The sequence below is a fragment of the Vibrio anguillarum genome (assembly GCF_001989995.2).
GTDB classification, from domain to species: Bacteria; Pseudomonadota; Gammaproteobacteria; order Enterobacterales; family Vibrionaceae; genus Vibrio; species Vibrio anguillarum.
The window spans coordinates 1-57,671 of the sequence record NZ_JAHGUP010000026.1 but is presented as its reverse complement, the minus strand read 5'-3'; the positions used below and the strand labels follow the sequence as shown (position 1 = coordinate 57,671).

Genomic DNA, 57,671 nt, shown 5'->3' with positions numbered 1-57,671 from the left:
GTTATCACGCATTTCTACCGCAGCGTAGAAACAATCCATATCAATATGGATAATTTTTTTGATTTTATTTTCCAATTCAAAACCATTAAAAGACTGTATACATAAACAGTATATTCTTGGTTTCTATGGATTGAAATGAATTGCTTTTAAAAATTAAAGAGCCTGCACAAAACAGGCTCTTTAATCGTAGCTCAGGCGATACGATCTTTTTCCCAATGCGCTAACTTTTCAGCTCTTGCTGCGGCCTTAGCTTCGCGTTTTTTACGTGCATCACAAGGCTCTGGGCAATTGCACACTTTTTCAATGCCAACAGCACCTAATCCACCACAACTGCCTTTGACTACTTTCTTTTGAAAGACATAGCCAACCGCCATCGCGCCAATGACACACAGAAATACACTGAATGTAATGAAAAAAGTATTCATAACTTAACTCACTTTTTATTTAGAAATGGCTTAAATGCGCTGGAGGCAATCTCTTCAAAACCTTGTTCTGTTTTCACAATCATGAACACAGGAATATTGTATTGCTCTGCAACCTCAATACCTTTCGTCTCTCCTAGTACCATTAATCCAGTCGCTAAGCCATCTGCCGTCATTGAAGATGCATCCAAAACGGTAACTGATACCACTTTATTATGGATGGGTTTTCCAGTGATTGGATTGATAATGTGAGAATAACGCACACCATCTTGCTCAAAATAATTGCGGTAATCACCTGAAGTGGCAATTGCCAGATCACCAGGTTCAATGATCTCTTGAGCGGTACGTTCATCAACTGTCGGTTTTTCTATAGCGATTCGCCAAGGTACGCCTTCTCGATTTACGCCTTTTAAGCGCATCTCACCACCGACTTCAACCATGTAATTGGCAATGCCTTGTGATTGAATGTAGTCAGCAACCACATCGACTCCCCATCCTTTCGCAATAGTTGAAAGGTCCACATAGAGATTAGGAAGATCTTTACTTAACGTAGTATCGGTTGCGCTAAGATGCTCAATGCCTATGTTGGTTTTACGCTCAGCCAATTCTGCATCGCTTGGCACCACATCAGGACGAGCTTCAGGGCCAAAACCCCATAGGTTAACCAAAGGACCAACAGTGACATCCAATGCACCTAAAGTAAGACCGTTAAGACGCAGCGCTTCTTTCACCACGGTTGCGGTTTGAGAAGAAACCGTAAAAGGTTCCGTTCCTTGATATTGATTAAAACGGCTGAGCTCGGAATCTTTACGATAGGTCGACATTTGATCGTTCACTTCTTCCAATAACCGATCAACTTCCTTTTGGAGAGCCTCCGAGCTAGGGATACCTTCAGCTTTCAGGTACTTAATATTGTAAGTCGTGCCCATAGTAGGGCCACTGAGATGAACTTGCTCAACCGATTTTTCACAACCCGCCAAGATGAATAGAGAAGCTAACGCAGCAAGCCATTTTTTCACTTGTTTACTCCTAAAAATGAAAGTGAATATAGAAAAGAAGTGGTTATAGAAAAGAAATTCCTACACCTATTTTCTATGTTAACTGAGTTGGAATTCAAAGCCACAAGGCAAAACTAAAACTAAAAAAACAATGGCTGACTCATCAGAGCCAGCCATAGGTTTTACTTACTTCAGTGAATTAACCACCGAAGTCATCAAGAAGGATGTTCTCATCTTCTACACCAAGGTTCTTCAGCATGCCAATCACAGCCGCATTCATCATCGGTGGACCACACATGTAGTATTCACAATCTTCAGGCGCTTCATGGTCTTTCAGATAGTTTTCATACAATACATTGTGGATGAAACCTGTGTATCCATCCCAGTTATCTTCAGGCATTGGATCAGAAAGCGCACAGTGCCATACGAAATTCGAGTTTTCAGCTGCAAGGCCGTCAAAATCTTCAACGTAGAACATCTCACGCTTAGAGCGCGCACCATACCAATAAGACATCTTACGGGTAGATTTTAAACGCTTAAGCTGATCGAAGATGTGTGAGCGCATTGGAGCCATGCCCGCACCACCACCGATAAAGACCATTTCTGCATCAGTATCTTTGGCAAAGAACTCACCAAATGGACCAGAAATAGTACATTTATCACCTTCTTTCAGTGACCAAATGTAAGAAGACATCTGACCCGGTGGCACATTGGGATTATTAGGCGGCGGCGTAGCAATACGCACGTTTAGCATAATAATACCGAACTCTTCAGGGTAATTCGCCATTGAGTAAGCACGAATAATATCTTCATCAACTTTTGACTCGTAGCGGAACAGGTTAAATTTGTCCCAATCGCCACGATACTCTTCTGGCACGTCAAAATCTGAATATTTGATGTGGTGTGCTGGCGCTTCGATCTGAATGTAACCACCAGCACGGAAAGGTACTGACTCGCCATCAGGGATCTGAAGTTTAAGCTCTTTAATGAAGGTGGCTTTGTTGTCGTTAGAGATAACGGTACATTCCCACTTTTTAACACCAAAAATTTCTTCAGGAAGTTCAATATCCATGTCTGTTTTCACAGCCACTTGACACGCTAAACGTTCACCCTCACGAGCTTCACCTTTAGTAATGTGATCAAGTTCAGTAGGAAGAATATCACCACCACCAGATTTCACTTTTACACGGCATTGACCACAAGAGCCGCCACCACCACACGCCGATGATACAAAGACACCAGAACCTGCAAGTACGCTCAGTAGCTTACCACCTGGATTAGTCACAATAGACTTATCTGCATCACCGTTAATTGAAATTGTAATGTCGCCTGTTGGAACTAGCTTAGATTTAGCAAATAAAATTACCAAAACGAGTGCTAGAACAATCAGGGTAAACATCACTACACCAAGAATAATGTCCATTGACTATTCCTTAATTGTTGCGGTTTACCCGACTTACAGTTGAACACCAGAGAAAGACATAAAGCCTAACGCCATTAGACCCGCCGTGATGAAGGTAATCCCTAAACCACGTAAACCCGGAGGTACATCTGAATATTTCATTTTCTCACGGATACCGGCAAGAGCGACAATCGCTAACATCCAACCCACACCCGAACCGAAACCGTAAACGACGGATTCAGCAAAGTTATAATCACGCTGAACCATGAAAGATACACCACCAAAAATGGCGCAGTTCACTGTGATTAAAGGTAAGAAAATGCCCAGCGCGTTATACAAAGGTGGGAAAAAACGATCCAATATCATCTCTAAGATCTGTACCAATGCGGCAATAACACCGATAAAGGTAATGAAATTTAGAAATGTAAGATCAATATTTTCACCCAATGCACCCGGTTTAAGTAACAAGTTATAAACCAAGTTATTCACTGGTACTGAAATGGTCAGAACAACAGTAACCGCAATCCCTAAACCAAACGATGTCTTTACTTTCTTAGATACAGCAAGAAATGTACACATACCCAAGAAGAAAGAGAGTGCCATGTTTTCGATAAAAATCGATCGAACAAGCAAACTGATATAATGTTCCATAACGCCCTTACTCCTTCGCTTCTAGTTGTTCAGGTTTGAACGTGCGAATCGCCCAAATCATGAAGCCAATTAGGAAGAATGCCGAAGGTGCTAGCAGCATCAAACCGTTAGGTTGATACCAGCCACCATCTTTCACAAGAGGTAGAACTTCCATTCCAAATAGCTTGCCTGAACCAAGAAGTTCGCGGAAGAAACCAACAGTGATCAATACAAAACCATAGCCCAAACCATTACCGATACCATCGATAAAGGAAGGAATCGGTGCTGACTTCATTGCAAATGCTTCAGCACGGCCCATTACGATACAGTTAGTAATGATCAACCCTACGAACACCGATAGCTGTTTCGAGATATCGTATAAGTAAGCACGTAGGATCTGGTCAACAACAATAACCAATGAAGCAATGATCGCCATCTGAACGATGATACGCACACTGTTAGGTATGTGGTGACGAATTAACGAAACGAATAAGTTAGAGAAAGCCGTTACAAACATAACGGCTAGCGTCATAACAAACGCCGTTTCCAACTTAGTGGTTACCGCAAGGGCAGAACAGACACCAAGCACTTGAAGTGCGATTGGGTTGTTATCCAACACTGGCGCTAGAATGCTCTTTTTAATCTCTTTTGCGCTAGACATTAGTTCAAACCTCCGTCACGAACTTTTGCTAGGAATGGACCAAAGCCCATATCACCTAACCAGAAGTCGAAAGTGTGTTGAACACCGTTACTGGTCAGTGTGGCGCCAGAAAGTCCATCAACGCCATGCTCAGATCCGGCAAGAGCGCCACCTTTCACAACTTTAATTGCAGGTTGGTGGTTGTCATCAAACAATTTCTTGCCAACAAATTGAGCACGCCATGATGGGTTTTCAACTTCACCACCCAATCCCGGTGTTTCACCTTGTTCGTAATAAGTAATGCCGGAAACGGTATTACCATCGGTTTCTACAGCCACAAATGCGTACATCATTGACCACAAACCATTACCGTGAACGGGAACAATCACTTTAGAAATCTCGTCGCCACTTTTCACTAGGTAAACAACCCCAGTATTGGCACGACGAATAATCTTCGCTTTATCTTGTTCCGCTGTTAGCTTGATAGATTGAGCTGGGTCTTTAGAAGCTTTGCGTTGATCATAGGCCGTTGCATCGCCATCAACAAAGTTCCCGGTTTTAAAATCAATCAAACGAGGTTCAATGTATTTAGCAAAAAGCTCTGGCACGCTGCCAGACTCGTTAATGCCTGCAACTTCAACAATCTTGCTTTGCTTATCAAGTACTGCGTTAACTTTTTGCTTGTCACGCAGGCCAACCGCTGCTGTCGATACGATGATTGAACAAACTAGGCTCAATCCGATAACAACACCCAGCGTCTTTTTAATGCTGTCGTTATTACTTGCCATAGCGTGCTAGTCTCCGCTTGATGTTCTTCTCAATCACAATATGGTCAAACAAAGGTGCAAATAGGTTCGCAAATAAGATCGCCAGCATCATACCTTCTGGGTAGGCTGGGTTAACCACACGAATCATCACACACATTGCGCCAATCAAAATACCGTATGCCCATTTACCTTTGTTAGTAAATGAAGCCGATACTGGATCGGTTGCCATGAAGAACATACCAAACGCAAAGCCACCAAGAACGAGGTGCCAATGCCAAGGCATATTAAACATTGCATTTGTGTCTGAACCAATGACATTGAACAGCGTTGAAATGGCAATCATACCCACCATAACACCAGCAATAATGCGCCATGAAGCGATGCCCATGTAGACAATAAATGCCGCACCAATCGCCAGTGCCAACGTCGATACTTCACCGATAGAACCAGGAATGTTACCAACGAACGCGTCCATCCAAGTAATGGCTTCGCCAGTGACCTTATTGAGCAGAGCACCGTTACCACCTTGAGCCCATTGGCTTAAGGCCGTTGCGCCAGAAAAACCATCTGCAGCTGTCCAAACAACGTCACCAGAGATCTGTGCTGGGTAGGCGAAGAATAGAAAAGCACGGCCGGCTAATGCTGGGTTTAGGAAATTACGCCCGGTACCACCAAAGATTTCTTTGGCAACAACCACACCAAAGGTAATCCCTAAAGCGGCTTGCCATAACGGCAGTGTGGGTGGAACAATCAGAGCAAACAAAATTGAAGTAACAAAGAAACCTTCGTTAACTTCATGCTTACGCACCATACAAAACAGCACTTCCCAAAAGCCACCGACCAAGAAAACCGTGGCGTAGATAGGTAGGAAGTAAGTCGCACCGAGCAGCATCATACTTGCCCAACCGGCTTGCGTACTTAATGTACCGCCAAGCATTTCAGTTAGCCAATAGTGCCAGTTACCACTGATGACTGTCGCCAATTCAGCGCCAGAATACAGATGGTTAAGTGCAGTAATCGATTGATGACCAACATTATACATACCCCAGAACATCGCTGGAAATACCGCTAGCCAAACCATGATCATGATGCGTTTGAGATCAACGCTATCACGAACGTGTGAGCTTCGTTTTGTAACTAAACCAGGCGTATAAAAAAGCGTTGCGGCAGCTTCATACAAGGCAAACCATTTTTCGTGTTTACCGCCAGGTTCAAAATGATGCTCGATGTCTTCAAGAAACTTTTTAAGGCCCATGAAAATTACCCTTCCTTCTCAATCTTATCTAGGCACTCACGAAGTAGCTGACCATATTCGTATTTACCAGGACATACAAAGGTACACAATGCGAGATCTTCTTCGTCCAGCTCAAGGGCACCGAGACGTTGAGCGCTATCGATGTCACCTGCACATAGGTCACGAAGTAGGAGCGTTGGTTCCATATCTAGTGGCAACACTTTTTCATAGTTACCAATAGGTACCATCGCACGATCACTACCATTGGTTGTGGTTGTCATGTTGAACAACTGACCTGTGAATAGATGACCAAGGAAAGAGCGAGTGACTGAAAATTTGTTCTTACCAGGCATTGCCCAACCAAGAAAATCTTTGTCACGACCTTCACGCAGAACCGATACTTGGAGGTGGTAACGACCAAGATAAGCTACAGGCCCCGCCGCTTTCACACCAGAAAGTACAGAACCAGAGATGACACGAACTTCGCCCGGCATCAATTCGTTATCCGTTAACTCTTCGAGGCTAGCACCAATCTGAGTACGGACAAGACGAGGTTTGTTGACTACGGGTCCTGCAAGCGACACCACTCGTTGTGTGTATAGCTCACCGGTTAAGAACAATTGACCAAACGCAATCACGTCTTGGTAATTGATGCTCCACGCCACATTGACTGCATTTACTGGATAGAGGAAATGCATGTGAGTCCCTACAAGACCTGCAGGGTGTGGGCCATCAAACACATGTTCTTCAACGTTTGGCTGTGAAGAGCGTGGTAAGCTAGTACCAGATTTACAGACGTAAACCTTGCCCTCAGTCAGAGTTGAAAGGATATCGAGACCAGCGACGAATGCTTCAGATTGCTCATTAATGATCATCTCAGGTTTTGCCGCTAATGGATTGGTATCCATTGCTGTCACAAAAATAGCCTGAGTTGAAGACTCAATTGCTGGAACCTTGCTAAACGGACGAGTACGCAACGCAGTCCAAAGACCAGACTCAACTAACTGAGTTTTAACCGTTTGACGGTCAATACTTGCTAGTTGGCTAGCTTCAAAGCTATCGAACGTGATTTGCTCATCACCTGCCACTTCAATCACAACGGATTGTAGGACACGTTTGGCGCCACGATTGACTTCGATAACCTTACCGCTTGCTGGTGAAGTAAATTTAACACCCGGATTCTTTTTATCTTCAAAAAGAATTTGAGCTTTCTTTACTTCATCGCCTACGCGAACATGCATGGTAGGACGCATGCCAACGTACTCTTCGCCAAGCAAGGCGACTTTAGTGATGGTCTTACCATCATTAATCACCTGGGAAGGAGTTCCTGCAATAGGAAGGTCCAAACCCCTTTTTATTGTAATCATACGCACTTGCACTATTTTATCGGGAAAAAGATTCTTTTAATTGCGTAAGTTCAAGGCTTGTTTATCTTTCATGGTCGTTCTTGATAAGAGGCCAAATGAAAGTTAAACCAGCCTTAGACACGACATTTCTGTGTCCGATTTTGGCTTGTTTTAAACGCCAGAACCGCAACATCCTTTTAATAACCTCATCACAAGTATGGTATGAGATCCATTAGGTGCAATAGTCTAGCATTTTTTCGGAACCTGATGCCATGACCAATCCTCTGATAAGTCGTTTTATTTGGAAGGATTTGAATCATAAAGGCTAGCGAATAGTCATAACTTTGAAGCATCGCACAAATAACCTATTCCTTACCCCTTATGAGTATTTATTTTTATTCACTACCTAAAACAATTTCTCTCAACTTGTTCATCTCGTCAATTTGTTTAAATACTGTTAACATTCCGCTCAAAAACAGAACAAGAGAACGGCATGTTCAGACGGTTCTGAACGAGTTATTTTCCACCGCCCATACACATAGGACTATCAGGTACGCCACTAATTTGCGCCTGCCACTCTTGTGGTGTGTAGGTATGAATCGAGAGTGCATGAATGTGGTTCGCTAACTCTTCTGCCAACACTTGGTTAACCTGTCGGTGACGGCCAATCAAACGCATTCCTTCAAAACTGTCACTCACCACAATGACTTTAAAATGGCTTTCCGATCCTGAAGGCACATTGTGCATGTAGCTTTCATTTTCGACTTTCAAATAATCAGGGTGAAATGCTTGATGCAATTTTTGTTCGATTATGGGTTGGATCATACCGTTGCCTTTCTTCCTCAAATAAGAGCATGAGAACATATACGAGTGTAAAGAGATTTAAGTTTAACTAGCCTTATAGAATAGCGAAAGGTTTTGGTTCCTTGTTTCTACGCCATTTGAGACAATGCATCCGTAATTCTCACTACGACCTATAAAAAATTATGAAAACAGAGTTGGCACTGCATGATCGAACGTTGAGCTTGCACCGTTTCCCACATCGTTCAAACGAAACATTACAAGCTTGGGATGCGGGCGATGAATATATGATTAATCATATTGAAGCGTTGAATTTAGCAATAGGCAAACGCATCCTTATTTTAAACGATCACTTTGGCGCTCTATCGTGTTGGTTTGCAGATAAGCATCACGTCACCATGATGAGCGACTCTTTTATTTCGCAACAAGGTACGTTAAACAATCTTCAGCGCAATCAGTGCCGCAACGTGCAATTGCTCTCAACAATGGATGCCATCCCTGAATCGGTCGATCTGGTGCTTTTTCAATTGCCCAAGAGCAATCGCCACTTGGTTTGGCAATTAAGCCAACTCCGTCAGTCCCTTGCCCAAGATTGCCCTGTGATAGCGGTCAACAAAGCGAAAGAGATCCACACATCAACCTTAAACTTATTTGAAAAGTATTTAGGTTCAACAAGCACTTCTCTTGCATGGAAAAAACACCGCCTCATTTTTTCAGCACCGAACGTATCACCGATTGAAACGGTGGAACCCATAACTGAATGGGCCGTAGAAAGCGAATCCATCCGTCTAAAAAATCTGCCGAATGTCTACTCAGGTGAGGGATTGGATCTCGGCGCACGCTTTTTTCTACAGTATCTTCCACAAGATCCTAAGTTACAGCACATCATCGACCTTGGATGCGGCAACGGGGTGTTATCAATCAAGATGGGCCAACTCAATCCTCAAGTACGAATGACCTGCGTTGATGAAAGCTTGATGGCCGTCGAGTCTGCAAAGCTAAATTTGCTGGAGAATTTAGGAGAAGATCGCAATATTCAATGCATTGCGAATAACTGCTTAGATGGTTTTCAACAAGAGAGTAGCTGTTTAGTATTGTGCAACCCACCATTCCATCAACAACAAGCTATCACGGATCACATTGCTTGGCAGATGTTCTGTGATGCAAAGCATGTTCTTAAAAAAGGGGGACGATTATTAGTGATCGGCAATCGCCACCTCGGCTACGATGTAAAACTAGCAAGATTATTTGGCCAAGGGCAGGTAAAAACTGTCGCGACCAACCATAAATTTGTTATCTTACAAGCAACTAAATAGGCAAGGATAAGAAAGGAAATGACCATGAAAAAACTGGTTCTCGCAGCCTCAATCGCATTACTCACCGCTTGTGCCGCACCTCAGCAACAGCAAATCAACTTTATGCCTACTGCAACGACCAGCAAAAATACGGTCGTCAACAATAAAGCCTTTACTCTGGTTAGCAAAGATGTTCGATCGGCGCAATATGTGGCTTTAGTGGATAGTGGCCGCTCTAATATTGAGCCAATTCATGCCAAACAAAATGTTCGCATTGCGGTTGAGAATGCGTTGGCAGAACAATTTAGCTCTCAAGGCTATCGCTTAACAGTGAACAGCGAAAACAATGTCACCGTTGAAATTGCAGAAGCACTAGTGACGGTAAAACACAGCGTCATGTCGAATGAAATGGATGGCAGTGTCACGCTTGAAATCACCGCGGAAACACCAAAAGGCAAATTGGTGAAAACGTTCAACGGGACGGCAAAACGTTCCGGTACACTCAGCGCTTCAAATGATGAGATTGAAATGGTACTCAACGATGTCATGAACTTGGTACTTAAAGAAATTGCCAATGACAGCGAACTTAATGGTTATTTACAGGAGCGCTTTTAATGTTACGTTCTCTCGTTACGACATTAGCGCTCGTCAGTTGCACTGCGTTTTCGGCGCCCAACGTCCTAATTGAGACGAACTTAGGGTCATTTACTGTTGAACTTAATACAGAGAAAGCGCCAACGACTGTCGCAAACTTCGTAAAATATGTTGAAGATGGCAGTTATGTTGGCAGCCAGTTCCACCGCGTTATCCCAGGGTTTATGGCACAAGGCGGCGGATTTGATGCGGATTTAAAACAACTCACCACTTACGCTCCCATCAAAAATGAAGCGAGCAATGGGTTGACCAATGACACCGCGACGATCGCAATGGCCCGTACCAATGATCCTAACTCGGCTACTCGCCAATTCTTTATTAACTTGGTCGATAATGATTTTCTCAACTACAACGCTCGCCCACCGGGTTATGCAGTCTTTGGTAAAGTCACGCAAGGGTTTTATGTTGTGCAAAAAATGGCTCAACAGCCGACCAGCACGAAAGGGCGAATGCAAGACGTCCCCATCGAACCAATCGTTATTACGAATGTCACACTAGAACAATAACCATACCAACGCCGATTTATCGGCGTTTGATTTTATTGGGTCGCCTTTCGACCTAAGTTGCTTTACTGACAAGGATTCGCTGTATGCCATCAACCTCCTCCTCTCTCACTTGGATGGAAACTATCCGTAGCTATCTTGATAAACGCCTATTGTGGGTATTTATGATGGGGTGTTCGAGCGGTTTTCCGTGGGTTTTGATTGGTTCAAATATGTCAGGATGGCTAAAAGATGCAGGCTTAACCACCGCTGCTATTGGTTATTTTGGCAGTGTCTTCGCAGTTTACGCGATTAATTTTCTATGGGCCCCATTGGTGGATCGCGTCAAATTACCCATTCTGACGCCATTATTAGGTCAACGCCGCAGTTGGGTATTTTTGTGCCAATCGATCATTTTGATCTGTACGTTGCTGATTGCGGGTGTCAATCCAGCCCAAAATTTGATGTTTACCTCAATGCTTGCCTTGGGCATTGCGATCGCTTCTGCCACTCAAGATATCGCGATTGATGCTTTTCGTATCGATACTTTCCCCAAATCACAAGCCAATAAGCTGCCACAAGCCTCCGCCATGGCCATCATGGGGTGGTGGACTGGATATTCTCTGCCGGGCTATCTCGCTTTTGTAAACGCCGATAGTATCGGTTGGAATGCCGTTTATTATGGCATGGCACTCTGTGTCGGGCTGTTAATGCTTTTCACGCTCTTGGTGGGAGAACCAAAAACACATCGCGAAGCACTACAGCATCAAGCGGAGCTGCGACACAATCAGGTAGTTGGTTCGAAAGTCGTCGCGTGGTTCACCGTTACCGTAATCGAACCATTTCTCGATTTCTTCAAACGCAATGGCGCGCAAGTAGCACTAACCCTGCTGTTGTTTGTTTTTTTATTCAAGATTGGCGAAGCTTTTCTTGGCCGAATGTCGATTCCATTTTACAAAGAAATTGGCTTTAGCAACGAACAAATTGGTCACTACTCGAAGTTAATTGGTTGGGGAGCAACCCTGTTCTTCACTTTGATTGGCAGTATGTTTAACGTGCGATTTGGTATTGTTCGCGGCTTGATGATTGGTGGCATCGCGATGTCTGCCAGTAATTTGATGTTTTCGTGGATCGCTCAAGTTGGCCCTAATGAGCATCTGTTCTTGGCGACCATTATTGTCGATAACTTTACCACTGCGTTTTCCACCGTGGCCTTTGTTTCGTTTCTTACTGTGTTAACAGGGCAGGCATTTTCAGCAACGCAATATGCGCTATTGGCCTCTCTAGGAAACTTTGGCCGCACCACGTTGGCCTCTTTTAGCGGAGAGCTGGTCGACTATCTCAATAATTGGTCACTGTTCTTTATTATTACTGCACTGATGGTAGTACCAAGCCTTATCATGCTCTACTCACTGCGCCATTATTTTGCTGATTTACTGCAAAAAGCTCGGCAGAGAGACATCGATGATATTGCCAAGCAAGGCATTGATAAGCGTTAGATGAAAAAAAGGTCGTACAATACGACCTTTTTTAATTTGATGTGCCTGCTATGGACTACGGATAGAGACCTTTACCAAATAAGTTAAACACTCTCGCAACACCTTGCGTAAACAGCATCGGCTCAGTTAGCACCGTTAAGCATAAACAATCTTCATCCACTTTGGTAAAAGGGCTGTGTTTAATACTCGCATCTCTTTGAATGAAATCACCCACTTTATAATGCCCATCTTCATCACTGAAGCCACCATGGAGCACCAAGGTCGACTCAACCCCTTTGTGTGTATGCTGAGGGATCTGCACGTTGTGATTGATGTACATCAGGTTCATGCGAGAGTCTTCAGCAATATCTAGGTGGGCACTAAAAACTTTACCACCATAGCTGCGCCACTCGCCTTTGAAGCGAATCAGTTGGCTCAGCGTACTAGGCAGCATCATAACGCGATCATTGACTTTAATTTCTATCGACTCAGGCTTACGCAAGGTCGATGGGTGTAGGGTATCCAGCGCCGTGATCGTTTCAAACATCTGGTTTAAATGATCATCATTAGAAACGGCCATTCTTTGTTGCGGCAACGATTGGCTCAACAATGCTTCGGCGGCCCGAGTTTCTAAGTATTGAACCTGTTGACGACACTGAGTACAGAGTTCAAGGTGAGTGGCAATCATAATGCCATGCGCCGCATCAATTGAACCATTGGCATACTGCTGCAGTACTTCGTTGCTTGGATGGTGGCTCATAATTGCTCCGCTTGAATAGAATGTCTAAGTTTTTCAACGGCTAGTCGTAAACGCGATTTGACCGTACCGAGAGGAATATTGAACATCTCCGCAACCTGCTGCTGGGGCAGTTCCTCAAGATACACCGCCTTCACGATGGCTTGCTGAGCTTCAGGCAACAGCGCCACAAACTTTAATATTTGCTCTTTTAACATGTCATGTTCAGGACAGTAATGTTCTACCAAATCAGGTGGGCAGTAGTCAGTTGGCCAAATATCATCGGCATAAACATGTAACTCTCGCCCGCGCTGCTTACGCAGAAGATCAAAACACAAATTGCGTGCAATCGTGTAAACCCACGTCGAAAGCGAACTTTTTCGGTTATCGAATAGATGCGATTTCTGCCACACCGTGGTCATGGTTTCTTGCACCATTTCTAACGCCACTTGCTCACTGCCTACATGCTTAAACGCAAACTGTTGTAAGCGAGGAGAGAAATAACGAAACACTAAGGCAAACGCCTGCTTATCACGTTGCTTGACACGTTCCATGCATTCAGCCCAGTCTTGCTTGGTGTAGCTTGGGCTTAGCGACACACTATGCTGAGAATCACTGCTCATGCTGCGCTCTTCCTTTAGGAGTAACCGTTGTTATTGGCATACAGTAGCCATAAACGTTATACGTGAGCAATGCATACATCGATCACTCGTCGTATTCTTTTTTATGCAGAGCCACTACTACAGAGCGACTTCTCGTTTAAGCTTACTACACGCTTTCAAAGTTAGTGTGAGACTTCGATTACCTGCAATAAAAAGTCAACCGCACTGTGCGCGTCATCCTGCCTCATTAAATCATCAAATTGTTGAATCGAGATAGGGAGCAACTCTAGCCATCGCTGCGCCACCCAACTGGCATCATCAAAAAAACAGTGCGAATAGAGCTCGCCAAGCTGAGGAAATTGTTGATAAACCGCTTGTAACTGGTGGCTTAAATACCATTCGTGAGGTTCTAAATCTCTTACTGGCCAACTGGGCAATGACGTGACCTGAGCAACTCGCAGCCCATCAAATTCGCTCACTACTGACTCTATTTTAAAGCGCTCCATCCCCATCACGGTTAATCCTAACATCCCATTGTCGAGCGCTTCAAAATCAACAATCTTAACCAACATCCCAAATTTAGATAACTGATTTGCTTTATTGCCTTTTTTGTTATCAATCAAACAAATGCCAAATGTAGAGTCAGACTGGCTGGATTGAGTGACCATCCTCTTATACCTTGATTCAAAGATCCGTAGCTTCATTTTCCCTTCTGGTAAAACGATTGAAGCTAAAGGAAACAGCATCAATTTTTTCATCATTCATCACTCTTCATCATGCCCGTCAATAAATACGTTGAAGATTACAAAACGATCACTAACTAAAAATGTTGGTTTATCGATTTGCATAAAACAACACTAAAGCAAACGTTTAAGTGATTAAAATCACATTAAAGATGCAAGCGAACGAAATATTAATTTAGTTCCGAGCAAATGTTCATTATCGTGACCTCGGTCACCAAGTTTGTTCACTTTTGCATTCGCAATCACTTTTAATTGAGATTTTTATCGTTATTATTCGGGCCAATTGAACGCACATCAGAAATATACGTGTGCTGAATTATGACAAAACATAGAGAGTCCCCCTTATGCGTAAATCACTTCTAGCTCTAGGCCTAATGGCTGCAACTTCTGCTCCAGTTATAGCAGCTGACTATTCCGATGGCGACATCCATAAAAATGATTACAAATGGATGCAATTTAACCTAATGGCTGCTTTAAACGAAAAAGGCCCTTATGAGTCAAGTCATGACTATCTAGAAATGGAATTTGGCGGTCGCTCTGGTATTTTTGATCTATACGGTTACGTTGATGTATTCAACCTGCTAAGCGACAAAAGCAGTGATAAAAATAACAAAGACAAAATCTTCATGAAAATTGCACCACGTATGTCTTTAGATGCGGCAACGGGTAAAGATCTTTCTTTCGGTCCAGTACAAGAACTTTATGTAGCATCTGTACTTGAATGGGATGGTGGTCAAAACGGTGTAAACACTCAAAAAATCGGTCTTGGCTCTGATATTAACGTACCTTGGTTCGGTAAAATGGGCTTAAACCTTTATGGAACTTATGATTCGGGTAAAAAAGATTGGAATGGTTTCCAAATTTCAACCAACTGGTTTAAACCTTTCTACTTCTTTGAAAACGGCTCATTTATCTCTTACCAAGGTTACATTGACTACCAATTTGGTATGGAAGATGAATACTCTCAAGCGAGCAATGGTGGCGGTATGTTTAACGGTATCTACTGGCACTCAGATCGCTTTGCTGTGGGTTACGGTCTAAAACTTTACCATAACGTTTATGGTTTCGAAGATGGTGAATCATTACCATGGGATAACGCTGCTAAAGCTGAATCTTCAGGCGTTGGTCACTACCTAGCTGTGACTTACAAGTTCTAATCGAACCGAAGTTTTTGGCTAAATGGCGCTCTCGAGCGCCATTTTTATTGCTTTCCATTTCTACCTCATTATCCTTGGCGCAAAGTTAACAATGGAGAGGTGTTATGAATATCGTCGTGCTTGGGCCGGGCGCGGTTGGGTTGCTTTGGGCGACAAAGCTGCATGCTTCTGGACACCGCGTTTCATTATGGGGCAGACAACCTCAATCTTCACTTTCCATTGCTTTAGATAAACAGGCGTCTATTACCCTACCCTGCAATGATCACGCCGCGCTCTGCCATGCCGATCTCTTACTGATTACCGTTAAGGCTTGGCAAGTTGAGCAAGCGCTCACTCCGTTGCTGAATACACTCAATCGTGACACCATTTTACTATTTATACACAACGGCATGGGCGCGCTTGATTCAATACAGGATCAACTGAATGACTTTCCTATTGTGCTTTCAACTACCACGCACGGTGCACTCAAGCCGTCAATGAATCAAGTGTTGCATACTGGCAAAGGCGTAACTCAATTAGGGGCTTACAATGCCGAAGGCAAGCAGTGTCAGTTTCTAGTGGATGTACTTCAGCATGCATTGCCAAACGTAATGTGGAATAACACGATTGAAGAAGCACTATGGCATAAGCTTGCGATTAACTGCGCGATTAACCCGCTCACCGCGTTAGAGCAATGTCGCAATGGTGATTTAGCCGATGAACGCTTCCAACGGCCGCTGGAAAATATTGTTGCAGAAGTCGCCGATGTCATGAGCGCTGAAGGCTTTGCGATCACTCAATCATCACTGCTTGCTAAGGTTAAGCAGGTGATTCAAGCCACAGCAGAGAATTATTCATCAATGCATCAAGATATTTTTTATCAACGCAAGACTGAGATAGACTTTATTACGGGCTATTTACTGAAGAAAGCAGAGCAACATCAGCTCGCAACACCAGAAAATAGTAAGCTATATCACGCCATTCAACAGATAGAACACAGCTGGAAAAGCCAATGAGTAAACGAATTTTAGTCCCGATAGCAACGGGCTGCGAAGAGATGGAAGCGATCACCGTGATTGATATGATGGTCAGAGCTGGCTATCAAGTCGTGGTTGCCAGTGCTAATCTCGACGGGCAATTGATGATGAAAGCCTCACGCGGAGTCACACTAACCGCAGACTGTAAACTGCTGGATGTGATCGATGAAGAGTTTGACGTGATTGCGCTGCCCGGTGGCGTTGGAGGCGCTGAGATCTTTCGTGACAATCCAATGCTAATCGAAATGCTCAAGCAACAGCATAACCATGGTCGATGGTTGGCGGCTATTTGTGCCACGCCAGCCTTAGTTTTGCAACATCATCAGCTTTTCCCGCAAGCGATCATGACAGGGCACCCAGCTTTTCGAGAGCATATCCCCACTGATTTATGGCGAGATCAACGCGTAACCATCGATACACACCACCAATTAATCACCAGCCAAGGGCCGGGAACAGCACTTGAGTTCGCGATGGAGATCATCATATCACTCTCAGGTAAAGCACACGCATGGTCAGTTGCACAACCAATGGTGACACTGGCAGCATTGAATTATCACGAGTTAGGTGAGCAATAATGTTTGACGTGCAGACCATTCGCGACCAATTCCCCGCGCTCAATCAAGCCGTGGATGGCGAAACTCTGATTTATCTAGACAGCGCCGCTACCACGCAAAAGCCGCAAGTGGTGATAGATGCCATTAGCCATTACTACAGTACGCAAAATGCCAATGTACATCGTGGTAGCCATCGCTTAACAGCAAAAGCGACCAGCGATTTTGAAGCGGCGCGTGACACTATGGCTCAATTTATTGGCGCATCATCTCGTAAAGAGATTATTTGGACTCGCGGAGCGACCGAAGCGATCAACCTGATCGCGCAGACTTACGCACGTAATACATTGCAAGCCGGTGATGAGATTCTGGTCAGTGAAATGGAACACCACGCCAATATAGTGCCTTGGCAAATCGTCGCGGCTCAAACCGGAGCAAACGTCGTCAAAATCCCCATCACGCCAGAGTGCCACTTTGATCTTGAGGCTTTTCAAGCACGACTATCGAGTAAAACCAAAATTGTCGCCTTAGCCCATACCACCAACGTGACGGGCACGCGCCAACCGATTGAAACCGTGATTAAACTGGCGCACCAAGTCGGCGCTGTGGTCGTGATTGATGGCGCGCAAGGAATTGTGCATGAAACTGTCAACGTGCGCGAACTCGACGCCGACTTTTATCTCTTTTCTGGGCACAAGCTTTACGCTCCCGCTGGCATTGGCGTTCTGTACGGAAAATTAGCGCTGCTTGAAACAATGCCTCCATGGCATGGCGGCGGCAAGATGGTAGAAAAAGTGTCGTTTGAAGGCACAACATTTGCCGAAATGCCGGGGAAATTTGAAGCAGGCACACCGAATGTCGCAGGAGCGATAGCCCTTGCCAAAGCAATCGAATGGTTACAAAACTGCAATCGGACGACCGTAGAAACTCACCTGCATAGATTGCAAGCACGTACTTATCAAGCCCTGCAACAGCTCGATGATATTCGCATAATCGGCTATCAACCGAATGCCAGTATTCTCAGTTTTGTGATGGATGGCGTTCATCATCAAGACATAGCCACCTTACTCGATCAGCAAGGTATCGCGGTTCGCTCTGGCCATCACTGCGCTCACCCATTAATGGATGCGCTCGGATTAACTGGCACCGTGAGAATTTCGTTTGGTATTTACAATACCGAACAAGAGGTTGAACAGTTGATCGCCGCCATCACTAAAGCAGTTGATATGCTGTAATAATTCCCCCTTTCATAAAAAGGGGGAGATGCTCAGCTTGGATCGATATTTTTTATCTTATCGACAATGGCTTTAAGGCCATTACCACGTGAAGGACTTAAATGGGCAATCAAGCCTATTTTTTCAAAATAAGCATCCACATCAAACGCTTGAATTTGTGCGTAGGTCTTGCCGTTGTACGCAGCAAGGACTAAAGCAATTAAACCACGCACAATCCGCGCATCCGAATCGGCACAGAAAGACCATATTCCTTGGTGCTCCAGCCCCACTAACCATACTTGACTCTCGCAGCCTGCAACACTGACTTGCTGCGATTTCAAAGCATCAGGCATTGTGGGCAATAACTTCCCCCACTGGATCACTTGTCGATAGCGATCTTCCCAGCCAGTAAAATTTTGCATGGTCGCCACAATCTCATCAGCGCTAATCTCACGACCAAAGGGGGAGGCAGGAAAAGGAGTCATTAACGTTACACCTTATGTTTCTGAATTAACTTTTCAACAATGCGCGCTACGGCAACAAAACCAAAGGTTGCGGTAACAACCGTCGCAGCGCCAAATCCGCTGGCGCAATCCATCCGCTTTGGCCCTTCTGCGGTTGATTTCACCGCGCACACACTGCCATCGGCTTGCGGATATTTGAGCTGCTCTGTCGAGAACACGCAATCAATACCAAACTTACGCGCAGGGTTTACAGGGAAATTATGGCGATGACGAAGCGTATCTTTGAGTTTTTTTGCCAATGGGTCTTGAATCGTTTTGGTTAAATCCGCGACCTTGATTTGAGTTGGGTCAACTTGACCACCCGCACCACCGACGGTAATCACTTTAATTTTATTGCTACGGCAATAAGCCAGTAGTGAAGCTTTCGCTTTCAAACTGTCTATCGCATCAAGCACGTAATCGAACGTTTGACTCAAATAGCGGTGCTGGTTATCTGGCGTGATAAAGTCATCAATTAAGTGCACCACACACTCAGGGTTGATGAGCTTGACCCGCTCGGCCATCACTTCAATCTTACTTTGCCCAACCGTACCGCTCATCGCATGGATTTGACGGTTGATGTTGGTGACGCACACATCGTCCATATCAATCAGCGTTAACTCGCCAATGCCGGTGCGCGCCAATGCTTCGACTGCCCACGAGCCAACGCCACCGATACCAATCACACACACATGCGCAGCACGCAGTATTTCAACCTCACGATTTCCATAAAGGCGACGAGTGCCTCCGAAGCGTTGGTTGTAGCTATCTGAAGCGGGGGTATCGAGTTCACGCATAATTAAAAGTCCGATTGAAAGCGATAGAAAAATAAAGAGTGCGATTTATACGCACTCTTTATTTAAAAGTCTAGGTCGAAACCTGTGTCACTATTGTAGCTTTTCAGGCGGCAATGCCCAAGGCGCTTGTGTGGCTGAGTTTTCTAACCCCAGCTTCCAAACGCGACCAAAATGTTTGTAATGCCCAGCTTCCGTTCCGGCGCGCTCGCCCATGCCATGGTACAGATCGAGGTGGTTATCTTTTACCGCGCCGCCCGTATCTAGCACAATCAACATTCGCAACTGATGAGCGCCACTCCATGTGCCATCGGCATTAAGCAGCGGCACTTCTGCTAAAATAGGTGTGCCCATTGGAAAGATGGAACGATCTCCGGCCACCGAGGCCATCGGCAGGAGTGGAATACCGGCAGAGCCAGTGACAGGAGCTGCCGCTTTGGGCGCAAAAAAGACATAGGAAGGATTTTGCTCTAGCAGCTCTCTTACCGTCGGTTCATCATTGGCTAGCACCCATTCCTTGATCGCTTTGAGTGACATTTTCTCTCGTATCACTTCACCTCGTTCAATCAAGACTTTGCCAATACTGATGTAGGCTTTGTTATTCTTACCCGCGTAAGCGAAGTACTCAAGCGTATCGTCATCTTCAAAATGCACAAAACCACTGCCTTGCACCTCCATAATGAAAGGGTCAATCAGGTTCGCCGCATAACCTAACTCAAGCCCTTTTTCAGCTAACGCACCATCATAAATTTGCGCACGCGTTGGGCAATCGGCCGAACATTCAGGCAAACCAAATACGGGATATTTGAATATTTCATCCGGTTGATGGCGAAGCTCCATTACCGGAGAAAAATAGCCAGTGAAAAGCACATTACCTTTTTTATCGCCACCACCAAGCTGCGCCGCTTGTATTCCAAAATTCGCCAAATCTTGTGGATCACCACTTTGCAAAATCCATTCACTGATCTGTTGATACAAAGGTTGATAAATCGCTGCCATCGACGCCGAGCGAGTCACCACTTGTTCGCTCTGTTTGGAAAATTGCGTAAAGTCACGTGGCGTATTGGACTGCACCGTGTCTACTTTGTTGAGCGCTTTAGAGAAATCACCATCCAAATATTGCTGAGCACGGTCGGTCGGTTGCGCACAACCAAACAGCAGCAGTACTGCCGCAAGAGGAAAAATTTGCTTAATCACAGAAGTTATCCGTTATTTGAGTTGCTAAAAGCATGACAAACTCGCGCCTAAACCGCAATCAGCGAATTGTTAACGGAGGTTTTTTTGGTATTTTCCTGACAATCGGAAGGTTGGATTGTAGTGCGACGACGACATTTGTGTCATTTCGGTATTGTTATCATCACGCATTTTGTAACGATAGCTCGTATCACCAATCTGGTATTCTAAAAAATGACCATCAAACTCAAATGAAGTGGTGAGTACTCGGCCACTACTGATCACGCCTGCTTTCCCCAATTCAATTCGTTTGGCTGAATAAGGGGCAACATACTGCTCAACCCAAACCCCATACACCTCATCTTTTGGCGAAAAATAGTTTTCCAACCGAGTAAAGAGATCACCGTATAGCGACGCTACGGAAAACAAGCCAATCATCACAACCAGCATCAAGCCTCGTTCAATGTACTTACGTCTTCGCAAGTTTGTGAACTGAGGCGTAGCCGTAAGGCCTACGTTTTTTGTCATTTTCATGCGACTCAACTCGTTGGTTTTGGCCATATTTCGCCTTTATTGGCAAGCAGTCTAACGTGTCCTAAATCAGAGATAAAATCGGCGATTGAATAATTGCACCAAACTCAAAAAACCACTTGCCGACACGTGAATAAAAAGTCACTATTTAAACATATTTAAACAATAAGGTGCTCTCAGAGTGAAAATTCGCAGTACAGCTCTCGTTAAAGGATTTAGACAATCTGCTCCCTATGTTAACGCTCACCGTGGTAAAACCATGGTGATCATGCTCGGCGGTGAAGCGATTGCCGATAAAAATTTCGCTAATATCATCAGCGATCTCGCACTGCTGCATAGCCTTGGTGTCAAAATTGTGTTGGTGCACGGTGCTCGCCCACAAATCAATCAAATTCTGGCGACACATCATTGCTCCACTCCTTATCACAAAGGCATTCGGGTCACTGATGAGGAAGCGCTCAGCTTAGTCATGCAAGCCGCGGGGCAGCTCCAACTCGCTATCACAGCACGCCTTTCAATGAGCTTAAATAACACGCCAATGGCAGGAACTCAGCTCAATATCGTTAGTGGTAATTTTGTTATCTCTCAACCATTAGGTATAGATGATGGTGTCGATTATTGCCACAGTGGCCGCATTCGCCGTATTGATATTGAAGGCATCAACCGTATGCTTGACCAAGGTTCGATCGTGCTACTGGGGCCTATTGCGAGTTCCGTCACTGGCGAATGTTTTAATTTGCTCTCTGAAGAAGTAGCCACACAAGTCGCAATACGCCTAAAAGCAGATAAGCTGATCGGTTTTTGCTCAGAGCAAGGCATTATCGATGAGCAAGGCAACGCAATTGCTGAACTGTTCCCATCTGATGTTGAACGGATAATGCAGCGTATTGAAGCAGATACCGACCAAGTTCAGGATAATAGCTCAGGTACCTCACGCTTTCTGCGAGCCGCCGTTTCAGCGTGCCGCGCAGGTGTGCCACGTAGTCACTTAGTCAGTTACAAACAAGATGGTGCTTTGATCCAAGAGTTGTTCTCTTTTGACGGGATCGGTACTCAGATTGTCATGGCAAGTGCCGAACAAGTCCGTCAGGCACAGATCGATGATATCGGCGGAATTTTCGATTTAATCCGCCCGTTAGAAGAACAAGGAATATTAGTACGGCGTTCACGTGAGCAGTTAGAGCAAGAGATCCACAAATTCACGATTATTGATAAAGATGGCTTATTGATTGGTTGCGCCGCGCTTTACCCTTACCCAGAAGAGGGCATGGCAGAAATGGCGTGTGTCGCTATTCACCAGGAGTATCGGGACGGCAACCGCGGTTTATTGTTACTCAATCACATGAAGCAACAAGCAAAATCGATGCGTTTAGATCGCCTCTTTGTTTTGACAACGCACAGTTTACATTGGTTTAGAGAGCAAGGTTTTTATGAAGTCGGTGTGGAATCGTTACCGATAACTAAACAGAGTTTGTACAACTATCAACGCCGTTCAAAAATTTTAGTCCTGACGCTCTAACGTCAGGATATTGTATTTATTCGTTAAGTTATGGTGAATAGTTTATCTTTGATCAAGTGCAAACGTTTTCATTATTTTGTATACAAAATAAGCGCTTTATTTAACTTAATATTATGTGTAGAATCCGCCGACATCATTAATGATGTACATTTAATGAACAACGCAGGAACTTGGCTTTATACCGATTGGTCAGATACCAGTAGGTCGGCTTGCACGGATTGCTTTTACTACGACACGTACTTAAGAGCAAAAATTCTATGAAAACTGTTATTTGTAACTCACTTCAAAGCTTTTGGGATATGGCTGATAACCAATTCCTTGAAGGCCAACATGTGCATTGCGTATTTCCCGTTAACGACAAGCTACGAGTCTTTATACTCAGCTCGCAAGATCGTTATAAAATCAGAAACATCTCTTTTACTCATGCTTTCGCATAGCAGCACACTAAATCAGTAATTGAGCTTACCCCAAACAACGTAATGAATTGAACATACCATGTAAACTTCAAACTGTGTGGGGACAGCTCAAACTCGTTTATTCCAGTTGCTGATTTACGCTAGTCTCTTGTCTAATCTCGTAACTAAGCCGCTGGCTCGCTGCGTTTTTATCTTGAGCCCTCGTTTCATCGTTCTCATGTCAGCAAAAAGCATCAACTGCTTCTTGGCGCGCGTAATACCAGTATAGATAAGCTCTCTGGTCAATATCGGACTAAAATCAGGCGGTAAAATCATCAGTGTTAGATCAAACTCACTGCCTTGTGATTTATGGATGGTCATCGCATAGGCTGTTTCGTGCTCTGGTACGCGGCTTGGTAAAATAGCTTTCACGCTACCATCTGGCAGCTCAAAATACACCTTCAAACGCGGTTCTTGCTCGCTCGTATCAAGCATGCATATGCCGATATCACCATTATACAAACCCAGCCCATGATCATTACGCGCCACCATCACGGGTCGGCCGTGATACCAAATCTCATCTTGAGTCTTGATCAACTTACGTGCGACCAGCGCACGTTCAATACGTTGATTCAAACCACTTACCCCAAAATCCCCTTCACGAATAGCACAAAGCAAACGGCATTGATTAAAGCAATCCAATACGGCTTTGGCTTTTTGGGCTTGAGTTTCCAAAGCGTCAGCACCAGAACTCTCGATGCGCGTGAGATAACGACCATACTCCTTGACTAAGGTTTTCAGCATTAGGTTATAGCTTTCACTGCTGAGTGAGTGGTGCGTAATATCAGCATAATTACGTTTTAACACCTCATCCACCATAGCCACTTGCCCAGCATTGATCGCTTTTGCTAATTGACCAATGCCTGATCGGACATCAAAGCGGTAGCTTTTTTTCAGCATGCATAAGCTGTCTGAAATCGGGGTTGCGTTAGGGTGTGAATGAGCAATCAGTGTTTGATAGCCTGTTAACTTAGCTAGGTACTCGCTGTGCGTTCGGCTGTAGCCTAAGGTCAAAAATGAACAAATGTCCCCCAGCACAGCGCCCGCTTCGACTGACGCAAGTTGGTCTTTATCACCCAGTAAAATCAAGCGCGCGTGTTTGGGTAATGCCTCGATTAACTTGACCATCATCGGTAAATCGACCATCGATGCTTCATCAACCACCAATATATCCAAATGCAGCGGGTTACGCTGATGGTGACGAAACTCAACACTGTTAGGTATGACGCCCAATAAACGGTGAAGAGTGCTCGACTCGGTGGGAATCGCCGCTTTCAACGCCGGCTCAACCGCCAGTTCAGCCACCGCTTTACCGATCGATTCCGTTAAACGTGCCGCAGCTTTACCCGTTGGTGCGACCAATTTAATGGTGGGCGTCTCACCTTGCTGTTGGGCTTGGGTAATCAAAGCGGCTAGTAATTTGGTAACCGTGGTGGTTTTACCGGTTCCCGGCCCGCCAGAAATCACGGCAAAGCGGCGTGTCAGTGCCACTGCCGCTGCGACTTTTTGCCAGTTGATGCAAACGCTTTGCGGGATCATCATTTCTAATGCTTCGAGTTCTTTCGCCGTACGTGCTTGGCTAATGACTTGATCAATCTCATTCCAATCAAGTTCATCGGCGTTGACCACATCCAGAAAATCACACACTTGTTGCTGGCGTGCTGATGCATTGGCTGTCTCTGGCAATTGACGAAGCGCATGGAGCAGAAAGTGGTATTGACGCGCAAACAGTGTATCGAGCAGCAATTTTAGCTTTTGGACATCAGTAGGCTTTAGGCTCATGGGTGCCCCAAAGCTGATTAAACGCTGTGCTAAGGTAACTTCATAATGCCAGTAACGGTGTAGATATAAACGTTGCCCATCAAACATTAAAGGCACCGCTTCCCCTTGTTGTCCGACTAAGTCTGAACGGTTGAGTAGCCAAGGCCAATCAATCGCCAATAGGTGCTGATTGACCGCCAATGCTGCCTCACCAAACAAGCCTAACTTAGCCGCGAGATCAACACCCTGCGCCGTTGAAGCATCCACTAAAGGTAAGCAGATATGTCCCTTGGCCAATTCAGCACTGACCACCGCGGCAATAAATCCGAGCGCTTGGCTATGTTCAGCGCCAAGTTGCTGCTGGCTTTTTTGTTCGATAAAACGCGCGAATTGGTAATCTAACTGACGCATAGCGCCTTTTTCCGCTAACTGCTTAAGCGTTGTCATTAGCGTACTGCTCATAAATCTAACTCCATTTGCCCTGCATCGGTCGCGCGAGTATCTACGGTTTCTCCATCAATCAATCTGTCCATCTCATCAAGCAGTTCAAAACTCGGTTTGGTTGAGAAAATCCCATGCTCAGACTCGCCATCCATGCCGCGCAAAAAGAGATAATAGACTCCGCCAAAATGGCGATGGTAGTCATAGTTTGCTAGACGGCTGCGTAAGAATCGATGCAGCGCCAATGCGTAGAGTTGATATTGTAAATCATAGCGATGCTCTGCCATCGCCGCTTTCAAACGCTCGCCATGATAGGCGCTCACATCATCCCCCAAATGATTCGACTTCCAGTCCAGCACGTAATACTTTCCTTGATGCTCAAACAGCAAATCAATAAAGCCCTTCAGCATGCCCTGCACAGTGTAAAAACCAAGATCTCCGGCTTTGGCCGACAGTGGATCATGGCGTTGAATGACACGGTTCAATGCAGGAGCGCTCAGTACTTCTATCGGTAATAGAAATTCCATTTCAACCAAGCGCTGAGTGGCGTTTTTTTGGTTCAAACGCAACGTTTTACCATCTAAAGGTGTCTGTAACACGGTATCGACCAGCGTTTGTAATACTGGTAACCATTCAATATCGATTTGTTCTCGCACCAGTAAATCCAGTATCACTTTTTGGTTAGCATCGCTGCTAGCAGGCTCAGTAAACTCTACCTCTTCAAAGAGAGAATGCAAAAAAGTACCGGGCGTTGCACCGCGTGGAAAAGTAAAAATGGAACGTTCTGGCTCAACCAGTAAAGCTTCAGCTTGCTCATCAGCAGAGTCGATATCAAAGCCTGAGACTTCTAAACTCGCGTCGTGGCTAGCGTGTTTCACACCTTGTTTTACCAACCCAGAATAGCTGGTCATTCGCCAAAAACGGTCAATCTGCGCTTGCAGTGTTTTGGCACTCAATACCGGCGTCTCGACGCTCAACGCTTTAAACGGCTCTGGTTGCTCGGCTGGTGGCTCAGAAACACGAATGTATTGATTAGATTGAGCGTGCAACGCAGCGTTAAGATCGGCAATGCCTGCGGCTTGACCATTTTGCAGCAGATAGCCAATGGCACTTAAATGCACACCGGTTGGCTCTTTGGTTGAGCGGCCATTACGCAGCGGCGCAATGCCGATAAAACAGCCATACACAGCACGAGTCAGCGCTACATAAATCAAGCGCAGATCTTCCGCAAGCCGCTCTTTATCTGCTTGCTTGAGAGAAGCTTCACTGGCGGTAATATCCAGCACCGTTTCCTCATTCACGGCATCATGATATTTGCCTTCACTTGCCTCACGATAGCTGACCACAAACGGCAGAAATACTAAGTCGTATTCCAAACCTTTCGATTTGTGAATGGTGACGATCTGCACCAAGTTGCGTTCGGATTCCAAACGTTGAATTTGATCATCACGGCCCCCTAGGCCATGCTCGGCGTCACTGATAGCTTGTGCCAGCCAACGCAGCAAACCGTGATCGCTATCAATCTCTTGTCGCGCTTGCTGTAGTAGCTCACCGATGTGCATAAAATCGGTCAGTGAGCGCTCACCTTGCGGCTCTTCCAGCCAACGTTCAGCGACGTGACGTTTACTCATCACACTGCGCAACATAGGAAGCACGCCGCGCTCAAGCCACAATTGGCGATACTGTTTAAATTCGTTAACCGCGTTTTCCCATACCGATTCGTCGTTGTTTAAATCATCCAAGCTGGCAGCATCTAACGCGAAAAGTGGTGAGGCCAAACAGGCCCGCAAGGCGCGATCATGTTCAGGAGTCAGTACTGCTTGCAATAGACGCTGTACATCTTGTGCTACCTCACTGCCAAAAACACTATCGCGGTTCGAGAGATAAACACTGGCAATGCCTTGCGTAGCGAGCGCCTCTTTCACCATACGACCTTCATTACCCGTCCGCACTAAGACTGCGATGTCACCGGCTTGCACACTCTTTTGCCCTTTAGCCGTATCAAAGTACGCTTGTTGATGCTGCGCGGCGCTCAAAATGGTCTGAATTTGGCTGGCGCACGCTTTGGCCATGCATTGCAGGTATTCGCCTTTTGGCAACGGGCTGTCTTGCGCTTCTTGCAGCCAATAGGTGAGCGCTGGTTGCACGGTTCCGTTAAGCCACCATTGACGCTGCTGCGCATTTGGGCTGGCTTCAACGGGTAAAAAGGGAATATCTTGGTCGTAGATAAAAGCACTGTCAGGCGTACTAAAAATCTGATTGACGGCATTGACCATATTCGCGCTAGAACGCCAGTTGGTCCCCAAGGTGTAGTGTGCGCTCACCTGTTTACGCGCTTTGATGTAGGTAAAAATGTCTGCACCACGAAACGCGTAAATCGCTTGTTTTGGGTCGCCAATCATAAACAAACCGCATTCAGCCTTAGGCAGATAAATGCGGCTAAAAATGCTGTATTGCAGCGGATCGGTATCTTGGAATTCATCGATCATCGCAACGGGGTAAAGGCTGCGAATCCGCTCAGTCAGTATGCCCAGCTCATCATTATCTATCGCGGCAGAAAGCTGAGTGAGCAAATCATCAAACGATAACCACTGCTTTTGTGCTTTCGCTTTGGCAAGCATGGCTCGGCAATGAGTAATAGCGTGCGCCAGAAGCGGCGCTTCTAAGCTGATGGGTTGTTGCAAAAAGAGCTCAATGGTCGTGAACAGCGCATGTTGCGGGGGTTGACCTTTTTTCGACTTAGCCTCCAACGCGCTTTGTGCAAACTCTTGTAATTCGCTCGGTAGGTTCAATTCATGCTGCGGGTTGCTCGCCCACAACGCTAACCCTTCTAGCCGTTTCAGTAACGCTTTCTTGGTTGCTGCATGCAAATCTGAAGCTTCAATGCACGGCGGTAAATCATCGCATGAATCAAGCCACTGCTTTTTTAACGACTCTATGCGTGACAGGCACGATTGATAAAGCGCGCTTAAATCGCCACTCATCGCTTCAACAGAGAGCGTTAGCGCCGAGCCAGTTAAATAGCCACTGATTTTTTCAAGCAGCGCCGCTGGTGATGACCATAAACGGCGCATTTCCGCAGCAAGCTGAATCGACAACGGATAGAACTGACGACGCCAATAATCCGCGACCACTTGCGCTTTTAGATGGCTTTCATCGGTCACAAATTCGTTATTAAAACGGCTTCCCGATTCAAACGCATTTTGGGTGAGCATACGCTGGCAAAAGCCGTGAATGGTATAGACTGCTGCTTCATCCATCTGCCGTTCCGCTTGCAGTAATATTTGCGCCGCTTGCTTGTGATGACGGGTTTGCTCAAGTAGCGGTTTGATAACAGGGTCATCACTGAAACCGCGCGAAAAAGCGATACGCGCCTCATGAATGCGCCGCCGAATGCGGTCGCGAAGCTCAGCTGTGGCAGCTTCCGTAAAGGTCACCACTAGAATTTGATCGACCGTCAGTGGCGCTTGATGACGTGACTTTGCATCACCATGCCCAAGTAACAGGCGCAAATACAAACCTGCAATGGTGAAGGTTTTACCCGTGCCCGCCGACGCTTCGATAAGCCTTGCACCGTGCAGCGGGAACGTAAGGGTATTTAATGGTGTTGTGACCGTAGCCGGGGTCATACTCATAAACAGTTAGCCTTTGAATACGCAAGCGAATGTGATCGCGCTTGAATAATGGTATGAATAATCAAAATAAGTTTATAAATTAAGACGTTGTGAGATCTTTCTCACGGTTCGCCAAACGGGCAGCCTTTACTATCCGCGCCACGTGTTTCGTCAATCTCACGATGATGCGAACCAACCAAATCATGGTCCCTCTGACCTGTGGCCGTACAGAAAACGCCCTACACAATAATGATTGACTGGCGGCCACTCTACTTTCCAAGCAGTTATCCATCGCTAAACATCCTGCGCCACTTGAACCCACAATCGTGGCCCTTGCATCACCAATGTGGCCAATAAACGCACCTGCTCAGCTAAGGCTTCATTCCACTGTGGCCAGATCCGCGCGATGTAAACATTGCTTCCTTCACCGTGGCTCATGTAACTTTCATTAAAGGTATCGGCCATTTTCTTGAGCGATTTGTCGCGATCATCAACCCATTGACCACGGCTGAAGCCAGCTTCCACACAGGCTAACGCGGTTTTTGGAAAGTAAGCGAGCGGCGCTGTCATGCCTTGATAAAACAAATCCACCAGTTCTGCGAGCAACGCTTTGGCTTGTTCAGTATCTGGCATGGGCGGATAAATAAAATGCTGCACACCTTCTTTACGATCGTAGCCCATCAAATGAGTAGGTTGACTTTCGCCCATCGCCGCTAGTGAGAGGTGATCAATCCACGCGGCTAAATAATCCTGCGCGCGAATCGAACCACTGCGGTAGCGCACTAAACCGGATTGATAGCGCTTAGTCAGCCACCCCGTCAGTTGTACGTTTTTGCCTTCACCAAACAATTCAAATTTTAGATCGATCTCTTGGTCATCAAGTGGCGAATGGCATAAGAAAGCGATTCTTTGCGCCAATTCTTGTGCTTGCACGCGATTAGTTTCAAATTCCAAGGATCCAAAAGCACCAATCGGTAACTTTCCTTGCGCGCGCTGCTGGTCAATGAATCTCTCAAGGGCATACGGTGAATTGGGTTGCTCAAGCAGCAACTCTAGTAGTTCATCGCGTAACTGGTAGCTCTCCAAGCCATTTAAGGCAAAGGGTTCATCATCTTCCATTACCGGTAGCGGAGGCTCGAACGTCACTTTAAGGCGACGGTTAAAGAAATATTGCACAGGCAAACGCCAAAACCGTTGCAGCTCAACCAGATCTAAACTGACAGGAAAGCTCGCCCCTTGTAAATAATCGCTCAGGGCGAGATTAAACTCGCCACTGGCTCGCCCTTGCCGACTGGCGGCAGGTAGCCACTCTTTGGCATAGCTACCAGCTTTACTCAAAAAAGCATTAGGGCTAAAAGGCACCATGGCGTGAGTGGTCGTTAAAGCACAGGCTAAATTTTTGGCCGATTGATCGCTGCCAAGCGCTTCATCCCCGACCAAACAGTAATTTTGTTGGCAATACTCTAAAAGCTCAGAGACCAACACCGAAGGAACGCGTTCGGTATTATCTTGAATTGAGCGTCCGACGTAGCTGATGTACAAGGTTTGCTGCGCCGAGAGCATCGCTTCTAAGAACAAATAGCGGTCATCGTCACGCCGCGAGCGATCGCCAGCGCGGGTGCGACCGTTCATCAAATCAAACCCTTCGGCTGGCATAGTGCGCGGGTAAACGCCATCGTTCATTCCTAGTAAACAAACGGTTTTAAAAGGGATGGAACGCATTGGCATTAAAGTACAGAAATTGACTTGTCCCGCCAGAAAACGCTGACTGATGCGCGTACCTGACAATTTGTTTTGCAAATATTGAGTAATAATACTTGGCGCAAGTGCTTGCTCATAACCGGCCTCGGCCAGTTGATCTTTTAACTGAGACAAGGTGTCGCGAATCGACTTGAGTGCGAGCTCTCCTTCCAGCTCAACCTTGAAAAAAGCGCCAAGCATCTCACCGAGCAAACGACGCCACTCGTCCACGCTTTGGGTCTGCGCTAACTGCTCGCGGTAATGGCTCACTTGCTGAATAAAGTGCGCTAATTTACCCGCCAATTCAGCGTTCATGCCTTGCACTTCATTATAAGGAGCGAGCGTCACTTCGCCTTGCGTAAATAAACCTGCTGAGGCTGGCATGGCATAACCAAGTAACATGCGCTCAATCCCGAATTGCCAAGTATTTTGCTCGGTCTGCGGCAACTCAAATTGTTGCGCGGTGCTCGCATTAAGCCCCCAGCGAATGCCTGACTCTTCTACCCACAATTTAGCTTGCGCAAAGTCTTGCTCATTAAGCTCAAATTTTGCCATCATCGCAGGAGTTTCAAGCAGCTCTAATAACTCTGACGCTAGGCAGCGAGAATCGGGTAAATGCACTAATTGCATAAATGCCGCTAAGATCGGGCTCTCTTGATCTGCCGTACGGTCTGAAATGGAGTAAGGAATAAAGCGCTCACCCGGCGCGTTACCAAATACTGCCGCAATGGCTGGGCTGTAAGCATTGATGTCCGCCACCATCACAATAATATCGCGCGGTTTCAGTTCAGGGTCAGCATCAAACATTGCCAACAATTGATCGTGCAACACTTCCACTTCTCGCATCGGGCTATGGCAAGCATGAAGAGTGAGCGATGGATCATCCAAAGCAATCACTTGTTTGTGGTCGCTACTGTCCAGTTGACTATCATCTCGATGCTCTTGCAAATGTAAGATGTCGGCCTGCAACTGATGCAATAAGTTATCGCGTGGCAGATCAATAAAAAATTCGTGCTCTTCATTTTCCGTTTGGGAGAGTAAAAAAAGATTATCGCGCCCAAGTTTTCCCATCGAGGCCAATAACTCATTGCCAACCGCAGCTTCGGTATGCAATTCATCCACGAGGTTAGCTTCAATGTCGCCTTTAAGCGGCGAGCGTTGCCCTTCAAACTGAATCTCATCACCTTGTAAGGCGAACGTTTTACGTTGCTGGCTGTGCAGTCTGGCGAGCGTTTTTCTATCTCGAAGATCGCCCCAATAATGCTGACAAGGGTTGGTAAACATCAAGTGAACATCAATCTGCTCGCCCAACGCTTTGAGTGCATCCATATAACGAGGCGGCAATGACGAAATACCGAAAATAAACAAACGTTTGGGCAGTTTGGTTAAATCAACCGAGCCACGCGCAAGCTGATCAATAAAGCTTTGATAGAGATTGGCACGATGGTAGTGCGACTGGCCTTGATCTAGCGTGTATTGATATAAGGCTTGCCATAATATCGGCTGCCATGGGTGCTCATCACCAATCTCGCTCACATCATCGCCCGCCTCCCACTTGGCAATCCAATCGGGGCGGTAGACTAAATAACCATCAAAAATATCGGCAATCTTCTCGGCCAACTGATAGAGCTTGGAATGGTCATCATCCTGTTCAAGATAACGCTGCAAAGGGGCAAAGGGGTCGAGCGTGAGCAAAGTTGGCAACAGATGCATCAGTTTCCACGTCATCGCTTCTTTGTTAAAAGCGCTGCGCTTAGGTACATCAGGTAACACTTTAGTGAACATGTCCCAGATAAAGGTCGCCGGTAGAGGAAACTCAAGGTTCGCCGCCACACCGAGCTCTTTCGCTAAGGCCATTTTGAGCCATTGCGACATCCCCGGGCTTTGCACCAAGATCTGCTCTTTCTCAAAGGGGTTGGCTAACGGTGCACTTTTGATCAAATGCACGAGCAGGATCTTTAAGGTATCGACTTTATTGGAATGGTAGACAGTAAACAAAATGCACTCACGCTTTTCTTGTCACAATAAGGACTGAGATTAGCATAAGTGCATTCTATACTTGAGAATTTTATGTTTTGAATTGCCTAAACTGCAGGCTATTTCATTTCACAGTTCAATGCGTGTTCGTCTTGCTCTTCTAGCTCATTCATGCTGCTGAGTAGTACGCGATGAGGTTGATAGAAATTTAAGTAACGAATAGCAACATAACCCACCACAATAGTTGCCACAATTAACTCTAACCCAGCTAACCAATGCACTTGCTGTACATACTCAGCACTCACCCCAACGGTTTCCATCCAATGTGTGAGTTTAAATAGCGCCGTTGCACCAATCACCATTGGGAAGGTAAACGCTGCGTAGCCTGGGCTAAAAGGCAAGCGTAATAATTTAAAGAAAGCTAAGTAGATAATCGTTGTCATTAACACGGCAATACCAAATAAAATGCCGATGATCACTGGCGATGGGTTAGCCGTGACAGTTAAGTAACCAGCCAATGAGAGGCTCGCTGGCGCCGCCAAAATAGCCATAGTTGGTTTTGCTGCATCTGGAACTTCATGTGTGAACATGAAACGGTAAATCATCATCGGCAGCATCACCGCATAAGCGACTAAACCGAACATCATGGTTGCATTTGCGATTGGTGCAAGTGCTGGGTTTCCAGAAAATGCCACATCGGCCACAATAATACCCACAGGTGGAACGAACCAACTTGGCACCATGTGGTGAAGTTCAAAAGACTGCGCGCGATGGTACAAAAAACTGACCAAGAAGATGATGTGCAAACCCACAGCAAATAGCCATAACGCATCACCAGCCATTGGGTAAAAATGGCCTAATGAATTGGAAACCACCATTGTGCCCATCGCAAAAGTAGGCACAACACTGCCCACAACCGGATGAGCGAGATCTTGGCGTAATAAGTGGCCATGAAAGAGAAATTTAAACGCAAGAACCACCAGCAACACGCTGGCAATAACGGCCCCACTTAATTGTCCATAACCTTGTAATGGTGCAAAGTTTTCCCAACTCCAACCCAAGCTTGCGATGCCTAGAGCTAAACCCGCCATAGGGGTTGGCGCACCCATAACTTTCGCTTTTGCTGCTCGAATCATATTGACCTCTCATCAGAACTAACAAAGTAGTTGTTCAATGTCGCTATCATACGCTTGCCTTTTGTTCTGATATATCTAAATATATAGAACACACGTTCAGATTAATTAAACAAAATTATGGCTGCCAATATTTCTCTTAAGCAATTGAAAGTATTCACTTCAATTACGCAACACAAAACCTTGACCCAAGCTGCAGAGGCGCTGTTTTTGTCAAAAGCGGCCGTGAGCATGTCACTGTCTGAACTGGAAAAACAGCTTGGGCATGCGCTGTTCGATAGGGTCAATAACCGTTTAATCCTCAATCAAGAGGGACAAAAACTGTTGCCGCTCGCCGATGAACTGCTAAGCCGTGCGAGCAACATCAACCAACTGTTTGACAGTGAGCAAACCCTCGCAGGCCAATTGCGCATTGGTACCAGTGATACGATTGGCAACCATGTTGCACCTTATCTACTCAGTCAATTTCGCCAGCAAACCCAACACATCTCGCAAAGTTTGTTTATTTCCAACTCGGCGCTGATTTGCCAAAAGTTGGTCGATTACGAACTGGATCTTGCGTTGATTGAAGGAAAAACACTGCACCCAGAGCTGATTTCAACGCCTTTTTCACACGATGAAATGTGTATTATTTGCGCACCCGAACATCCACTCACAATGATAAATCAGCTCACCCTCAATGATTTCGAACAGAGCCAATGGGTATTGCGCGAAGCGGGTTCTGGCTCGCGAGAGTTTTTCTTACGGGCTATCGCACCACGACTTGAGCAGTGGCATGAAGCCTTTGAATTGAATACCACTGAAGCCTTAATCAACAGTGTTTCGGCAGGGTTAGGTTTGGGCTGTTTATCCACCCTTGCTGCGCATTCAGCACTGCAAGATGGCCGGGTTAAAAGACTCGATGTTCCGCTGGACATGAAACGCCGTTTTTGGCTATTGGTGCATAAAGAAAAATACCAAAGCCCACTGCTCAAACACTTTATTGAATTTTGTTATCAATGGAACAAAGAGTAGCCATCCACCTCTCACTTTTTCCTGCTCACCTAGACTTCATGGTTTAAAAACTGTATAAACAGCCAGTAGAATTAATGACTAAGTTAGAGGATTAACCATGGCTGTAATCGTCAAGTACGTGGTGGAACGCAACGGAGAAGAAAAGATGACTTTTACCTCTAAAGCAGACGCTGACGCTTATGACAAAATGCTCGATATGGCAGATGAGCTTTTCGAACTGTTAGGGAAAAGTGAGTTGCTAGAAGATGAAGCCAAGCAAGAAGCTTTGGCGATGTTCTTAGCGCAAAACAAAGAAGAAGTGCTTTACGCACTTGGCGCAAAGCGCAAGCCTGCACCGGCTAAGCCTAAAAAAGCCAAAGCGGTAAAAGACGAAGCACCAGAAGAAGATGCAGCTTAAGGCGATTAAACGCTTAACTTAAGATAATAGAACGTGAAAAGACCGCTGCTTCGTCAGCGGTTTTATATTTCTGTCTAAAGAAATACATCGCTAAAAAGACAAAAGGTATCGTTTTACGGACTTTCTCCTCTTTTGCCCTTTCCTACCCCTGCCTCACTCTTTATGATGCTTGATAAATCGAGTGCGCCGCAATGATGCTCAACCTACGCTGGCGAGCGCATCAATAGTGACAACATGGAGATATCAAAATGGCTTACTTTGCACTTGCCTTTGGCACGGCAACCAAAAACCGTGATGGAAAAATTATTGAAGCGTTTTTTCCAGCGCCAATTCTCAACCCAAGTGACGCACTAGTAAGCGAGCTTGCTCAAGTCTCTGGTTATGGCGAAGGCAACCAGCATATCGACATCTCAACTGAGCAAAGCGCCCAACTCGCCGCGATATTTGCTCGACATGATCAGGCTAACAATGCCAGTTTTGCCGATAAAGCCGCTAACGCCTCACAACCACTGGTGCTGGTTATTTTAGCTTCCGACGAACAGCCTCAATCAGTCGCTGAAGGCTTTTTGAAGCTACAACTGATTTCACACCGTTTAGTGAAACCACACGGTACTGTGCTTGATGGTATTTTTGGCCTGCTGCACAACATCGCATGGACCAATGAGGGTCCTATCGATCTACCTGAACTAGCGGATCGTCAAATTGAAGCTCGCCTTGCAGGCCGAGCTTTAACGGTAGATTGTGTCGATAAATTCCCGAAAATGGTTGATTACATTGTCCCAGCGGGCATCCGTATTGCGGATACCTCGCGCGTTCGCCTTGGCGCGCACGTGGGCGAAGGTACCACTGTGATGCATGAAGGTTTTATCAACTTCAACGCTGGTACAACAGGCGTGAGCATGGTTGAAGGGCGTATTTCTGCTGGTGTAGTTGTTGGTAATGGATCGGACATCGGCGGTGGCGCTTCTATCATGGGTACGCTTTCTGGCGGCGGTAAGGTCGTGGTCTCTATCGGTGAAAACTCACTGCTTGGCGCAAATGCAGGCTTAGGTTTCCCACTCGGCGATCGCTGCACAATAGAATCAGGTTTGTACGTAACTGCTGGCACTAAAGTGCGTATGCTCGATAACCAAGGCCAAGAAGTGGAAATCGTCAAAGCACGTGATTTAGCTGGTGTATCGGATCTACTTTTCCGTCGCAACTCGATCACTGGTCAAATTGAGTGTTTAGCCAATAAATCAGCCGTTGAACTGAACAGCATGCTGCACAGCCATAACTGATCCAGTTTTTCTGATAAAAAGGCTTGGCCATGTGCCAAGCCTTTTTCTTTTGCGCGCTTTCTACTGCTAGGCTACTTTCTACTTTTTTATTTTGCTACTTCCACGTTACGAGCCAAACCGTTATCCCGGGTGGCCATCGACTCTCGGCGTAAGTAACATCGTGCCGAATTTCCACACAAACAGAGTAAAAGCCAATATCCAGAGTGCGGCACTGATATTCACCATCAAAAAGAGTTGTGCTGGAAAAAACGCTACACCGAGGCTGCGTACCAATGCCGACATCATCAAAGCCGCAAACGCAATACTCATTTTAGGCCCTTGATAAATCGCCCTGCCGGTATGCCCCATGGTCACGCGTGCAATCATCGACAAAATCAAGCCTGAGATGGCTCCAATAGCAAAGAGATGGATCAGGTTATGAGTGACATATACATCATCAATTAACCCGCGCAGTAATAAGCTCAAAGGAATGCAGGCATACGCAGCGTGCAGCGACCAAACCAGAGGCTCACTCAATGTTAGCCATGGTTTCCAACGCATCCAACGTACCCACTGCGCTAACCCAGCCAGTAACATGATAGGCTGACCAATCTGCACCATCGTCAGCGGGAAGAAACTCAAAATAAACAAGGCCGCAATGGGTGCATTGGCTAACCAATCGAGCCATACCCATGGCTGTGCTTTTTCAAAGTTAAAACGCCTTGCGCTGAAGAAAGGGATCACGCGTGCTCCCATGACTGATAGCAACAATGTGAACCACCACAACATCGCCTGCCATACCGCCGCTGAGCTAAAGGGCGGCATTCCTTTAATGGTGGCATAACTCGCAAAGTTCGCGCCGATCGCTAAAATAAACAGCGGCACAAAAAAGAGATTTTTCCAGCCTTTCGCTTGCACTACTCGGCAGCCAATTTCATAGGCTGAAGCGGCCAAAAAAAGCGCTTCGACAGAAGAGATGACCCACAAAGGTGTCGGCGTCCACAATAAGATTCGAGGCGCTAGCCACAAGGCGACTAACACGGCTAAGCGATAATGTTTCGTGCCATTAATGCCAGTCCAGTTCTGTACGGCAGTCAATAGAAAACCGACCACAATTGCCATAGCAAAACCAAACAGCATTTCATGTACATGCCACCACAGCGCAGGAACTTGCAATGCCGATGGCTGACCTGTTTGAAACATCCAGACCCATAACGTCACCGCTAAAACGGCATATACGCTACCAAGTAGGAAAAAGGGACGAAAACCAAGGCGCAACCAAGCGGGTATGCGTTGTTCTACTTTTATATCGGTAATATTGAGCACTGTGACCTCTTACGGCGGTGGTGGATATCATGACAGACGACCAACACCACAAGCACAATTCAAGCCAATAAAAATACCAAATAAAAACAACGCAATAAGAAACATCACTCAAAAAAAGAGTCATAACAACTCAATAAAAAACAGTCATTATGACTCAATGAATTCACTTAAACTCTATCCTAACCAGTGGTTACACGCATAGCACTGCTGTTCGAGCTAATCACCACACAAGCCGTCTGTTTTTGTTTACCAAAACCGATGATTTGTGACAGCGCTTTTTTACCGACCGGAATGAAGGCCGAAGCCATCGCATCCGCTTCTGTTTCTGCATGAGGATCGTGAATGAAGAAGAATTTATCGCTCATACCACTGAGTACGATCCAATGCGGCTCTTTCTTACCATCGAAACGATAAGTGCTGATGAGTAGCAGCACACATGCCCCTTCCGTCACCCACGCTTCCAGTTGCTCTTGACTCGGTGGTGCATCAATCATCGCCACATCTTGATGAGTAAGCTGCTCACAAAAATCAAGATGAACCAATTCGATAACTTGTTTTTTATTGGCATCTCGCACGCTATCAATAAAAGGCGTGCTTTTGTATTGGCTCCACAGCTCCACATGATAACCGCGTCGACTAGCAGCCAGTGCCAACCCTTGGCCGCTGCACCCACCGTGCCCTGCCGCCATAAAAATCGTTGTTGCTTCTCGCCACAGTTGCAGCTCAGCGGTGCGACTCGGCTCAAACGATTTAGACAAGCAAGAAAAGCTCATCAGCAAGCATGCCGCACCGCAAGTAAATGGCGTAGTCTGAACATAAAGTGGCATCGGTAATTGCACCTTAGGCCCTTGTGGCGACAAGCGTTTTTGCATCCGGCGTCCATTACACAAATCATCGTAATAATGGATAAGAAATTTCAGGGTTTTATAGCCCATTTTTTCATATAAATTTATCGCTGCCGTATTGTCTTCACGCACTTCTAATCGTAATGTAGTGGCACCTTGATCAAGAGCAGCACGCTCGCATTGCTCGACCAAATTTTGAGCAATCCTCTGGCCTCTGAAATCAGGTTTTACGGCAATCGAATACAACCTTGATAGCTGTGTACCTTGATGAAATAGTAGCAATGCATATCCAGCCAGCTCTGTGCCGGCATCGGCCACAAACAACACCGCTTGGTTGGAATGTAAAAAACGCTTCATTTGACGTGGAGAGATTTTATCTCCGTCAAACAGCTGTTGTTCTAACGCATTAAGAGCAGTGAGATCAGCACTTTTCGCAAGACGAAAGTCCATACGACGTCCTTAAGTGGTTGGCAAGATTGCGGCTCAATATTATTCCTATTGATTAAGGAAAAGAATAGCAATGGCAAACCTTTTGATCGTGACCGACCAGTCCAGTGACTGGCAACAATACTTCCCTTCAGAGCAAGTGGTAAGTGTAGACCAATACCTCAACAGTAATGGCACCCATACTCATCGCAGCCTGCAAGTGGTCAACCTGTGTCGCGATTATGGCTACATGAGCAGCGGCTATTACTGCTCGCTGATGGCAGAGGCACGCGGCCACCGCGTTATCCCTCGAGTGATGGCAATCAACGACATCAATCAACCCTTTTTACTCTCTTCTGGCTTATTGAAACTCAATAAACTGTGCGCCCAAACCGATTTTATACAGTGCAAAATTTATTTTGGCCGCACCGCAGAAAAAGGCTTGGATAAACTGGCTCGCCGTCTGTTTGAACAGTTTATGGTGCCCGTCATTGAGTTGGAAATGAACCGCGTTCAAGGGCAGTGGCAAATCAGCAAAATTGGCCCTTTCCCATTCCAAGATTTGAACGACCAAGAGCAAGATTTCTTCGTCGAATCATTAGAACTGTTTTCAACCAAAGTTTGGCGTAAACCGAAGCAAGAGAAAAAGTACCGTTACGATATTGCAATGCTGGTGGACGAAGAAGAGAAAATGCCACCTTCTGATCCCTCAGCATTAAAACGTTTTCGCCGCGCCGCAAACCGTTTAGGGGTTAACCTAGAAACCATTTCACCGGATGACTTATCGCGTTTGGGTGAATTTGATGGCTTGTTTATTCGCGCCACCACGAACATCAGTAATTACACTTACCGCTTTGCAAAAACGGCTGAGAAAATGGGCTTGGTGGTGATGGATGATTCTGAATCGATCATGAAATGCACCAATAAAGTGTTCTTAACTGAGTTGTTGCAACGCAACAAAGTGCCTGCGCCAAAAGGCGTGATTTTGCAAAGTTTTGATGAGCAATGGAAAAGCAATGTCATGCAGGAGTTGAGCTTTCCCATGGTATTAAAAATTCCAGATGGCGCATTTTCACGTGGCGTGGTCAAAGTACGCGACGAGCAAGAGCTGGAACGCGAAGCCGGCGCACTGTTTGAAAAAAGTGCTCTGATTTTGGCACAAGCCTTCATGCCAACTGACTTTGACTGGCGCATCGGTGTAATGAACCGCCAAGCCATCTTCGCCTGCAAATACATGATGAGCCGCGGCCACTGGCAAATTTATCAACACCACAACAGTGGCCGAGTCTCTTCTGGCGGCTTTGAAACCTTGGATTTAAAACAAGTACCTAAAAACGTGGTTGATGTTGCCTTAAAAGCGTCAAACCTTATCGGCAGTGGCTTGTACGGCGTTGACTTGAAAGAGATTGATGGCCAAGTTTATGTAATTGAAGTGAATGATAACCCTAGTATTGATCACCAAGTTGAGGATGCGTTTTTAGGCGATCTTCTTTACGATAGGATCATGACTGAGTTTCTGCGCCGTATTCAAATGCGCGGCTTCTGATCTCAATTGGTATAATCTACTGCTCCTCAATGCAGAGTCATTGAGGAGCAAGTTATAAGGATATTCATGGAATTTTTGATCGACCAGTGGCATTTTTCTGCATCCGCTCCGCAGCAAAAACTCAATAGTGCTTCACTGATTGAAGCCGGGAATTGGTATCACTGCCAACGCGATATTCCCGGTTTAAAAGAGTGGTTGCTGCAGTATCAGATCCCCACTTCAATTGTCGACAGCCTCTTAGCAGAGGACACTCGCCCACTGTTTGAGCAATACGATGATGAGAACTTTTTACTGATTTTGCGTGGCGTCAACATGAACGACAACGCCAACCCGGAAGATATGTTGAGCGTGCGCATTCTCTATTTCAATGGCGCGCTGCTTTCAACCCGCAAAATTCCGTCAAAAGCCGTCAATGTAATCCGTGACCTACTGCAGGCCGGGCAAGGCCCGCAAACCCTTTCAGATGTACTCGTGCAGATCATTGATGGTTTAAACAAAAACATCGATAACTACTTAAACAGCATTGAAGCGAAAATCACCCAATACGATAACGAAATTGAACTCAGTGACGAGCTGATGCAGACGCATAAAGCGCTGCTCAAAATCAAACGTTTTATCAAACCTCAGCAATACGCCATCGATGATTTCAGTGATTCCAAAGTCTCGCTGGCAAATGATAAAAACTTGCGTCTGCGCCACAGCGTTAACACCATCACGCGCATTAATGAAACCCTCGATTTTTACCTTGGAGAGCTCGAACTGATCAAAGGGGAATTACGTCAATATCATGCAGAGAAGATGAACCAAAACACCTATTTATTCTCGGTGATTGCGGCGATCTTTCTACCCACAAGCTTTTTAACTGGCTTACTTGGGGTTAATGTCGGCGGTATTCCCGGTACTGAATCCCCCGTTGCTTTTGCTCTCTTTTGCATCGCACTGGTTGGTATTTTTGGTTTAGAGTTTTGGATTTTGCATCGGTTACGTTTTTTCAATAAGGAGTCGTAATTCACTGATGATGTATATTTTTGGTTATGGCAGCTTGATCAACTCCGCTTCTCGCCAGTTAACAGGGCAAACAGGAAGAGCTATTCCCGTGGTCGCGCATGGTTTAGTTCGTTACTGGGGAAAAATTGATGAGAGCTACATATTGTCACCTTTGGTGGTGAATGAAGGACAAGGGCAAGTCAACGGCGTACTGCTGGAGATCGATGAAACCGCTTTGGCAGAATTTGACCGTCGAGAGCGTGGTTATGAGCGAGTGCCCCTCAACGCTAATCAAATCGAGAGTAATGACGCTTTTAACCTCCAATGGCCGATTTGGGTTTATGTCAAAGAGGCACCAGAACCTCCCTGCGAGCGAAGCCCTATCGTACAAACCTATGTCGATACCGTGCTGGCTGGTTGTTTAGAGTTTTCAGAAACCTTTGCGCGCCATTTTGTTGAGCACACGGTAGGCTGGCAACATCCGCTGATTAACGATCGCCTCGCGCCGAAATACGGTAATTTAGCAAGGGTAGAACCCTGTCATCATGCGATCATTGATGGGCTGATTGCTACGGTACGTTAGCGCATTAGCTTTTATTCCAATTTTAAACGTTTACATTAATTAGAAGCCTTGACTTACCTATATAGAAAGTCGTAATTATCATATTGATTGCATTGTTCGTTTGCCTTATTTACACCACCATTGTTAAATACAGCGAGCAATAGCAAGAGGTGTAATATGGCTACCATAAAAGATGTAGCTCGCGAAGCCGGTGTGTCAGTGGCAACGGTTTCACGAGTCATCAATAAATCCCCTAAAGCGAGTAAAACATCGATTGAAGCGGTCACCGCCGCAATGAGTTTGCTTGGCTATCGGCCTAACGCCGCCGCACGAGCTTTAGTCAGCCAAAGTACCGACACCATAGGCGTGCTAGTCAGTGACGTTTCCGATCCTTTTTTTGGCATGCTCGTGAAAGCGGTCGATAATGTGGCTCATGACAATGGCAAGCATCTGTTGATTGGCAATGGTTATCACCGTGCTGAAGAAGAGCGCCAAGCGATTGAACTGTTGATCAACAGCCGTTGTGACGCTTTGGTGATTCACTCGAAAGGTTTATCGGATCAAGAATTGATCGACTACGCCGCCGAAGTGAAATCGATGGTATTGATCAACCGTCATATCCCGCAACTGGCTAACCGCTGCATCTCATTGGATAACTACAAAGGTGCTTATTTGGCGACTGAGTTTTTGATCCGCCACGGTCATAAAAAAATCGCTTGTATTGGCTCTTCTCATTCGATTGAAGACGCTACAGATCGCGTAGCTGGTTATCAAGCCGCGTTGAAAGATCACGGTATTGAGATCGCTCCTAATTACATCGAGTTGGCCGAACCACACAGCGAAGGTGGCGAGCAAGCGATGACTCACTTGCTGATCCGTTCGATCGACATGACTGCCGTGGTCGCCTACAACGATAATATGGCAGCGGGCGCGTTAAATGTGCTTGAGGAGAATGGTGTAAAAAGCCCTGAGCAAATTTCAGTGATCGGCTTTGATGATGCGTTGATCGCACGCTACATTCGCCCAAGGCTGACCACCATCCGCTACCCAATCGAGATGATGGCTGAAAAAGCCGCTAAACTGGCACTCCAATTAGCCCGTGGCGAAACGATAGAAAAAGAACCGATGATTTTCTCACCGACTTTGGTGCGTCGAGATTCGGTAGAAAAAATCTGACGCACTCAGGTTGCACTTTCACTCGCCACTTTGGGCATCAATACTCAACACATAAGCGACGCACCCACCTTAAACGTCAAATTGGTAAATGGTGGTATGAGTATATTCTTGCCCTGGCAGAGTAATACAGCTGGGTTGCTGCCATTCGGGATGATTGGGGGCATCCGGCAAGTATTGAGTTTCTAATGCGACCCCCGCATAGCCTTGATAAACCCCACCGCGCCGATTGGGCGTCCCCGATAGCCAGTTTCCACTATAAAGTTGTATGGCTGGCTTAGTCGTAAATACGCTCATGGTTACCTTTGCATCTGGTGATTTCAGTTGCGCGGCGCACACGGTTAAATCAGCTTTATCAGGCAATAAATAACTGTGGTCATACCCTTTGCTTGCTTGTTGCTGCTCATCTTTGAGTAAGTCACGACCTATTGATTTTGCAACGCGAAAATCAAAGCCCGTGTCGATGACAGATTTTGGCCCTGACAATGGGATTCCATGTGGATCTGTGGGTAAAAATTGATCGGCTTTTATAAAGAGTGAATGATCTAAAATCGTATGATCACTCTCTGCGCCTAGCAAATTAAAATAGGCGTGGTTGGTTAAATTAAGCGGCGTTGGTTTATCTGTGGTCGCTAAATAACGGAGGATCAATTGATTCTGATCGTTCAGTTCATAGCTCACGGCAATGTCAACATTACCGGGAAAACCTTGGTCACCATCCGATGAATGGATTGAAAACGTCACTTGTTGAGCACTTTTGTGAGCAATAGTCCAACGACGCTGATCTAACCCTTCAAGACCGCCATGCAAACTATTTCCAGCTTGGTTGGTCGTCACTTGATAGCGTTGATCATTTAATTCAAATTGGCCTTTAGCGATCCGGTTGGCATAACGTCCCACAGTGACGCCCATATAGCTTTGTTGTTTCTGGAAGTCGCTCATGGTGGAAACACCCAGCAGAACTTCTCTGCGTTCCCCATCCTTAAGCGCCAACTCACAACTGAGCCATGTTGCGCCAATATCCATTAATACTACGCGGCTACCAATGCGGTTAGTCAAACTGACAAGTTGTGCCGGGTGGCCATCATAGGCTACTTGCTGAGTCATAGTGTGAACAAGTGAAGATGTGCAGCAAGCCTCCACTAGACCAGCGCCCTCTTTTGCTTGGCAGACGTAAATCGACGCTTTGAGGCCAGTCGCCACTTCATATTTCTCATCGACAGCCGCTTTCACTGCATCAACCAATGTCGGTGGGACAAGTGCCACAATACAGCCACCAAAGCCGCCCCCAGTCATACGCACACCGCCTTGGTCACCAATCACCTCTTTGATGATATCAACCAAGGTATCAATCTCTTTGACCGTAATTTCAAAATCATCACGCATCGATGCGTGCGATTGAGCCATCAGCTCGCCCATGCGCTTCATGTCGTGGGCGCGCAACGCTTGGGCCGCTTCAACAGTACGGTCATTTTCAGTAATGATGTGACGAGCACGTTTAGCCACCAACTCATCAAGCTCAGAAACTTTTTGGTTAAACTGTTCAATGCTTACATCACGCAGCGCTTTGACGCCAAAAATACGCGCAGCCTCTTCACACTGCTGGCGGCGGGTGTTGTATTCGCTATCCACCAAGCCGCGTTTTTTATTGGAGTTGACGATCACGACGGTCATCTCTTCTGGCATTGAAACCGCTTGTGTTTCTAGGCTACGGCAATCTAAAAGTAGCGCGTGGTTTTCACGACCTTGCGCCGAAATCATTTGATCCATAATACCGCAATTACAGCCGACAAATTCGTTCTCGGCCTGTTGGCCATTTAGTGCGATTTCCGCTTGAGAAATATCCAGTTGATAAAGTTCTTTAAAAGTTTGACCGATCACGACCTCAAGCGCAGCCGAAGAGCTAAGCCCCGCTCCCTGTGGAACATTACCGCTGACAGTAATATCCGCCCCGGTAAACGAGTACCCACGCGCAAGCAAACATTTCACCACGCCGCGAATGTAGTTCGCCCACATTTTGTCTTGTTGGAAAGTAATCTCTTGGGTGAGGTCAAACTCATCAAGTGCATTGCCATAATCAACAGATACGATGCGGACTAAATTATCTTCACGCTTGGCAGCCGCTACCACGGTTTGATAGTTAATTGCGCAGGGGAGCACAAAACCGTCGTTATAGTCGGTGTGCTCACCAATCAAATTTACACGGCCTGGTGCTTGGATGATATGACTAGGCGCGTAGCCCAACACTTGCTCAAAAGACGCTTTCACATTTTGGATTAAATCAAACATTTGCATTCCTAAACTCATAAACTGGTTTTCATTTCTCATTAACCACTTAGCGCTATGAAAAAAACTTTGTTAAGCCCAAGTCGTTGGAGGCGCAGCGAGGTGATAAGTAAATTCAGCCAATGAACATAGATTACCTATGTTCTTAGGGTGCGTTTACGCAGCAACAAGGCTACAACTGCACAGATGACGTTACTGCTCTTTGTAGTGAACATCACTTAGCTCGCGCAGACGCTGCGCCGCTTGTTCTGCGGTTAAATCTCGTTGGCTTTCAGCCAACATTTCATAACCCACCATAAACTTACGAATCGAGGCACTGCGCAGCAGTGGTGGGTAGAACAGTGCATGCAGTTGCCAATGGTCAATGTTCGTACCCTCTTCAAAGAAAGGCGCGTAATGCCAGCCCATAGAATAAGGGAAAGAACATTGGAACAGGTTGTCGTAACGGCTGGTCAGTTTTTTGATCGCAACGGCGAGATCGTCACGTTGCGCATCACTCAACTCACTCATGCGACGGATATGCGTTTTTGGCAGCAACATGGTTTCAAATGGCCATGCAGCCCAGTAAGGCACAACAGCCACCCAATGCTCTGTTTCCAGCACAATGCGTGAGCCATCTTTCAGCTCAGCTTGCACATAATCCACCAGCAGGTTACTACCCTGCTGTTGGTAATACGCTTTTAGGTTGTGCTCCTTGCGTTCAATTTCATTGGGTAAGAAGCTATTAGCCCAGATTTGGCCGTGTGGGTGAGGTTGGGAACAACCCATGGTTTCGCCTTTGTTCTCAAATGCTTGCACCCAAACGTACTCTTTACCTAACTCTTCGATTTGATCGTTCCACGTATCAATCACGCTGCGAATGTTGCCCACGGGTAACTCTGGCAGAGTTTTGCTGTGATCTGGAGAGAAACAAATCACTCGGCTCAAACCACGCACACCTTGAGTTTTGAATAGAGGGCTATCGGACTCCGGTGCATCTGGCGAATCTACCATCAGTGCTGCGAAGTCGTTGTTGAATACGTATGTACCTTGGTAGTCTGGGTTGACATCACCAGAGATACGCTCGTTTGTCGGACAAAGAAAACACTTCTGATCATAACTTGGCAGTTCATCTACCGCTGGCTTTTCATCAGCCCCGCTCCAAGGGCGTTTAGCGCGATGTGGTGAGACTAAAATCCACTGCCCCGTGAGTGGGTTGTAGCGACGATGTGGATGATCCACTGGGTTAAATTCAACATTCGACATATTGCTTACTCAATTATGCTATTTGATAGTCCAGCACATCACGCCAGATAAAAATTAAGCTGATTATCACTCTGGAAAAAGTCTAACAGCCTTACTCGCTTTCAATCTGTGATCAAAACACCACAATGTAAACGTTTCCATGAAAACTCTAAAACAATTCCCTTCACTTAACTGATTTTATTTAAATTACGTATACAATACGCACAGGTAGGCTCTAGTGAGATGTTTTGCTGCCCACCACCTTGCACCATCATCTTCTCTAGTTCGACTTACCTTGCTGAGTTTTAGCCCATGACCCAAAGCCGTGTAGAACTGAATAACCGAATGAATATCGTCACTTTGACTTGGCCGATCTTTATTGAGATTTTATTACGGACGGCGATTAACACCAGTGATGTGTTTATGCTGAGTAGTTATTCAGACAAGGCTGTATCAGCGGTTGGGGTTATCACTCAAATCAATTTTTTCTTGCTGATTGTCTCAATGATGGTCAGCAGTGGTACAGGGATCCTGATTGGACAATACAATGGCTCTGGCCGCCAAAGTGAATCGGCACATGTTGGGGTGGCCAGTTTACTGCTTGGATTAATCATTGGCTCATCGCTCAGTTTAGCCGCTTATTTGAGCGCTAATTCAGTCATGAATGCCTACGGCCTAGAAGCGCAGGTTGCACAATATGGCTATGAATATCTGGTTATCAGTGGCAGCTTTACAGTAAACGTTACCATCGGCATTGTACTGGCGACGATTTTGCGCAGTAACGGCTACTCCAAAGCGCCGATGTTCATTAATTTATTTGCCGGATTATTGAATATAATCGGTAACTATATTGCTATTTTTCAACCCTTTGGACTGCCCGTCTACGGTGTACAAGGGGTTGCGATATCAACAGTGTTCAGCCAAATTGTCAGCACTATTTTGCTGTACTACACCGTTAAGTACTACCACATATCACTACCGGTGAAAGAGTGGAAAATCATCCCGAAGCCGCTATACCAGAAGATCATCAAGATCGGCATGATGAATGCGGGAGAGATTCTTTCCTATAACATGATGCAACTGACGGTGATTTTTTTCGTTGTAAAAATGGGCACGGCTTCATTGGCCGCGTTTACTTATGCGCAAAACATTGCCCGTCTCGCCTTTGCATTCTCAGTGGCTCTTGGGCAAGCCGGGCAAATTCAAACTAGCTACTACATTGGTAAAGGTTGGGTGGATGAGATTCTGACTAAAGTTCAACAATATTTTGTGGTTGGCTTTCTCGTCTCCAGCACATTGACGACCTCAATTTATCTACTGCGCGCTGACATCATCGCCCTCTTCACTTCTGATCCTGAGATAACGGCCTTGGTCGCAGGGTTAATTGCTGGCTCCATTGCAATGGAAGCCGGGCGCACGTTTAACCTAATTTTTATTGCCGCACTCAAAGGCGCAGGAGACATTCGCTTTCCAGTGCAGATGGGCATATTAAGCATGTGGACTTTTGGCGCAGGTTTAACTTACTTATTTGGCCTACATTGGGGATGGGGAGTTATGGGTGCATGGGTGGCCATTTCGGTGGATGAATGGTTTAGAGGCATCATCATGTTTAGGCGTTGGCGATCTAAGGCTTGGACTAAGTTTAAACTCAGTTAACCCATGCCTGTCTGTTTATCGTTTTTCTGCGGTTTACAAATGGTTAAGGATTAAATTTGAATCTGCTCAAACATCCTTTTAAAGTAGCGAAACAACGTCTCTTTAAGAGTGCTTATGCACATGTTTACTATTTTCAAAACTTTTTTTCTGCTTGGGTGGATAAGCTTTGGTGGGCCAGCCGCTCACATTGGTTATTTCCGCAATACATTCGTTGAAAAATTAAAATGGATTGAAGATAAAGAATACGCACAGATCGTTGCCTTAAGCCAGTTTTTGCCAGGGCCAGGTTCAAGCCAAGTTGGGTTTGCACTAGGATACCATCGTGGTGGCTTATTGGGTGGATGCGCCGCTTTTGCTGGTTTTACACTCCCTTCGGTTTTGATCATGGTTGCCCTTGCCATCGCCAGCAGCCAATTACTACAAACCCCCTTATTTCAAAACGTGATTCACGGCTTAAAACTGCTAGCCGTTGTGGTTGTCGCGGATGCCACATGGGGAATGTATAAAAACTTCTGTAAGAATCGCTTAACCGTTGGGTTGTGTGTGGCCACCGCTGTGATGCTGATTGTTACACCCAGTATTGGAACGCAAATCGGAGTTCTCATTGGGGCAGCGCTGATCGGAGTGAAATGGCTCCCTAGTCAAGATTTAGCCACTGAACGTTCATTTGTCCCCGCTTTCGTCCCTTTCGCTCTCTTTATTGGCTTACTAGTCGGTTTGCCTTTTTCCGCCCACTTGATGCCTGAAATCGCTCTATTTAACCACTTTTATCAAGCGGGTAGCTTAGTGTTTGGCGGCGGGCATGTCGTACTTCCATTGCTGCAAAATTTGGTTGGCGACGCACTTGACCCGGATCTGTTTTTAACAGGATATGCCGCAGCACAAGCGGTTCCTGGTCCAATGTTTACCTTCGCCACTTACATTGGCTACGCTCTACTACCACAAGCGCCAATCTTAGGCGCAACGCTGGCGACCATTGCCGTCTTTTTGCCGGGTTTTTTGTTACTGCTCGGCGTGCTTAAAAATTGGCAAGCCTTAGCAAACTATCGATCAGTATCAGGAGCAATTAACGGTGTTAACGCCGCCGTCGTTGGTTTGCTGCTCTCAGCCTTATATCACCCTGTATTTACAAGCTCGGTCAGCAATCATCTAGATATGGCGATCGTTCTGACCGGTTTTTACCTACTAAAACAGCTCAAACTGCCTATTGTCTGGCTGGTTATATTCTTTATGCTCAGTGGTATTGCACTTGGATTAAACTGAAATTGGCCATACGCCTTGTGACTAAAAATGGCGTCAAATAGCCGTATTTATCTAGTGACCCTGCGTCATCCAACGGCTTTCCAGTACCACCTCATATTGCTTGGTTATATAACCCATTTTTTATTTAAATTTCACGCACGCATCGCTTATCTGTTCTAAACTTATCAATTAGAAGATCTTCTCCATTTCAACCTTGGAGACCCTGTAGCGCAGAGGAACACGCGATGGATACGCATAGCAAAGGTTGCGAGCACGCCTATTTTCCACATGTTGGTCCACTCAATAAGCAACTGGCTAACATACACCAACGAATGCAAGTCAAAGTCCCAGAGATTGACCGTATCTCTTTTGCGCTATACGACCATCATCATGATAATTTGAAAACCTACGCCGACAGCACCTTTCACGGGGGCGAGCTTATACATTACGAGTTTCCACTTGCTGAGCTTCCAGTCCTTAAGCAATGCGCACAAAACGGCCAGAGTCGTAGCGTTGAAAATATCCCAATCCAATTGAAGCCAGACTATCCTCATACTCGCTGGCTAATTGAGCAAGGTTATTGTTCATCACTGGCGATTCCGACTTACCACCAGCAAGTATTTATTGGCTTTATTTTCCTCAACTCGTGTCAAAGCCATTTGTTTACCGAACAGGTAAAGCAGAATGTAGAACCTTTTATTGAGATGATTCGCTTTGCAGTTTGCTCTGAATACGATTTAGTCCACACTATTTTAGAGACTGTAAATTTGACTCAAGCGCGCTCCCCAGAGCATCAACTGGAATCGAAAGAGCATAAAGAACGTATTAGCTGTTATGCCAAAGTCATCGCTACTGAGGTTGCTGACATTTATCAACTGGATGATGAAACCATTGATAACATTATCCAGTTTTCGCGCTATCACGACATAGGCAAACTTGCCCTACCGACAAGCTTATTACTTAACCCGAATACATTAGATAAACCAGAGCGTGCTCAACTGTATAGCCACATAGAAAAAGGGATTGAAATCATTAATCAAATTATTGATGACATAGGTACACCTGATCACCCTTGCATATCCATATTAAAAGAGATCGTCGCTTATCATCATGAGTTTTTGGATGGCAGTGGCTACCCTTACGGCCTAATGCAAGACAATATCCCGATATCGGCACGCATTATTGCTGTTGCCAACGTCTTTGATGCCTTAACAAGCCATCGTCCATACAAACAAGCTTGGTCTGTTCCTTTTGCCCTTCTCGAACTGGAAAAAATGGTCGTGAGCGGCAAGCTTGATAAACACTGTGTCAATGCCCTTCGCTATCATCAAGAGTACTTAAAACAAGTGATTGATACCCACCCAGAAATTGACCCGAAGGATAGATTCAACTGAACAGAAATAAACGTCACTCTGAGTTAATAGTGTCAAAATAAGAAAGTGAATCCAGCGCGCAACTTTAACGTTTAGTAACTACAATCTTCTTTTACCTAACCATTCCACCATGCTAGAGTTAACAAAACATTAACATAAAAACAATAATATTTTTGCCAATAACATGGAGTTAGAGAATGATCCAGCCTAACGAGTTAAGCAAAGCAACTTGTGCTCTCCCACCACCGAATGAAATGATCTTGAAATGGGCAGCGGAACGCCCCAACCAAGTTTATTTAAGACAAATTATTAACCGAAAATTTGTTGAATACACCTATGCTGAAGTGGCCGACAAAGCACTCAGGCTCGCCTCGGCGCTACAAGCGCTAGGGGCAAAACCCCAAGATAAAATTGCACTCATTTCCAAAAACTGCGCTGAATGGTTTGTGTGTGATCTCGCAATGATGCTCGGCGACTTTGTCAGTGTTCCCATTTTTCCAACGGCTGGCGCCGACACCATCGAATACTGTCTCACCCATAGCGAAACAAAAATAGTCATTGTGGGTAAACTCGATAACGGCCAAGCCACCCAACAAGTATTGAACCATTTGCCAGATATCATCAGTATTGCACTACCCTATGATTCAGCTCCCACTTGCGATCACCTGTTTACAAAATTGATTGAGCACTATCCGCCAAGCACAGAACGCCCTGTACATTATGACAACAAGTTGATGTCTTTAGTCTATACATCGGGTACGTCGGGCTTGCCGAAAGGGGCTATGCTGACCTACGGTGCATTTAGCTGGTCAGCTCAGCAGCTTATAAACCACATTGGCATTCAAGAAAACGACCGTTTATTTTCCTACCTCCCTTTAGCTCATATTACTGAACGTGTTTATATTTTGGGCTCTTCCATCATGGGTGGGGTACAAACGGCTTTCCCTGAATCATTAGACACCTTTATTGAAGATGTCAAAATGCATCGCCCGACGCTCTTTATCTCAGTACCAAGGTTATGGACTCTATTTCAGCAACGCATTCAAGACAAATTACCGCAGAAAAAGCTCAATTTTCTGCTAAAGATCCCTTTTGTAAGTACGCTGATTAAGAAGAAACTTGCTGATGGCTTAGGGCTTGATCAAGCACGTGTGCTTGGTTGTGGCTCTGCTCCCGTATCACCGGCGTTATTAGAGTGGTATCACCAAATTGGGCTGAACATTACCGAAGCTTGGGGCATGACAGAATCTTTTGCTTATAGCACCCTGAACTACCCGTTTAGAGCCGACAAATTGGGGTCGGTTGGACGAGCAGGCCCAGGAATCGAACTTAAAATCGCTAATAATGATCATGAGATTATGGTGCGTGGCCAAGGACTATTTTCTGGCTATTATAAAAATGACATTGCAACTCAAGAGTCATTTGATAAAGAAGGATGGCTACATACCGGCGATATCGGTTTTATTGATGCTGAAGGTTATCTCACCATTCAAGGGCGCAAAAAGGATACCTTTAAAACAGCCAAAGGCAAGTTTGTGGCTCCCGTACCTATCGAAAATAAACTGTTCGAATACACTCGAGTCGAGATGATGTGTCTGATTGGCTTAGGGCTTCCCGCCCCTATTTTGCTAGTTGTTCCACATAATTTCCCTCATTTTGATCGCGTTCGTTATGAGCGTACTACTCAAAAAGTCATTAAGCGGATGAATGAGGAATTGGAATCGCATGAGCAAATCAAAGGCGTGCTAATGATAAAGGAGCCATGGTCAATCGAAAATGGTGTCCTCACTCCTACCTTAAAAATCAAGCGGCATGTATTAGAACAGAAATATCATGAAATGGGGCACAATTGGCCAAAAGGACAACTGGTTGTTTGGGAAGAGTAATCCATTCTAATTGAGCAGGTTGGACTTAGCCTCTAACCTGCCAATACACCAAGTTTTCACACTAACAACCTCCTATATTGCCTAATATTTTGTCCTAATTTAACTCCTGTGCCTGCTATACTTAGCTTAAATAACGCTATTGAATAATTGAATCATGACACAAGATAATAACCCGCTGCATGGGGTCACTTTAGAAAAACTACTCACGGATCTCGTTGAATACTATGGCTGGGAAGAGCTCAGCTACATGGTCAATATTAACTGCTTTAAAAAGGATCCGAGTATTAAATCAAGCTTGAAGTTTTTACGTAAAACTGAATGGGCACGTATTAAAGTTGAAGAAATCTATATCAACCTTAAGGGCTAACTAAACGATATAAATTGAGTAGCATAAACTACCTTCGCCCGGCAGTTTCCACTTTTATCGGTTCTGCTTTTATCGGTTTTTATGCCCTTTTCTATTTCGTTGTTACATAAAAAAGCCCCACCAGCTTTCACTGGTGGGGCTTTTTACGTTCAGCTTAGCTTTTAAGAATTACTTCTTATCTGCTTCTTTACGTGCTTTAACGTCAGCAATAACTTGCTCTGCAACGTTTGCAGGACATGCAGCGTAGTGTGAGAACTCCATAGAGAACTGACCACGACCAGATGTCATTGTACGTAGGTGACCGATATAACCAAACATTTCAGATAGAGGAACGTTCGCTTTAATACGTACACCTGTTACGCCAGCTTCTTGATCTTTAATCATGCCACGACGACGGTTAAGGTCGCCGATAACATCACCAACGTGATCTTCTGGAGTAAACACGTCAACGTGCATAATTGGCTCTAGAAGTTGAGCGCCAGCTTTAGGCATAGATTGACGGAATGCACCTTTCGCTGCGATTTCAAATGCGATTGCAGATGAGTCAACTGCGTGGAAGCCACCGTCGAACAGTTCAACTTCAACGTCTAGTACAGGGAACCCAGCAAGAACACCTTGGTCCATCATAGACTTAAAGCCTTTCTCTACAGCAGGCCAGAATTCTTTAGGTACGTTACCACCAACAACTACTGATTTGAACGTGAAACCTGAATTTGGCTCACCTGGTTTGATACGGTAGTCGATCTTACCGAACTGACCAGAACCACCAGACTGTTTCTTATGCGTATAGCTGTCTTCAATTGCTTTAGTGATAGTTTCACGGTAAGCAACTTGAGGAGCACCAACGATAAGATCAATGCCGTGTGTACGCTTAAGGATATCAACTTTGATATCTAGGTGAAGTTCACCCATACCTTTTAGGATGGTTTCGCCAGTTTCTTCATCAGACTCAACTTGGAATGATGGATCTTCTGAAACCATTTTACCTAGCGCAATACCTAGCTTCTCAGAACCGCCTTTGTCTTTAGGAGCAACAGCGATAGAGATTACAGGCGTTGGGAAAATCATTGGCTCAAGAGTACATTCGTGTTTAGGATCACATAGAGTGTGACCAGTTTTCACGTTTTTCATACCAACGATAGCGATGATATCACCCGCTTGAGCGGAATCAAGTTCGTTACGATCGTTCGCGTGCATCTCAACCATACGGCCAATACGCTCAGTCTTACCAGTAGCACTGTTAAGAATGGTGTCACCTTTCTTCAGTTTACCAGAATAAATACGGATAAACGTTAGGGCACCAAAACGGTCGTCCATGATCTTGAACGCAAGTGCGCGGAATGGTTCATCAACAGAAACTGTTGCAACTTTACCAGTAGGCTCACCTGTTTCAGGATCAGTCAGATCTTGAGGTACAACTTCAGCTGGAGCTGGAAGATAATCAACAACGGCATCTAGTAGAAGTTGCATGCCTTTGTTTTTGAATGCTGAACCACAGAATGTAGGGAAGAACGCTAATTCACGAGTACCCTTACGGATACAAGCTTTTAGTTGCTCAATAGTTGGCTCTTCGCCTTCCATATAAGCCATCATTAGCTCGTCGTCTTGCTCTACTGCAGTTTCGATTAGCATTTCACGGTATTCTTCAACTTGCTCTACCATGTCTGCTGGAATTTCTTTGATTTCGTAGTTTTCTGGCTGACCTGAATCATCCCAAACGTAAGCTTGACGATTTAATACGTCAACAACGCCAACGAATTCGTCTTCACGACCAATTGGAAGAGTCATAACAAGTGGGTTTGCGCCAAGAACTTTCTTCACTTGTCCTACAACGCGGAAGAAGTCTGCACCCATACGGTCTAGTTTGTTTACGAAGATCAGACGAGCTACTTCTGAATCGTTCGCGTAACGCCAGTTAGTTTCTGACTGAGGTTCAACACCGCCAGAACCACAGAATACACCAACACCGCCATCAAGAACTTTCAGAGAACGGTAAACTTCAACTGTGAAGTCAACGTGCCCAGGAGTATCGATAACGTTAAAACGGTGATCTTTCCAGAAACAAGTCGTCGCTGCTGATTGAATTGTGATACCGCGTTCAGCTTCTTGATCCATGAAATCCATGGTAGAAGCGCCATCGTGTACTTCACCTGTACGGTGGATTTTACCAGTAAGCTTAAGAATACGCTCAGTGGTAGTGGTTTTACCGGCATCAACGTGCGCGAAAATACCAATGTTTCTGTATTTTGATAAATCTGCCATTGTCTTACTCTGTTAATAAGGTATAAAGTGCGCGCAGAGTATATCACAATCTGTCAAGACTGATACCCTTGCATACGCTTGCTTGAAAAAAAATATAGTACGGTTACGAACTGTCGGTGAAATATAGGTCATAACCGTAAAAGAGGCGAGTTTAATTAAGATTTATAACTCATCAAATGCTTCAATTGCTTCAGATAATTTCTTCACACCGTGCAATTGCATGCCAGGTATTCCACCTTTAGGCATATTCGCCATCGGAATAATTGCTTTCTTAAAACCATGTTTAAATGCTTCATTTAATCGCTCTTGACCACTAGGTACTGGGCGAATTTCTCCGGCCAAACCGACTTCGCCAAACACCACAACATCTTTAGCAAGTGGTTTATCTCTGAAGCTTGAAAGCAGTGCCATAAGAAGTGCTAAATCGGCGCTTGTTTCCGTCACTTTAACGCCACCAACCACATTAACAAACACATCTTGATCGGACATTTGTAAGCCACCGTGCTTGTGAAGCACTGCCAACAATAAAGATAAGCGATTTTGCTCAAGCCCAACGGCGACTCGCCTTGGGTTCGCTAATTGTGAATAGTCAACCAGTGCTTGGATCTCCACTAGCAGTGGACGCGTTCCTTCCCATACAACCATCACCGAACTGCCCGAAGTATCTTCTTCGCCTCGCGAAAGGAAAATGGCAGAAGGATTACTCACTTCACGCAAGCCCTGTCCCGTCATGGCAAAAACGCCGAGTTCATTGACCGCACCAAATCGGTTCTTGTGACTGCGTAATGTACGAAAACGACTATCAGTCCCTCCGTCGAGCAATACCGAGCAGTCAATAATATGCTCTAGCACTTTTGGACCAGCCAAAGAACCGTCTTTAGTAACGTGTCCGACTAAAAATACGGCAACGTTGTTTTGCTTAGCGTAGCGTGTGAGCGTTGTCGCAGACTCGCGCACTTGTGCCACCGTACCGGGAGAGGATTGGACGTCGGCCACATGCATCACTTGAATTGAGTCTATGACCATGATGCGGGGCTGCTCTTTTTCAGCGATTTGGCAAATGCGATCTACATTGGTTTCCGACAGCATTTTAAGCTTATCTTTAGGTAAACCAAGACGAGAGGCTCGCATCGCGACTTGCTGAAGCGATTCTTCACCCGTGACATACAAAGCAGGCATTGACGCTGCGAGCTGACACATGGTTTGCAGCAATAAAGTCGATTTCCCAGCGCCAGGGTTACCACCGATTAAAATCGCCGCGCCGGGTACGACACCACCACCCAATACTCGGTCCAACTCTTTAAAGCCGCTAGAAAACCGTGGAACTTCCTGCAGATTAATATCCGACAGCACTTGGACTTGTGATTCCGTTACCGCCCCAGCGTAACCACCTAGTCGCTCATTACGTGCAACCTGCGGCGATGCTGCCAAGCGTACTTCGGTGATAGTATTCCATGCACCACAAGCACTACATTGACCTTGCCAACGCGGAAAATCTGCGCCGCAATCATTACATACATAGGCGCGTTTTGCTTTTGCCATGCTTCCTCAACAATTCCTGTTTCTTGTTGGTAACCTATACTTTTCAAGCTTAAAGATTAAACTGTTAAGTAATCATGAAGTGATATAGGTTGATTTACGTTTAAATAAAGGTTGAACCTTCGCAACAGATAACTAAAGATTATGATAACGATGCCGATTAATCTTTGAGACGGACACTCTAACAGAAAAGTATGCAGCAATCTGAAATTCTATCAATCGCAGAGCGTTTGATCCCAGCTTACCGTTTACCTGATTTTGAATACCTTCTTTCACAAATGACAGAAGATGAATCACCGTCGGCAAAATTACTGGTCAAAATGGAGCTCAATCGCATCATGGCTCCTTGTGTTAAAAGTATTGACTTGCGAGGTCGGGTACAAGGGGAATGCCGAGAATATGAATTAGATGGCCGAAAACATTGGTTCGACGATGTGGCCTTTAACGCCTATCACAAAGGGGTCAAAAAATTTGGTGCGTACACGGAAGGTG

At 45.5% G+C, this 57,671-nt stretch carries 49 protein-coding genes and 2 pseudogenes (1 of these 51 running past the window's edge); 23 read left to right on the top strand and 28 right to left on the bottom strand.

Annotated features, from left to right (window positions below; genetic code table 11):
• The 10 genes from dinB to PL85_RS07240 form a co-directional block, all read right to left on the bottom strand.
• Nucleotides 1-75 carry the 5' end (the start) of a DNA polymerase IV gene (gene dinB, locus PL85_RS07285; RefSeq protein WP_088729109.1) on the bottom strand. It extends 990 nt beyond the left edge of the window, so only the first 75 of its 1,065 coding nucleotides appear in the window; the start codon lies at nt 73-75; the stop codon falls past the left edge of the window.
• 116 nt (nt 76-191) lie between these two features.
• Nucleotides 192-425, bottom strand: coding sequence for a (Na+)-NQR maturation NqrM (nqrM, locus tag PL85_RS07280; RefSeq protein ID WP_088729110.1), 234 nt, complete (start codon nt 423-425; stop codon nt 192-194).
• Between the two features lie 8 nt (nt 426-433).
• Entirely contained in the window at nt 434-1,441 is a 1,008-nt protein-coding gene (locus PL85_RS07275; protein ID WP_115339240.1) for an FAD:protein FMN transferase, read from the bottom strand.
• 178 nt (nt 1,442-1,619) lie between these two features.
• Nucleotides 1,620-2,843, bottom strand: a complete 1,224-nt coding sequence (gene nqrF / locus PL85_RS07270; RefSeq protein ID WP_013856176.1) for an NADH:ubiquinone reductase (Na(+)-transporting) subunit F — start codon at nt 2,841-2,843, stop codon at nt 1,620-1,622.
• 33 nt (nt 2,844-2,876) lie between these two features.
• Nucleotides 2,877-3,473 carry an NADH:ubiquinone reductase (Na(+)-transporting) subunit E gene (nqrE, locus tag PL85_RS07265; RefSeq protein ID WP_013856175.1) on the bottom strand — a complete coding sequence of 199 codons (597 nt, stop codon included), beginning with the start codon at nt 3,471-3,473 and terminating at the stop codon, nt 2,877-2,879.
• Nucleotides 3,474-3,480: 7 nt separating this feature from the next.
• Nucleotides 3,481-4,113, bottom strand: a complete 633-nt coding sequence (locus PL85_RS07260) for an NADH:ubiquinone reductase (Na(+)-transporting) subunit D (RefSeq protein WP_013856174.1) — start codon at nt 4,111-4,113, stop codon at nt 3,481-3,483.
• Nucleotides 4,113-4,880: a Na(+)-translocating NADH-quinone reductase subunit C gene (locus PL85_RS07255; RefSeq protein WP_115339241.1), complete on the bottom strand. Its 768-nt coding sequence runs from the start codon at nt 4,878-4,880 to the stop codon at nt 4,113-4,115. Before PL85_RS07255 ends, PL85_RS07260 begins: the two co-directional genes overlap by 1 nt.
• Complete coding sequence (locus PL85_RS07250) at nt 4,870-6,114, bottom strand: NADH:ubiquinone reductase (Na(+)-transporting) subunit B (RefSeq protein ID WP_010320035.1); 1,245 nt, start codon at nt 6,112-6,114, stop codon at nt 4,870-4,872. The genes PL85_RS07255 and PL85_RS07250 overlap by 11 nt, the downstream gene beginning before the upstream one ends.
• 5 nt (nt 6,115-6,119) lie before the next feature.
• Entirely contained in the window at nt 6,120-7,460 is a 1,341-nt protein-coding gene (locus tag PL85_RS07245) for a Na(+)-translocating NADH-quinone reductase subunit A (RefSeq protein WP_115339242.1), read from the bottom strand.
• 495 nt (nt 7,461-7,955) lie between these two features.
• Nucleotides 7,956-8,264 carry a BolA family protein gene (locus PL85_RS07240; protein WP_026027643.1) on the bottom strand — a complete coding sequence of 103 codons (309 nt, stop codon included), beginning with the start codon at nt 8,262-8,264 and terminating at the stop codon, nt 7,956-7,958.
• 161 nt (nt 8,265-8,425) lie between these two features.
• On the opposite strand from PL85_RS07240, the gene PL85_RS07235 reads away from it, so the two are divergent.
• The 4 genes from PL85_RS07235 to PL85_RS07220 all read left to right on the top strand — a co-directional run bounded on the left by PL85_RS07235 (nt 8,426) and on the right by PL85_RS07220 (nt 12,170).
• Nucleotides 8,426-9,556, top strand: a complete 1,131-nt coding sequence (locus PL85_RS07235) for a methyltransferase (protein WP_115339243.1) — start codon at nt 8,426-8,428, stop codon at nt 9,554-9,556.
• Nucleotides 9,557-9,580: 24 nt separating this feature from the next.
• Entirely contained in the window at nt 9,581-10,150 is a 570-nt protein-coding gene (locus PL85_RS07230; protein ID WP_026027920.1) for a YajG family lipoprotein, read from the top strand.
• A complete protein-coding gene (locus PL85_RS07225; RefSeq protein WP_115339244.1) occupies nt 10,150-10,695 on the top strand; it encodes a peptidylprolyl isomerase in 546 nt (181 codons plus the stop codon). Before PL85_RS07230 ends, PL85_RS07225 begins: the two co-directional genes overlap by 1 nt.
• A gap of 83 nt (nt 10,696-10,778) precedes the next feature.
• On the top strand, nt 10,779-12,170 hold the full coding sequence (locus tag PL85_RS07220; RefSeq protein WP_026029152.1) for an AmpG family muropeptide MFS transporter: 1,392 nt from the start codon (nt 10,779-10,781) through the stop codon (nt 12,168-12,170).
• 55 nt (nt 12,171-12,225) lie between these two features.
• On the opposite strand, the gene PL85_RS07215 is transcribed toward PL85_RS07220, so the two are convergent.
• The 3 genes from PL85_RS07215 to PL85_RS07205 form a co-directional block, all read right to left on the bottom strand.
• Nucleotides 12,226-12,909 carry a ChrR family anti-sigma-E factor gene (locus PL85_RS07215; protein ID WP_094149703.1) on the bottom strand — a complete coding sequence of 228 codons (684 nt, stop codon included), beginning with the start codon at nt 12,907-12,909 and terminating at the stop codon, nt 12,226-12,228.
• On the bottom strand, nt 12,906-13,508 hold the full coding sequence (locus PL85_RS07210; RefSeq protein WP_013856164.1) for an RNA polymerase sigma factor: 603 nt from the start codon (nt 13,506-13,508) through the stop codon (nt 12,906-12,908). The genes PL85_RS07215 and PL85_RS07210 overlap by 4 nt, the downstream gene beginning before the upstream one ends.
• 161 nt (nt 13,509-13,669) lie before the next feature.
• Nucleotides 13,670-14,245, bottom strand: a complete 576-nt coding sequence (locus tag PL85_RS07205; protein ID WP_026029151.1) for an LON peptidase substrate-binding domain-containing protein — start codon at nt 14,243-14,245, stop codon at nt 13,670-13,672.
• 329 nt (nt 14,246-14,574) lie between these two features.
• Here PL85_RS07205 and PL85_RS07200 point away from each other — a divergent pair, with 329 nt between their 5' ends.
• The 4 genes from PL85_RS07200 (at nt 14,575) to csdA (ending at nt 18,189) form a co-directional block, all read left to right on the top strand.
• Entirely contained in the window at nt 14,575-15,387 is an 813-nt protein-coding gene (locus PL85_RS07200) for a nucleoside-specific channel-forming Tsx family protein (RefSeq protein WP_115339245.1), read from the top strand.
• Between the two features lie 104 nt (nt 15,388-15,491).
• Nucleotides 15,492-16,382, top strand: a complete 891-nt coding sequence (gene panE / locus PL85_RS07195) for a 2-dehydropantoate 2-reductase (RefSeq protein WP_088721250.1) — start codon at nt 15,492-15,494, stop codon at nt 16,380-16,382.
• On the top strand, nt 16,379-16,978 hold the full coding sequence (locus PL85_RS07190) for a DJ-1 family glyoxalase III (protein ID WP_088721251.1): 600 nt from the start codon (nt 16,379-16,381) through the stop codon (nt 16,976-16,978). The genes panE and PL85_RS07190 overlap by 4 nt, the downstream gene beginning before the upstream one ends.
• The gene (csdA, locus tag PL85_RS07185; protein WP_115339246.1) at nt 16,978-18,189 is read left to right on the top strand and encodes a cysteine desulfurase CsdA; all 1,212 of its coding nucleotides are present in this window, start codon (nt 16,978-16,980) and stop codon (nt 18,187-18,189) included. Before PL85_RS07190 ends, csdA begins: the two co-directional genes overlap by 1 nt.
• 32 nt (nt 18,190-18,221) lie before the next feature.
• Here csdA and csdE read toward each other — a convergent pair whose 3' ends face one another.
• The 4 genes from csdE to PL85_RS07165 form a co-directional block, all read right to left on the bottom strand.
• On the bottom strand, nt 18,222-18,653 hold the full coding sequence (csdE, locus tag PL85_RS07180; RefSeq protein WP_115339247.1) for a cysteine desulfurase sulfur acceptor subunit CsdE: 432 nt from the start codon (nt 18,651-18,653) through the stop codon (nt 18,222-18,224).
• A gap of 5 nt (nt 18,654-18,658) precedes the next feature.
• Complete coding sequence (gene tcdA / locus PL85_RS07175; protein WP_017049732.1) at nt 18,659-19,468, bottom strand: tRNA cyclic N6-threonylcarbamoyladenosine(37) synthase TcdA; 810 nt, start codon at nt 19,466-19,468, stop codon at nt 18,659-18,661.
• Nucleotides 19,469-19,558: 90 nt separating this feature from the next.
• Nucleotides 19,559-20,662, bottom strand: coding sequence for a murein transglycosylase A (gene mltA / locus PL85_RS07170; RefSeq protein ID WP_115339248.1), 1,104 nt, complete (start codon nt 20,660-20,662; stop codon nt 19,559-19,561).
• Between the two features lie 69 nt (nt 20,663-20,731).
• Nucleotides 20,732-21,199, bottom strand: coding sequence for a DUF2850 domain-containing protein (locus tag PL85_RS07165; RefSeq protein ID WP_064625834.1), 468 nt, complete (start codon nt 21,197-21,199; stop codon nt 20,732-20,734).
• Between the two features lie 151 nt (nt 21,200-21,350).
• Between PL85_RS07165 and argA the strand changes: the two genes are divergently transcribed.
• Entirely contained in the window at nt 21,351-22,688 is a 1,338-nt protein-coding gene (argA, locus tag PL85_RS07160; RefSeq protein ID WP_026027647.1) for an amino-acid N-acetyltransferase, read from the top strand.
• 257 nt (nt 22,689-22,945) lie between these two features.
• Nucleotides 22,946-23,125, top strand: a complete 180-nt coding sequence (locus tag PL85_RS18825) for a hypothetical protein (protein WP_013856153.1) — start codon at nt 22,946-22,948, stop codon at nt 23,123-23,125.
• Between the two features lie 114 nt (nt 23,126-23,239).
• Here the strand turns inward: PL85_RS18825 and recD are convergent, their stop codons facing one another.
• The 4 genes from recD to PL85_RS07140 form a co-directional block, all read right to left on the bottom strand.
• Nucleotides 23,240-25,366, bottom strand: a complete 2,127-nt coding sequence (recD, locus tag PL85_RS07155) for an exodeoxyribonuclease V subunit alpha (RefSeq protein ID WP_115339249.1) — start codon at nt 25,364-25,366, stop codon at nt 23,240-23,242.
• The gene (recB, locus tag PL85_RS07150; RefSeq protein WP_115339250.1) at nt 25,363-28,980 is read right to left on the bottom strand and encodes an exodeoxyribonuclease V subunit beta; all 3,618 of its coding nucleotides are present in this window, start codon (nt 28,978-28,980) and stop codon (nt 25,363-25,365) included. Before recB ends, recD begins: the two co-directional genes overlap by 4 nt.
• A gap of 273 nt (nt 28,981-29,253) precedes the next feature.
• A complete protein-coding gene (gene recC, locus PL85_RS07145) occupies nt 29,254-32,697 on the bottom strand; it encodes an exodeoxyribonuclease V subunit gamma (RefSeq protein ID WP_115339251.1) in 3,444 nt (1,147 codons plus the stop codon).
• 98 nt (nt 32,698-32,795) lie between these two features.
• Nucleotides 32,796-33,812: a TDT family transporter gene (locus tag PL85_RS07140; RefSeq protein ID WP_013856149.1), complete on the bottom strand. Its 1,017-nt coding sequence runs from the start codon at nt 33,810-33,812 to the stop codon at nt 32,796-32,798.
• A 117-nt stretch (nt 33,813-33,929) separates the two neighbouring features.
• Between PL85_RS07140 and PL85_RS07135 the strand changes: the two genes are divergently transcribed.
• From PL85_RS07135 to dapD, 3 genes are all read left to right on the top strand, one after another.
• Nucleotides 33,930-34,823 (top strand): LysR family transcriptional regulator, encoded by an 894-nt coding sequence (locus PL85_RS07135; protein ID WP_013856148.1) that lies wholly within the window; start codon nt 33,930-33,932, stop codon nt 34,821-34,823.
• 97 nt (nt 34,824-34,920) lie between these two features.
• Nucleotides 34,921-35,220, top strand: a complete 300-nt coding sequence (locus PL85_RS07130) for a YebG family protein (RefSeq protein ID WP_010318120.1) — start codon at nt 34,921-34,923, stop codon at nt 35,218-35,220.
• Nucleotides 35,221-35,468: 248 nt separating this feature from the next.
• A complete protein-coding gene (dapD, locus tag PL85_RS07125; RefSeq protein WP_115339252.1) occupies nt 35,469-36,500 on the top strand; it encodes a 2,3,4,5-tetrahydropyridine-2,6-dicarboxylate N-succinyltransferase in 1,032 nt (343 codons plus the stop codon).
• Between the two features lie 120 nt (nt 36,501-36,620).
• On the opposite strand, the gene PL85_RS07120 is transcribed toward dapD, so the two are convergent.
• Complete coding sequence (locus PL85_RS07120; protein WP_094163682.1) at nt 36,621-37,805, bottom strand: NnrS family protein; 1,185 nt, start codon at nt 37,803-37,805, stop codon at nt 36,621-36,623.
• Between the two features lie 179 nt (nt 37,806-37,984).
• On the bottom strand, nt 37,985-39,100 hold the full coding sequence (locus tag PL85_RS07115) for a GNAT family N-acetyltransferase/peptidase C39 family protein (protein ID WP_115339253.1): 1,116 nt from the start codon (nt 39,098-39,100) through the stop codon (nt 37,985-37,987).
• A gap of 70 nt (nt 39,101-39,170) precedes the next feature.
• On the opposite strand from PL85_RS07115, the gene PL85_RS07110 reads away from it, so the two are divergent.
• From PL85_RS07110 to PL85_RS07095, 4 genes are all read left to right on the top strand, one after another.
• Nucleotides 39,171-40,622 carry a RimK family protein gene (locus PL85_RS07110; RefSeq protein WP_017046561.1) on the top strand — a complete coding sequence of 484 codons (1,452 nt, stop codon included), beginning with the start codon at nt 39,171-39,173 and terminating at the stop codon, nt 40,620-40,622.
• A gap of 66 nt (nt 40,623-40,688) precedes the next feature.
• The gene (locus tag PL85_RS07105) at nt 40,689-41,630 is read left to right on the top strand and encodes a zinc transporter ZntB (protein WP_088729127.1); all 942 of its coding nucleotides are present in this window, start codon (nt 40,689-40,691) and stop codon (nt 41,628-41,630) included.
• 10 nt (nt 41,631-41,640) lie between these two features.
• Nucleotides 41,641-42,192 (top strand): gamma-glutamylcyclotransferase family protein, encoded by a 552-nt coding sequence (locus tag PL85_RS07100; protein ID WP_174223842.1) that lies wholly within the window; start codon nt 41,641-41,643, stop codon nt 42,190-42,192.
• A gap of 156 nt (nt 42,193-42,348) precedes the next feature.
• The gene (locus PL85_RS07095) at nt 42,349-43,347 is read left to right on the top strand and encodes a substrate-binding domain-containing protein (RefSeq protein ID WP_026027964.1); all 999 of its coding nucleotides are present in this window, start codon (nt 42,349-42,351) and stop codon (nt 43,345-43,347) included.
• A 69-nt stretch (nt 43,348-43,416) separates the two neighbouring features.
• Here PL85_RS07095 and galM read toward each other — a convergent pair whose 3' ends face one another.
• The 3 genes and pseudogenes from galM to PL85_RS07085 form a co-directional block, all read right to left on the bottom strand.
• Nucleotides 43,417-44,451, bottom strand: coding sequence for a galactose-1-epimerase (galM, locus tag PL85_RS18820; RefSeq protein WP_234826571.1), 1,035 nt, complete (start codon nt 44,449-44,451; stop codon nt 43,417-43,419).
• Nucleotides 44,452-44,481: 30 nt separating this feature from the next.
• Nucleotides 44,482-45,633: pseudogene (gene galK, locus PL85_RS18815) on the bottom strand (galactokinase); the annotation flags it as partial.
• A gap of 189 nt (nt 45,634-45,822) precedes the next feature.
• Complete coding sequence (locus PL85_RS07085) at nt 45,823-46,875, bottom strand: UDP-glucose--hexose-1-phosphate uridylyltransferase (RefSeq protein ID WP_105977219.1); 1,053 nt, start codon at nt 46,873-46,875, stop codon at nt 45,823-45,825.
• A gap of 324 nt (nt 46,876-47,199) precedes the next feature.
• Here PL85_RS07085 and PL85_RS07080 point away from each other — a divergent pair, with 324 nt between their 5' ends.
• The 5 genes from PL85_RS07080 to PL85_RS07060 all read left to right on the top strand — a co-directional run bounded on the left by PL85_RS07080 (nt 47,200) and on the right by PL85_RS07060 (nt 53,378).
• On the top strand, nt 47,200-48,510 hold the full coding sequence (locus tag PL85_RS07080) for an MATE family efflux transporter (RefSeq protein WP_115339890.1): 1,311 nt from the start codon (nt 47,200-47,202) through the stop codon (nt 48,508-48,510).
• 114 nt (nt 48,511-48,624) lie between these two features.
• Nucleotides 48,625-49,773, top strand: coding sequence for a chromate efflux transporter (chrA, locus tag PL85_RS07075; protein WP_115339255.1), 1,149 nt, complete (start codon nt 48,625-48,627; stop codon nt 49,771-49,773).
• A gap of 224 nt (nt 49,774-49,997) precedes the next feature.
• Complete coding sequence (locus tag PL85_RS07070; protein WP_094150815.1) at nt 49,998-51,146, top strand: HD domain-containing phosphohydrolase; 1,149 nt, start codon at nt 49,998-50,000, stop codon at nt 51,144-51,146.
• A 176-nt stretch (nt 51,147-51,322) separates the two neighbouring features.
• Complete coding sequence (locus tag PL85_RS07065; RefSeq protein ID WP_115339256.1) at nt 51,323-53,011, top strand: AMP-binding protein; 1,689 nt, start codon at nt 51,323-51,325, stop codon at nt 53,009-53,011.
• A 154-nt stretch (nt 53,012-53,165) separates the two neighbouring features.
• Complete coding sequence (locus PL85_RS07060; protein WP_013856133.1) at nt 53,166-53,378, top strand: VF530 family protein; 213 nt, start codon at nt 53,166-53,168, stop codon at nt 53,376-53,378.
• A 168-nt stretch (nt 53,379-53,546) separates the two neighbouring features.
• Here the strand turns inward: PL85_RS07060 and fusA are convergent, their stop codons facing one another.
• Both fusA and radA read right to left on the bottom strand, forming a co-directional pair.
• Complete coding sequence (gene fusA / locus PL85_RS07055; protein ID WP_017043055.1) at nt 53,547-55,640, bottom strand: elongation factor G; 2,094 nt, start codon at nt 55,638-55,640, stop codon at nt 53,547-53,549.
• A gap of 162 nt (nt 55,641-55,802) precedes the next feature.
• Nucleotides 55,803-57,182, bottom strand: coding sequence for a DNA repair protein RadA (gene radA, locus PL85_RS07050; RefSeq protein ID WP_013856131.1), 1,380 nt, complete (start codon nt 57,180-57,182; stop codon nt 55,803-55,805).
• Between the two features lie 191 nt (nt 57,183-57,373).
• On the opposite strand from radA, the pseudogene PL85_RS07045 reads away from it, so the two are divergent.
• Nucleotides 57,374-57,671: pseudogene (locus PL85_RS07045) on the top strand (PilZ domain-containing protein); the annotation flags it as partial.

Bases quoted from the DNA above. Each gene is read 5' to 3' on its own strand.
- nqrM (WP_088729110.1), bottom strand. From the start codon at position 425: ATGAATACTTTTTTCATTACATTCAGTGTATTTCTGTGTGTCATTGGC.
- nqrF (WP_013856176.1), bottom strand. From the start codon at position 2,843: ATGGACATTATTCTTGGTGTAGTGATGTTTACCCTGATTGTTCTAGCA.
- nqrE (WP_013856175.1), bottom strand. From the start codon at position 3,473: ATGGAACATTATATCAGTTTGCTTGTTCGATCGATTTTTATCGAAAAC.
- PL85_RS07260 (WP_013856174.1), bottom strand. From the start codon at position 4,113: ATGTCTAGCGCAAAAGAGATTAAAAAGAGCATTCTAGCGCCAGTGTTG.
- PL85_RS07255 (WP_115339241.1), bottom strand. From the start codon at position 4,880: ATGGCAAGTAATAACGACAGCATTAAAAAGACGCTGGGTGTTGTTATC.
- PL85_RS07250 (WP_010320035.1), bottom strand. From the start codon at position 6,114: ATGGGCCTTAAAAAGTTTCTTGAAGACATCGAGCATCATTTTGAACCT.
- PL85_RS07245 (WP_115339242.1), bottom strand. From the start codon at position 7,460: ATGATTACAATAAAAAGGGGTTTGGACCTTCCTATTGCAGGAACTCCT.
- PL85_RS07240 (WP_026027643.1), bottom strand. From the start codon at position 8,264: ATGATCCAACCCATAATCGAACAAAAATTGCATCAAGCATTTCACCCT.
- PL85_RS07235 (WP_115339243.1), top strand. From the start codon at position 8,426: ATGAAAACAGAGTTGGCACTGCATGATCGAACGTTGAGCTTGCACCGT.
- PL85_RS07230 (WP_026027920.1), top strand. From the start codon at position 9,581: ATGAAAAAACTGGTTCTCGCAGCCTCAATCGCATTACTCACCGCTTGT.
- PL85_RS07225 (WP_115339244.1), top strand. From the start codon at position 10,150: ATGTTACGTTCTCTCGTTACGACATTAGCGCTCGTCAGTTGCACTGCG.
- PL85_RS07220 (WP_026029152.1), top strand. From the start codon at position 10,779: ATGCCATCAACCTCCTCCTCTCTCACTTGGATGGAAACTATCCGTAGC.
- PL85_RS07215 (WP_094149703.1), bottom strand. From the start codon at position 12,909: ATGAGCCACCATCCAAGCAACGAAGTACTGCAGCAGTATGCCAATGGT.
- PL85_RS07210 (WP_013856164.1), bottom strand. From the start codon at position 13,508: ATGAGCAGTGATTCTCAGCATAGTGTGTCGCTAAGCCCAAGCTACACC.
- PL85_RS07205 (WP_026029151.1), bottom strand. From the start codon at position 14,245: ATGAAAAAATTGATGCTGTTTCCTTTAGCTTCAATCGTTTTACCAGAA.
- PL85_RS07200 (WP_115339245.1), top strand. From the start codon at position 14,575: ATGCGTAAATCACTTCTAGCTCTAGGCCTAATGGCTGCAACTTCTGCT.
- panE (WP_088721250.1), top strand. From the start codon at position 15,492: ATGAATATCGTCGTGCTTGGGCCGGGCGCGGTTGGGTTGCTTTGGGCG.
- PL85_RS07190 (WP_088721251.1), top strand. From the start codon at position 16,379: ATGAGTAAACGAATTTTAGTCCCGATAGCAACGGGCTGCGAAGAGATG.
- csdA (WP_115339246.1), top strand. From the start codon at position 16,978: ATGTTTGACGTGCAGACCATTCGCGACCAATTCCCCGCGCTCAATCAA.
- csdE (WP_115339247.1), bottom strand. From the start codon at position 18,653: ATGACTCCTTTTCCTGCCTCCCCCTTTGGTCGTGAGATTAGCGCTGAT.
- tcdA (WP_017049732.1), bottom strand. From the start codon at position 19,468: ATGCGTGAACTCGATACCCCCGCTTCAGATAGCTACAACCAACGCTTC.
- PL85_RS07165 (WP_064625834.1), bottom strand. From the start codon at position 21,199: ATGGCCAAAACCAACGAGTTGAGTCGCATGAAAATGACAAAAAACGTA.
- PL85_RS18825 (WP_013856153.1), top strand. From the start codon at position 22,946: ATGAAAACTGTTATTTGTAACTCACTTCAAAGCTTTTGGGATATGGCT.
- recD (WP_115339249.1), bottom strand. From the start codon at position 25,366: ATGAGCAGTACGCTAATGACAACGCTTAAGCAGTTAGCGGAAAAAGGC.
- recB (WP_115339250.1), bottom strand. From the start codon at position 28,980: ATGAGTATGACCCCGGCTACGGTCACAACACCATTAAATACCCTTACG.
- PL85_RS07140 (WP_013856149.1), bottom strand. From the start codon at position 33,812: ATGATTCGAGCAGCAAAAGCGAAAGTTATGGGTGCGCCAACCCCTATG.
- PL85_RS07135 (WP_013856148.1), top strand. From the start codon at position 33,930: ATGGCTGCCAATATTTCTCTTAAGCAATTGAAAGTATTCACTTCAATT.
- PL85_RS07130 (WP_010318120.1), top strand. From the start codon at position 34,921: ATGGCTGTAATCGTCAAGTACGTGGTGGAACGCAACGGAGAAGAAAAG.
- dapD (WP_115339252.1), top strand. From the start codon at position 35,469: ATGGCTTACTTTGCACTTGCCTTTGGCACGGCAACCAAAAACCGTGAT.
- PL85_RS07115 (WP_115339253.1), bottom strand. From the start codon at position 39,100: ATGGACTTTCGTCTTGCGAAAAGTGCTGATCTCACTGCTCTTAATGCG.
- PL85_RS07110 (WP_017046561.1), top strand. From the start codon at position 39,171: ATGGCAAACCTTTTGATCGTGACCGACCAGTCCAGTGACTGGCAACAA.
- PL85_RS07105 (WP_088729127.1), top strand. From the start codon at position 40,689: ATGGAATTTTTGATCGACCAGTGGCATTTTTCTGCATCCGCTCCGCAG.
- PL85_RS07100 (WP_174223842.1), top strand. From the start codon at position 41,641: ATGTATATTTTTGGTTATGGCAGCTTGATCAACTCCGCTTCTCGCCAG.
- PL85_RS07095 (WP_026027964.1), top strand. From the start codon at position 42,349: ATGGCTACCATAAAAGATGTAGCTCGCGAAGCCGGTGTGTCAGTGGCA.
- galM (WP_234826571.1), bottom strand. From the start codon at position 44,451: ATGACTCAGCAAGTAGCCTATGATGGCCACCCGGCACAACTTGTCAGT.
- PL85_RS07085 (WP_105977219.1), bottom strand. From the start codon at position 46,875: ATGTCGAATGTTGAATTTAACCCAGTGGATCATCCACATCGTCGCTAC.
- PL85_RS07080 (WP_115339890.1), top strand. From the start codon at position 47,200: ATGAATATCGTCACTTTGACTTGGCCGATCTTTATTGAGATTTTATTA.
- chrA (WP_115339255.1), top strand. From the start codon at position 48,625: ATGCACATGTTTACTATTTTCAAAACTTTTTTTCTGCTTGGGTGGATA.
- PL85_RS07070 (WP_094150815.1), top strand. From the start codon at position 49,998: ATGGATACGCATAGCAAAGGTTGCGAGCACGCCTATTTTCCACATGTT.
- PL85_RS07065 (WP_115339256.1), top strand. From the start codon at position 51,323: ATGATCCAGCCTAACGAGTTAAGCAAAGCAACTTGTGCTCTCCCACCA.
- PL85_RS07060 (WP_013856133.1), top strand. From the start codon at position 53,166: ATGACACAAGATAATAACCCGCTGCATGGGGTCACTTTAGAAAAACTA.
- fusA (WP_017043055.1), bottom strand. From the start codon at position 55,640: ATGGCAGATTTATCAAAATACAGAAACATTGGTATTTTCGCGCACGTT.
- radA (WP_013856131.1), bottom strand. From the start codon at position 57,182: ATGGCAAAAGCAAAACGCGCCTATGTATGTAATGATTGCGGCGCAGAT.